The organism is Cupriavidus sp. 10L43_2 (assembly GCF_056395265.1).
In genome coordinates this window covers 1-56,907 of the sequence record NZ_JBFTJE010000021.1, presented here as the reverse complement: position 1 = coordinate 56,907, position 56,907 = coordinate 1, and the positions used below count along the sequence as shown (strand labels likewise).

Sequence of the window (56,907 nt, the reverse complement as noted above, 5' to 3'; positions counted from 1 at the left end):
CACGAAAAAGCCGCACAGCAATGTGCGGCTTTTTTCGTTTCCCGCCCCCCTTCCCCCTCCCCCGCGCAAGTAGGGTTGCGGACGTGTCGCGCAAACGCCAACGCGCCCGCCCCGTCGCTTTACAAAAAGTGACCCCGGCGGCAAACTGCCCCGGTCCGGGACCCTCTGCACCCGATCCCGCCGCAGTCAAACGCGCCGCCGGCCGGCTTCATCCGATCGCGCGCTCATCGCTCGTATTTCGCCATGACATTAGGCCTTGCGCTCGCCCAGAGCCGACGGATCGCCCCCGCGCTACTCGCGCAGCTCGAGCAATCGGCCCGGGAGAAGAAGTCGCAGCTGATTGACGAGATCATCGGCAGCGGCACCATGTCTGCCCACGACGTGGCGATCTTCGCCGCCGACAAGTACCAGCTACCGCTGCTGGACCTGGCCCAGTACAACCTCAATCGCGTGCCGCCCGCGCTGGCCGGCAATCGCGAATTCCACGCCCACCGCCTGCTGCCCCTGGGCCGCCGTGAGAACCGGCTCATCGTGGCGCTGTCCGACCCGACCAACCAGGCCGGCGTGGACGCCATCAAGCAGAAATTCAACCTGCCGGTGGAAACCGTGGTGGTGGAGCACGACAAGCTGATGAAGCACGTGCGCGCCGCCGGCGAGGCGCTCGGGACGATGAAGAACATCTCGCCCGTGACGCCCACCGCCACCAAGATGATCGAATACGATCCGGTGGCGGCCGCGGCCGGCGTCCGCAAGGGCGGGCCGGGCAACGAGATCGACGACGCCCCCGTGGTGCGCTTCCTCCAGAAGCTGCTGACCGAGGCGTTCCAGCGCGGCGCGTCGGACTTGCACTTCGAACCGTTCGAGTTCTTCTACCGCGTGCGCTTCCGCGTGGACGGCGTGCTGCAGGAAGTGGCCCGCCCGCCGCTCGACATCCGCGACAAGGTCGCCACCCGCATCAAGGTGCTGTCGCGCCTGGACATTTCGGAAAAGCGCGTGCCGCAGGACGGCCGCATGAAGCTGCTGCTCTCGCTGCCCAAGGACAAGGACGCCAAGGAGGTCATCGAGAAAGCGATCGACTTCCGCGTCTCCACGCTGCCCACGCTGTTCGGCGAGAAGATCGTGATGCGGATTCTGGAATCCTCGTCCGACAAGCTCGACATCGACCAGCTCGGCTACGAGCCCGCGCAGAAGGCGCTGCTGCTGGAGGTGATCAAGCGGCCGTACGGGATGGTGCTGGTCACCGGCCCCACCGGCAGCGGCAAGACGGTGTCGCTCTATACGTTCCTGAACATGCTGAACCAGGGCGACATCAACATTTCCACGGCGGAGGATCCGGCGGAAATCCAGCTGCCCGGTATCAACCAGGTGAACGTGAACGACAAGGCCGGCCTGACCTTCGCGGCGGCGCTGAAGTCGTTCCTGCGGCAGGATCCGGACATCATCATGGTCGGCGAAATCCGTGACCTGGAAACCGCCGATATTTCGATCAAGGCCGCCCAGACGGGCCACCTGGTGCTCTCCACGCTGCACACCAACGACGCCCCGACCACGCTCACGCGCCTGATGAACATGGGCGTGGCGCCGTTCAACATCGCGTCCTCGGTGCTGATGATCACGGCGCAGCGGCTGGCGCGCCGGCTCTGCACCTGCAAGCGCGCCGGCGATATTCCCAAGCCGGCCCTGCTCGACGCCGGCTTCACCGAGGCCGACACGGACGGCAGCTGGCAGCCCTACCACCCGGTGGGCTGCGAGCGCTGCAACGGCAGCGGCTACAAGGGCCGCTGCGGTATTTATCAGGTCATGCCGATCACGGAAGCGATGCAGCAGATCATTCTGTCGCACGGCACGGCGCTGCAAATCGCCGAGCAGGCGCGCCGGGACGGCGTGCTATCTTTGCGGGAATCTGGCCTGCTCAAGGTCAAACAGGGCGTCACGTCACTCGAAGAAGTGCTGGCGACCACCAATACGTAAAACAATAGTCAATAGACATTAGTCGGGGGTCAAATCATGGCGACGCGCGCACCAGCGGCGGGCGCCCGGACGGCAGCGCCGTCGCGGGCCAAATCAGGGCGGAAGGCGCCCACGCAGTACATCTTCGAGTGGGAAGCCAAGGACCGGAAGGGCAAGGGCTTCAAGGGCGAGCAACGGGCCGAAAGCCAGGCGGAGGTCGTCGCGACGCTGCGCAAGCAGGGCCTGACCGTCGTCAAGATGAAGAAGCGCAAGGCGGCGCGCGGCAAGAAGATCACCGAGAAKGACATCGCGTACTTCACGCGTCAGCTCTCGACGATGCTCAAGGCCGGTATTCCGCTGCTGCAATCGATCGACATCATCGCGCGCGGCCACGCCAACCCCAACTTCACGCAGTTGCTGTCCGACATCCGCTTCGACATCGAGGCCGGTAGCAGCATGGCCACTGCGTTCCGGCGCCAGCCGAAGTACTTCGACACGCTGTACTGCAACCTGATCGACGCCGGTGAACAGGGCGGTATTCTCGACGCCCTGCTGGAGCGCCTCTCGCTCTACATGGAAAAGACGATCGCGCTGAAGAGCCAGATCAAGTCCGCGATGATCTACCCGATCTCGGTGCTCTGCGTGGCCTTCGCCGTGACCGTGGTGCTGATGCTGTTCGTGATTCCGGCGTTCAAGGGCGTGTTCTCGAGCTTCGGCGCCGCCCTGCCCGCGCCGACGATGGTCGTGATCAACATGTCCGACTTCTTCGTCACGTACTGGTATCTGGTGATCGGGATACCGATTGCCTCGATCATCTTCTACCTCCGGGCGCGCAAGACCTCGGAAAAGGTCCAGCGCTGGCACGACAAGGCGCTGCTGAAGCTGCCGATCTTCGGCAGCCTGTTCCGCAAGGCCGTGATCGCGCGCTGGACCCGCACGCTGGCCACGATGTTCGCCGCCGGCACGCCGCTGGTGGAGTCGATGGAATCCGTGGCCGGCGCCGCCGGTAACTGGCTGTATTACGATGCCACGCGGGAAATCGAACAGGCCGTGCGGATCGGTACCAGCCTGACCAACGCGATGCAGGCCACGCACGTGTTCGACAACATGGTGCTTCAGATGACGCAGATCGGCGAGGAGTCCGGCGCGCTGGACAACATGCTGCTCAAGGTGGCGGAATTCTATGAGCGCGAGGTCGATGACGCCGTGGCGGCCATCTCCAGCCTGATCGAGCCGCTGATCATCGTGATCCTGGGCGTGCTGATTGGCGGCATGGTGGTGGCGATGTACCTGCCGATCTTCAAGCTGGGCCAGGTGGTGTGACCGATGCAGGCTGTATCCGCGCTTGAAGCCGTGCCGCCGCTGTTCCTGATCGTGGCGGCCGGCCTGCTTGGCCTGCTGGTGGGCAGTTTCCTCAACGTGGTGATCCATCGCCTGCCCCGGATGATGGAATACGACGAGGCCAACTATCTGGCCGAACTACGAGACGAGCCGCTGCCCCACCCGGACCGCTACAACCTCATGGTGCCGCGCTCGGCCTGCCCGCACTGCGGCCACCAGATCGCCGCCTGGGAAAACGTGCCGGTGGTCAGCTACCTGTTCCTGCGGGGGAAATGCTCGGCCTGCAAGGCGCCGATCAGTGTCCGCTATCCGCTGGTGGAGCTGGCCACGGCCGTGCTGACCGGGCTGGCGATGTGGCATTTCGGCCCGACCGTGCAGGCGCTGGCCGCGATCGTCATGGTCTGGAGCCTGGTCGCGCTGACCATGATCGACGCCGACACCCAGCTGCTGCCAGACCAGATCACGCTGCCCCTGCTCTGGCTCGGGCTGCTGCTGAACCTGAACGGCGCCTTCGCGCCGCTGGCCGATGCCGTGATTGGCGCCGCCGCCGGCTACCTGCTGCTGTGGAGTGTCTATTGGCTGTTCAAGCTCGTGCGCGGCAAGGAAGGCATGGGCTATGGCGATTTCAAGCTGATGGGCGCGCTGGGCGCCTGGTTCGGCTGGCAGGCGCTGCCGGCGCTGGTGCTGCTGTCGTCGGTGGTGGGCGCGGTGTTCGGCATCGTGCTGCTGGTTGTGCGGCGCCAGGGCCGCGAGACGCCGTTCCCGTTCGGGCCGTTCATCGCCGGCGCAGGGCTGATCGTGCTGTTCTTTGGCGCCGATGTGCTGCCGCTGGGGCTGACCTTCAGCCGCTGACCGACAGCCGCTGCCCGGAAAGCTGGTATCGTTGGCGCCATTCCTCCACGCTACCGACACGCTTCTCCATGCTGGAAATCGGACTCACGGGCGGCATCGGCTCCGGCAAGACCCGCGTTGCCGACATGTTTGCCGCGCGCGGCGCCGCGCTGATCGACACTGACCTGCTCGCGCATGAGATTACCGCGCCCGGCGGCGCCGCCATCGGCCCGCTGGTGGCGGCATTCGGCCCCGGCTGCCTGCGCCCGGACGGCGCCATGGACCGCGACGCCATGCGCGCCCTGGTCTTCTCGGACCCCACGGCCAAGGCCACGCTCGAAGGCATCACCCATCCGCTGATCCGCTCGCTGACCGAGTCGCGCGCCGCCGCCGTCCGTGCGGGCGGCCAGCATCCGTATCTGATCTATGTGGTGCCGCTGCTGGTGGAATCCGGCACCTGGCGCGCCCGCGTGGGCCGCGTGCTGGTGGTCGATTGCCAGGAAGAGACGCAGATCGCCCGCGTCATGGCGCGCAACGGCTTCACGCGCGCGCAGGTGCTGGCGATCATGGCCCGGCAGGCCACGCGCGCCGCGCGGCTGGCCGTGGCCGATGATGTGATCGACAACGACGGCCCGCCCGAGGCCCTCGCGCCCCAGGTGGAACGGCTCGACGCCTACTATCGTCAGCACGCCGGCTAGCGTGGCGCGCCCCGAGTACGCCGCACGGGCAGATTGCATTTGTCCTTGAGGCGCGACTCGCATAGAATGCGCTGAACATGCCGGGAAAAGCGTGCTAACTGACGGATTTTCCGAAGTTCCGCCAGACCGCCGACCTCGGGCACTCGATTGAATCTGCCTTTCGGCTTCCGGCCCCTCGGCGCGCAGCACGGATACCTCCCTTGATCCTGTACGAATATCCTTTCAACGAACGCATCAGGACGCTCCTGCGCCTGGAAGACCTGTTCGATCGGCTGGATTATTTCCTCGGGCAGGATCACCCCCAGCAGCATCACGTGGCCATTACGACGATCTTCGAGATCATCGATGTGGCCGGCCGCGCCGACCTCAAGACTGACCTGATCAAGGAACTGGAGCGCCAGCGCCAGGCGCTCTCGCCGCTGCGCGCCAATCCGCAGATCGATCAGGACGCGCTGGCCAACGTCATCGCCGAGATCGAACAGGGCATTACCGCGCTGAACCAGACCGTGGGCAAGGCCGGCCAGTTGCTGGCCGACAACGAGTGGCTCACGAGCATCCGCAGCCGCGCCATCATCCCGGGCGGCACCTGCGAATTCGACCTGCCGGCCTACTTCGCGTGGCAGCACCGCCCCGCCGAGGACCGTCAGGCTGATATCCTCAAGTGGGCGCGCCCGCTCACGTCGCTGCGCATGGGCACGTCGATCGTGCTGCGGCTGCTGCGCGAGTCCGGCCAGAGCGGCAAAGTCATCGCCACGGGCGGCAGCTACCAGCAGATGCTGTCGGGCCGCAGCTACCAGCTGATGCAGGTCTACCTCGACGACTCGCTGCTGGCCTTCATTCCCGAGATGAGCGCCAACAAGTACATGCTCTGGGTCCGTTTCACCCAGCAGGACGGCGACATGCGACCGCGTTCGGTCGATGCCGACATCCCGTTCCTGCTCAAGCTCTGCAATTTCTGAAGTCTTCCCGATGCCAGCCGTCGTCAAATGTCCCACCTGCGGCAAGGATGTGCCGTGGGTGCAGGAAAACAAGTTCCGTCCCTTCTGTTCCGACCGCTGCAAGCAGATCGACCTTGGCGCCTGGGCGGCCGAGAAGTATGTGATCGGCGGCAAGCCCGGCGAGACGCCCTCGGCGGACCTGCCTGAAGAAGAGGAAGACTGAGCGGCGCCCGGCGCCCCCTCCTCCGCGCCCTACCGCGTCGCCAGCACGCGCCGGCAGAACCCCACGCAGACCAGCACGAAGACCGCCAGCCCCAGCCACTCGGCCGTGGTGGCAAACCCTGCGCCGACCAGCGCCAGTGGCGCCTCCTTGCCGGACAGGCCGATGATGGCCGCCAGCGCCACGCCGACCAGACTCTCCCCGACGATCAGCCCCGACGCCAGCAGCGTGCCGCGCCGCTCGGCGTGCGCCACCGCCAGCGTCACGTCATCGCCGCGCGCCTCGGCGCGGCGGCGCTCGGCCCGCAGCAGCCACCACGACAGCACCGCGCCCACCACCAGCGCGGAGCTGATGGTCGGCGGCAGGTAGATGCCGATGCCCACCGCCAGCACGGGCAGGCGCGCCACACCGCCCCGGCGGCGCAGCATTTCGTCGATGGCAATCAGCACCACGCCCAGCGCCACGCCGATCAGGATCATGGTCCAGTTGAGCTGGTGCGTGAAAATGCCCGTGGCGATGGCCGTCATCAGCGTGGCCTGCGGCGCCGCGAGCGCCTGGCCGGGGTCCATATCGGCCCGGGGCAGCGTGCCGGCAAAGCCGTACGCGTTGTAGAGCAGTTCCAGCACCGGCGGAATCACCGCCGCGCCCACGGCGCAGCCAATCAGCAGCGCTACCTGCTGGCGCCACGGCGTGGCGCCGACCAGCCAGCCGGTCTTCAGATCCTGGAGGTTGTCGTTGGCGATGGACGCCACCGCCACCACCGCCGACGTCGTGAAGATCGCCAGCGCAATCGCGAACTTGCCGCCCTCCGGCGTGCCCATCAGCCCATCGAGCGTGCCCACGCCGAGGATCAGCAGCGACACCAGGATCACGGCGATGATGCCGATGCCCGAGATCGGGCTGGCAGACGAGCCGACCAGCCCCGCCATATAGCCGCAGGCGGCCGCCACCAGGAAGCCGAACACGAAGGCGAACAGCACGGCGCAGGCCACGAGCCGCCACATCGCGCCGTCATCGAGCGGCGACGGGGCGAGGAAATGGCCAAACGTGACCGCCAGCACCGCGAGCAGCACCAGCGTGATGGCGCCGATCCAGACCGCCGGCAGGTCGCGCTGGGTCCGTGGGATCTCGCCGCCCTGCCCGGCACCTTGTCCGGCACTGTTCCCGCGCAGCGCACCCATCGACGCCCGCACGCCCTCGACCATCGGCTTGAACAACGTGGCGAGCGTCCAGATCGCGGCAATCCCGATCGTGCCGGCACCGATAAAGCGTGCCTGCGTACTCCAGACCGAGGTGCCGAAGCTCGCCAGCGTGGCGCCAGCCGGCATCGGCGTAATCGCGGTCAGCCACGGCACGGCCACGCCCCATGTGAGCACGAGGCCCAGCAGCATGGCCAGCCCGCCGACGATGCCGACCAGATACCCGGCACCGACCAGCGCCAGCGAGAACCCCATCGACAGCCGCACCACCGACGCGCCCGCCGCCAGCCACGCATTGGCCCCTTCGGCCAGCACGCGCAGCCCGCCCGCGGCGAAGCTGAACAGCCCCGCCGCCACGCCGCCGGCTAGCAGATCGGCCAGTCCGGTGGCCTGCTTGGCCTCGCCGGGCGCCTCGCTGGCGCTGCCCACGCGCAGGATCTCTGCAGCCGCGACGCCCTCGGGGTACGGCAGGTCGCTCTTTACGACCATCGCGTGACGTAGCGGAATGCTGAAAATCACGCCGAGCATGCCGCCCGCCGCGCAGATCGACAGCGTCTGCCAGAACGGAAATCCCTGCCAGTGGCCGAGCATGACCAGCCCCGGCAGGATGAAGATGATCGACGACAAGGTGCCCGCGGCGGACGCCTGCGTCTGCACCATGTTGTTTTCGAGGATATTGGCGCCCGGAAACAGCCGCAGCACGGCCATCGAAATCACGGCGGCTGGAATGGCGGAGGAGAAGGTCAGGCCGACTTTCAGGCCGAGGTAGATGTTGGACGCGGTGAACACCACGGTGATCAGCGCGCCCAGGATGATGCCGCGCAGCGTCAGCTCGGGCAGGGAGATGGCATCGTCGATGCGGTCGACACGTTGCATTGGGCCTCCAGTGTTTGTTGTTCAACTTCTGGTGACGGGGGCGACGGGACTGGCATGCGGCCACTCAGGGCGTGGGGCGCTCCTCTGCGAGCCATGCCACGACGGGGATCGTCGCCGGCAGCAGCGGGCCGACATCGACCGGGGCGTACTGCCACGAGAACGCCTGGCCTTCGCGACCGACCGGCTGGCCAACCCAGTCGGTGACCTTGCAGAAATAGAGCCGCACATAGGCGTGCGGGTAATCATGTTCGAGCGTATGCCAGCGCTCGCTGCGCGTGACATCGAGGCCGAGTTCCTCGTGCAGCTCGCGCGCCAGCGCAGCCTCGACGGTCTCGCCCGGCTCCAGCTTGCCGCCCGGGAATTCCCAGTAGCCCTCGTATGGCTTGCCCGCCGGGCGCTGCGCCAGCAGGAAGCGGCCATCGGGCCGCACCAGCACGCCGACGGCCACCTCGGTGACCGGGCGCGCCTGGCCGTCCGGGGACACTACCGTGCCGGCGCCGCTCATGCCTGGGGTCCCACGTCGGCCACGAAGGGCTTGCCGTGCTTGCCACCCCAGTCGCGCGCGAACTGCCACGCCACCCGGCCCGAGCGCGAACCGCGCTCCAGCGCCCAGACCAGCGCATCGCCACGCGCGGCGGCAATGTCTTCGGCGCTGCAGCCGAAGTGCCCGAGCCAATGGCCGACGATGGCCAGGTACTCGTCCTGCTTGGGCGGATAGAACGACAGCCACAGCCCGAAGCGCTCGGACAGCGAGATCTTCTCCTCGACCACCTCGCCCGGATGGATTTCGCCATCGGCCGTGTGCTGGTAGGTCTCGTTGTCCTTCATGTACTCGGGCAGCAGGTGGCGGCGGTTGGACGTGGCGTAGATCAGCACGTTGTCCGACTGGGCGGCCACCGAGCCGTCCAGCGCGGACTTCAGCGACTTGTAGCCCGACTCGCCTTCCTCGAACGACAGGTCATCGCAGAAGATCACGAAGCGCTCGGGCCGCTGGGCCAGCTGTTCGACGATATCGCCGAGGTCGCCCAGATCGTCCTTGTCCACCTCCACCAGCCGCAGCCCTTGCTTCACGTACGCGTTCAGGCAGGCCTTGATCAGCGACGACTTGCCGGTGCCACGCGCGCCGGTCAGCAGCACGTTGTTGGCCGGCAGCTTCTGCACGAACTGGCGCGTATTGGCGACGATGGCGTCCTTCTGGCGCTCGATGTTCTTGAGATCGTCCAGATAGATCGGCGGAAGCTGCTTGATCGCCTGCAGATAGCCGATATTGCCGAACAGGCTCTGACGCTTGCGCCAGCGGAACGCTACCGCCTCCTGCCAGTCCGCGTCGCTCAGTTGCGGCGGCAGCCATTGTTCCAGTCGGGCGAGAAAGCTATCGAGGCGGGCAGCAAGGTCAGACATGGCAGGGGCGAATTCAGAAAATTACGAACGATAGTCGGCGTTGATCGACACGTAGTCGTGCGAGAGGTCGCAGGTCCACACGGTGGCTTCGGCGTTGCCGCGGCCCAGCGCGATGCGCACGGTGATCTCGGCCTGCTTCATCACGCGCTGGCCGTCTTCCTCGCGGTAGTCGGGGTTGCGGCCGCCGTCGCGGGCCACCCAGACGTCATCGAGCCACAGGTTCACGCGATCGACGTCGAGGTCGTTCACACCGGCATAGCCCACGGCGGCCAGGATGCGGCCCAGGTTGGGGTCCGAGGCGTAGAACGCGGTCTTGACCAGCGGCGAATGCGCCACCGCGTAGGCGATCTGGCGGCATTCGGCCACGTTGTTGCCGCCTTCCACGTGAATCGTCATCAGCTTGGTGGCACCCTCGCCATCGCGCACGATCATCTGGGCCAGTTCCTGCGCCAGCGACGTCACGGCGTCGCGCAGCGCGGCGAAGGCCGGGCCGTCGGCGCGGTCAATGGACACGCCAGCCTTGCCCGTGGCGATCAGCACGAACGAGTCATTGGTCGACGTATCGCCATCGATGGTGATGCTGTTGAACGAATGGTCGGCGGCGTGCGAAACCAGTGCCTGGAGCACCGGCTGCGCCACGGCGGCGTCCAGCGCGATGAAGCCGAGCATGGTCGCCATGTTCGGGCGGATCATGCCGGCGCCCTTGCTGATGCCGGACAGCGTGACCGTCTTGCCGTCGATCTGCACCGTGCGCGACGCGGCCTTGGGCTGCGTGTCGGTGGTCATGATCGACTCGGCGGCGGCCAGCCAGTTGTCGGCGCGCGCATTGGCGATGGCAGCCGGCAGCGCGGCGGTCAGGCGATCGACCGGAAGCTGCTCCAGGATCACGCCAGTCGAGAACGGCAGCACCTGGTTGGCGGCGATGCCAAGCTGGGCGGCCAGGGCGTCGCACGTGGCGCGCGCGGCCTTCAGGCCAGGTTCGCCGGTGCCGGCGTTGGCATTGCCGGTGTTGACCACCAGCGCGCGGATGCCCGGGCCCGTGGCGAGGTGCTCGCGGCAAACCTGCACCGGCGCGGCGCAGAAGCGGTTCTGCGTGAACACGCCGGCCACGGTGCTGCCTTCGGCCACGCGGACCACGAGCACATCCTTGCGATTGGCCTTGCGGATGCCCGCCTCGGCCCAACCCAGCTCCACGCCGGCAACGGATTTCAAATTCTCTGCCTGGGGCAGCGGCAGGTTCACGGGCATGTGCGGCTCCTTGGTTGCATCTGACAAATATGCCCGCTTGCGCGGGCATTGTGCGGTCTGTGACTCCCCTCTCCCGGACGATGTCGCGGGAGAGGGAGAGGGTCCCCGGCTCAGCTAAGCTTGCCGTGGCACTGCTTGAACTTCTTGCCCGATCCGCACGGGCACGGATCGTTACGGCCAACCTTCGGCATGCCGGCCACCGCCATGTCCGCGCCCATCGCGGCCATGGCCGCCTGCGCGGTGCCACGGCGCGCCAGCGAGGCGTCTTCCACCGGCTCGGCGCGTTCGGCAAACTCGTCGTGCTTGTACTGCACGTTCTCCAGATGCGCCAGCCCTTCCTCAATCTGCTCCGAAGCCTGCTCGAGTTGCTCCGGCGACTGGATCTGCACATTGAAGATCACGCGGGTGACTTCGCTCTTGATCACGTCCAGCAGGCGCGCGAACAGTTCGAACGACTCGCGCTTGTACTCCTGCTTCGGGTCCTTCTGGGCATAGCCGCGCAGGTGGATRCCCTGGCGCAGGTRRTCCAGCGMSGMCAGRTGCTCGCGCCAGTGCGTGTCGATGCTCTGGAGCATGACCGAGCGCTCGAAGCCTGCGAACGACTCCCGGCCCACCTGGTTGACCTTGGCGTCGTAGGTTTCGCGCGCCGTGGTCATCACCAGATTCAGCAGTTCTTCATCCTCGATGCTCTGGGCGCCCTCGATGGTCTTGGCCAGCGGCACGTCCAGGCCCCAGTCGTCGCGCAGGCGCGTTTCCAGGCTGGCGATGTCCCACTGTTCTTCCATGGTCTCGGCCGGCACGTGGTCGCGGAACAGCTCCACCAGCACGCTCTCGCGCAGGTTGCCCACCATCTCGCCGACGTCGTTCGATTCCAGCACGTCGTTGCGGAGCTTGTAGATCTCCTTGCGCTGGTCGTTGGCCACGTCGTCGTACTGGAGCAGCTGCTTGCGGATGTCGAAGTTGCGGCCTTCCACCTTGCGCTGCGCCGATTCGATCGAGCGCGTGACGATGCCAGCCTCGATCGGCTCGCCTTCGGGCATCTTCAGCCGTTCCATGATCGCGCGCACGCGGTCGCCGGCGAAGATGCGCAGCAGCTGGTCGTCCAGCGACAGGTAGAAGCGCGACGAACCCGGGTCACCCTGGCGGCCGGCACGGCCACGCAGCTGGTTGTCGATCCGGCGCGACTCATGGCGCTCGGTGCCGACGATATGCAGGCCGCCGGCGGCCTTGACCTGGTCGTGCAGAGACTGCCATTCGTCCTTGAGCTGGGCGATGCGGGCGGCCTTGTCGGCATCCGACAGGCTTGCGTCGATCTCGATGAAGCCGGCCTGCTTCTCCACGTTGCCGCCCAGCACGATGTCGGTACCGCGACCGGCCATGTTCGTGGCGATCGTGATCATCTTGGGGCGGCCCGCCTGGGCCACGATCTCGGCTTCGCGCTCGTGCTGCTTGGCGTTCAGCACCTGGTGGGGCAGTTTTTCCTTGTTCAGCAGGTCCGACAGGTACTCGGACGTCTCGATCGACGTCGTGCCCACCAGCACCGGCTGGCCGCGCTCGAAACAGTCGCGGATGTCGCGCACCACAGCGTCGTAGCGTTCCTTCGACGTCTTGTAGATCTGGTCCTGCAGGTCCTTGCGCTGGGCCTGGCGGTTGGTCGGGATCACCACGACCTCGAGGCCGTAGATTTCCTGGAATTCGTACGCTTCCGTGTCCGCCGTACCGGTCATGCCGGCCAGCTTCTCGTACATGCGGAAGTAGTTCTGGAAGGTGATGGTCGCCAGCGTCTGGTTTTCCTGCTGGACCGTCACGCCTTCCTTGGCTTCCACGGCCTGGTGCAGGCCGTCGGACCAGCGGCGGCCCGTCATCAGGCGGCCCGTGAATTCATCGACGATCACCACTTCGTCGTTCTGCACCACGTAGTGCTGGTCGCGGTGGAACAGGCTGTGCGCGCGCAGGGCGGCGTACAGGTGGTGCATCAGCGTGATGTTCTGCGGCGCGTAGAGCGATTCGCCCTCGCCGATCAGGCCCTGCTGGTTCAGGATCTCTTCCGCCTTCTCGTGGCCGGCCTCGGTCAGGTAGACCTGATGGCCCTTCTCGTCGACGTAGTAGTCGCCGGGCGTCTCCACGCCGGTGCCGTCGGCCTTTTCCTCGCCGATCTGGCGCACGAGCAGCTTGGGAATGCCGTTCATGCGCTGGTACAGGTCGGTCTGGTTCTCGGCCTGACCCGAGATGATCAGCGGCGTACGCGCCTCATCGATCAGGATCGAGTCCACTTCGTCGACGATCGCGTAGTGCAGCGGGCGCTGCACGCGCTGCGACGGGTCGTAGACCATGTTGTCGCGCAGGTAGTCGAAGCCGAACTCGTTGTTCGTGCCGTAGGTGATGTCCGAGTTATAAGCGCGCTGCTTCTCATCATGAGGCATCTGCGAGAGGTTGACCCCCACCGACAGCCCCAGGAAGTTGTACAGGCGGCCCATCCACTCGGCATCGCGCTGGGCCAGGTAGTCGTTCACGGTCACCACGTGCACGCCCTTGCCGGTAATGGCATTGAGGTACACGGCCAGCGTGGCGGTCAGCGTCTTGCCTTCGCCGGTCCGCATTTCGGCGATCTTGTTGTCGTTCAGGACCATGCCGCCGATCAGCTGCACGTCGAAGTGGCGCATCTTCATGACGCGCTTGCTGGCCTCGCGGCAGACGGCAAACGCCTCCGGCAACAGCGCGTCAATCGATTCGCCGCCCGCGTGGCGCTGGCGGAAGGTCTCGGTCATGCCGCGCAGGTCGTCGTCCGAAAGCTGTTCGAATTTCGGCTCCAGCGCGTTGATCTTCACGACCATGCCGCGATATTGTTTGATCAGCCGTTCGTTGCGGCTGCCGAAGACTTTCTTGAGAAGGCCCGTGATCATCGAGTGCTTTCCCCTGCGCGCGCGGCCCGGATACAGCTTGGACGACGGCGAGGAATGGGTGGATTGGCGCAAAACGCCGAGTTTATCATGTGGCGGTGTCGTGGCCGGGACCCAAACAGGCTCCTTCTGCGCTGGCGCAACAGCCGCCAGACCACCTTCGACAGGTTGGGACTCTCCCGCCGCCTTCAATGTTCCGCGCAGTTAGCGGATGGCAGTGCGATCGGTCGGCACGGGCGCCGTGGCAATGGCCGGTGCCGGGGCCGGGTTCGGCGCGGCGGCGGTCAGGAACCCGATCGGGTTACGCGGCACGCCGTTGACGTGAACCTCGAAGTGCAGGTGCGCGCCGGTGGACCGGCCCGTGCTGCCCACGCGCGCCACTTCCTGCCCCGCGCGGACCAGATCGCCCACCTTCACCAGCGACTTCGACGCATGCGCATAGCGGGTCTTGAGCCCGTTACCATGGTCGATGTCGATCATGTTGCCGTACTCGGGGTGCCATTCGGCCGCCACGACCACCCCGCCGGCCGCCGCGACGATCGGCGTACCAATCGGGGCGACGAAATCCACACCGTCGTGCCGGGTGCGCCGGCCCGAGAACGGATCGATGCGGGCGCCGAAGCTCGAGCCATCGTAGCCCACCGCCACCGGCATCACGCTCGGCGTGCGGCGCTCGCGCAGTTGGCGGTCGATGAGTGCCCCTTCGATCACATCGAAGAAATCGACGCGATGGTCGGCCTGCTTGCCGAGCCGGGCCAGTTCGTCGCGCAGGTCGGGCAGGGTCAGCGCGGTGGATCGCTCGACCGCGGCGGGGCCGCCCCGGGCCGGGCGATGGCGGAAGTCGAAGTCCTGCGGCGCGATGCCGGCCAGGCCGGACACGCGCTCGCCGAGCGCATCGAGCCGGACCATCTGGGCCTGGAGTTCGCCGACGCGGGCAGCCAGCACGGCGAGGTTGGCGCGCAGGTAGGCGTTGTCGCGCGCCTGCCCGGAGGCCTCGGCGCCCGGCTGGGCACGGGCGACATACCAGGTGATAGCGGAAGATGCGGCGGCAACGAGCAGGCACAGCACGATGGCAAGTAGCCCGGCGCGCAACGGCGTGAGCTGAAGACGGAACACCCGCGGCGCACGCGGATGCAGCACGATGATTTGCATGACCTACCCCCTTCGCCGACAAAAAAGAGGCCGACCGGCCTCGTCGCGCATGCGGGCGGGGCATCCCGGCTCTCGGTGGCCAGGATTGCGCGCTAGAATGCGCGCATGCGCATGTTCACTCACCACGCTCTCCAGACGCCGGTTGCCAAGCCACTCAACGATTGGCTGAACAAGTCCGGGCCGGTTTCGGCGCTCATGCAGACGGCGCGCGAACTGGCGTCACTGGAAGCGGAAGTCCTGTCGCTCCTGCCCCGCGGCCTGCAGGACGGGATCGCCGTGGCCGGTGTCAAACATGACAACCGGGGCCCGCAGGCGGAAGCGACATTGCTGTTGCTGGCCGCGCATGGCGCGGCGGCTGCGCGGGTGCGGCAAGTGGTGCCGACCCTGCTTACCCGGCTGCAACAGCGGGGCTCGCAGGTTACCGCAATCCGGGTACGGGTACAACCGGAGGTCGGGCGGGGGGATTGGGACACCGGTCCGGTCACGCGCCAGCCCCGCACGGCCAACCTGCCGCCGGTGGGGCTGACCAGCATGGATCAACTGGCGCAGAGCCTGGAATCCTCGCCGCTGAAGGAAGCGGTGGAGGCGTTGCTGGCGCGGCATCGCAACCGCTGACGCCGCCGTACTAAATAGAAACGGCCTCCCAAGGGAGGCCGTTGTCGTTTGCGCCGGGGGCGCGGTGCTCAGGCAAACGCCGGCTGCACCTGCGGCAGGAAGGCGGCGGGCGCTTCTTCCAGCTTGTCGAAGGTCACGATTTCGTACGCTTCCTGGTCCGCCAGCAGCGCGCGCAGCAGCTGGTTGTTCAGGCCGTGGCCGGACTTGTTGGCCACGTAGGCGCCAATCAGCGGATGGCCGACCACGTAGAGGTCGCCAATCGCATCGAGGATCTTGTGGCGCACGAACTCGTCGCCGTAGCGCAGTTCCTCATTGTTCAGCATGCGGTGCTCGTCCAGCACGATGGCGTTGTCCAGGCTGCCGCCACGGGCCAGGCCCATTTCGCGCAGCGCTTCTACCTCGTGGGCGAAGCCGAAGGTGCGGGCCCGGGCGATCTCGCGCACGTAGCTCGTGTCGGCGAAATCGATCGAGAACGCCTGGCCGGTCTTGTCGACGGCCGGATGGCGGAAGTCGATCGTGAACGAGAGCTTGAAGCCGAAGTACGGCTCCAGCCGGGCCAGCTTGTCGCCCTCGCGCACTTCCACGGCCTTCTTCACGCGGATGAAACGCTTGGCGGCCGACTGCTCCTCGATCCCCGCCGACTGCAGCAGGAACACGAACGACGCGGCGCTGCCGTCCATGATCGGGATTTCCTCGGCATCCACGTCGACATAGAGATTGTCGATGCCCAGGCCAGCGCAGGCCGACATCAGGTGTTCCACCGTCGAGACGCGCGCGCCGTTCTTCTGGAGCACGGACGCCAGGCGCGTGTCGCCGATGGCGCTGGCGGCCACGGGAATTTCCACCGGTTCCGGCAGATCGACACGGGTGAATACGATGCCTGCATCGACGGGGGCCGGTCGCAGGGTCAGCGTCACTTTGCGACCCGAGTGCAAACCGATGCCAACCGTCTTCACCAGGGATTTGATGGTGCGCTGTTTGAGCATGACAGCCTCAATCTCTTAGGTGGCCCACATTATAAAAAGCTATTGGGCACAAATTTTAATAACGCCATACTACCACCGCTTGGTGTATTGCGCCGCACCACTTTGTGTCGGGTTGTTAACCAGTGTTACCAAAGTCGGTCAGACATCACTCCGGCCGAGCCTTCCGTGTCAGGCGCGCAACGCCTCAAGAACGGCTTCGGCGCTGCTGACCTTGAATTCGCCAGGGGCTTCCACGAACAGGTGGGTGACCACGCCGTCGTCCAGCACCATCGCGTAGCGCTTGGCGCGCACGCCCAGGCCGCGCTGGCTCAGGTCCTGGTCCAGCCCGAGGGCCTTGGCCCATTGTGCAGCGCCGTCGGCCATCATGCGGACTTTGCCGCCGGTCTGCTGCTCACGGCCCCAGGCGCCCATCACGAAGGCGTCGTTGACCGCGTGGCACCAGATCTCGTCCACACCGGCCGCCCGGAACTGGTCGGCTTGCTCGACGAAACCGGGCACGTGCTTGGCGGAGCAGGTCGGCGTGAACGCGCCGGGCAGGCCGAACACGACAATGCGGCGGCCCTTGACCAGGTCGGCCACCGGGAAGGCATTGGGTCCGAGCGCGCAACCGCCGGTCTCGGTTTCGAAGAATTCGTACAGGGTGGCGTCGGGGACGCGCTGGCCAACACTGATCATGGGGGCGATTTCCTAAAGGCCGAAAAAGACGAAAGTCCGGGCTGGTGAAAACCCTGACTGCAATCATAGGCCACAAAAACGACTGCGCGGCGCACCGGTTCGGCACGCCGCGCGGACGACGAGGCATCCCGCCGCGGGAAGGCGGGAACAGTCCGGGGAGGCGGCCGAAGGCACGCCTGTCCCGGCAACGGGATGCGGGCGGAGACAGTGCCGACGCGGGCGCGGCGCAGCCGGGCGCGCTGACGGGCTACGTCAGTCCTGGCGAATGCCGAGCGGATAGGGAGCGCTCAGGCTTCGCGGATCAGACCACGTGCAACCCGCCAGGCGCACGGCCGCAGCCGCCGCCCTGCCGGTAGCCAACTCAGTCCGCCTGCTTGCGCAGGAAGGCCGGGATGTCGTACGTGTCCACACCCTTTTCCTGCAGCGCCGCCACGTGAGCCGATGCCGACTCACGCGAGCTGCGCCACACGGCCGGCGTATCCAGGCCGCTGTAGTCCGGCGAGGCATGCGCCGGGGCAGCGGTCATGCCGCCCATCATCTGCATCGGGATGTTGTCCGTGCCGGTCTTCAGCAGCGTCATCGGCTGCTGCTTCTTGGCCGAACGGCCCAGGCCCGTGGCCACCACGGTCACGCGCAGTGCGTCGCCCATCGAATCGTCGTACACCGTACCGAAGATCACCGTGGCATCTTCCGCGGCGTAGCTGCGGATGGTGTTCATGACTTCCTTGGTTTCCGACAGCTTCAGCGWGCGGCTGGCSGTGATGTTGACCAGCACGCCGCGMGCGCCGKACAGGTCCACGCCTTCCAACAGCGGGCTGGCGACGGCCTGCTCGGCAGCCAGGCGGGCGCGGTCCACGCCGGACACGGTCGCCGTGCCCATCATGGCCTTGCCCTGCTCGCCCATCACCGTCTTCACGTCTTCGAAGTCGACGTTCACGAGGCCGTCAACGTTGATGATCTCGGCAATGCCGGCCACCGCGTTGTGCAGCACGTCGTCGGCGCACTGGAAGCACTTGTCCATCTCGGCGTCGTCGCCCATCACCTCGAACAGCTTCTCGTTGAGCACCACGATCAGCGAGTCCACCGACGACTCCAGCTCGCCCGAGCCATGTTCGGCCACCTTGGCGCGACGTGCGCCTTCGAAGTCGAACGGCTTGCTGACCACACCCACGGTCAGGATGCCCATTTCCTTGGCCACCTGCGCCACGATCGGGGCGGCGCCGGTACCGGTGCCACCGCCCATGCCGGCAGTGATGAAGACCATGTGCGCACCGCGCAGGGAATCGGCGATCTGCTCGCGCGCCTGTTCGGCGCAGTTGCGACCCACCTCCGGCTTGGCGCCGGCGCCCAGACCCGTATTACCGAGTTGCAGCACGCGCGACGCCGTGGAGCGCTTGAGCGCCTGGGCATCGGTGTTCATGCAGATGAATTCCACGCCCTGCACGCCACGGCTGATCATGTGCTGCACGGCGTTGCCGCCCGCACCGCCCACACCCACCACCTTGATGATGGTGCCGTCCTGCATCTCCGATTCGATCATGTCAAAGTCCATCACTGCCTCCGTGAAAAATCAGTCCCCAAACGCTGCAGCCTCCCCGCCGCAGCCCTTGGTTCCTGAACAAGAAACCAAAATAGAAGAAGAAAACCTGCTCAACGTGCCATCGCGCGATTCGATGACCGCGACGCATGGCTGACTCGTAAAACGTCTAAAAAAATCCCTAAAACAACCTGACCACGTCCAGCGTCAGAAGTTGCCGACAAACCATTCCTTCATGCGCGTCCACACCTGCTTCACCGAGCCGCTCTGCACGGCCACCTTGCGGCCACGCATGCGCTGCACCCGGCCTTCCAGCAGCAGGCCCATCACCGTGGAGTAGCGCGGGCTCTTCACCACCTCGTGCAGGTTGCCGCGATACTCGGGCACGCCCACGCGCACCGGCTTCAGGAAGATGTCCTCGCCCAGCTCCACCATGCCCGGCATCATCGCCGTGCCGCCGGTGATCACCACGCCAGACGACAGCAGTTCCTCGTAGCCGGACTCGCGCACCACCTGGTGCACCAGCGAATACAGTTCCTCGATGCGCGGCTCGATCACGGCCGCCAGCGCCTGACGGCTCAGCGTGCGCGTGCCTCGGTCGCCCACGCCCGGCACCTCGATCATGTCGTCCGGGTCGGCAATCGCCTGCTTGGCAATGCCGTACTGGATCTTGATGTCCTCGGCGTCCGGCGTCGGCGTGCGCAGCGCCATCGCAATATCGTTGGTGATCTGGTCCCCGGCGATCGGGATCACGGCCGTGTGCCGGATCGCGCCCTCGCTGAAGATGGCGATGTCCGTGGTGCCGCCGCCAATGTCGACCAGCACCACGCCCAGTTCCTTCTCGTCCTCCGTCAGCACGGCCAGGCTCGACGCCAGCGGCTGCAGGATCAGGTCATGCACTTCCAGCCCGCAGCGGCGCACGCACTTGACGATGTTCTGCGCCGCGCTGACCGCGCCCGTGACGATATGGACCTTGACCTCCAGGCGGATGCCGCTCATGCCGATGGGCTCGCGCACGTCCTCCTGGCCGTCGATGATGAATTCCTGCGTCAGGATGTGCAGGATCTGCTGATCGGTCGGGATGTTGACCGCCTTGGCGGTCTCGATCACCCGGGCCACGTCCGTCTGCGTGACCTCCTTGTCCTTGATGGCCACCATCCCGCTCGAATTGAAGCTGCGGATATGGCTGCCGGCAATGCCGGTGAAGACCTCGGCGATCTTGCAGTCGGCCATCAGCTCGGCCTCCTCCAGCGCGCGCTGGATCGACTGCACGGTGGCCTCGATATTGACCACGACCCCCTTCTTCAGACCCTTGGACTCGGACTGGCCCATCCCGATCACTTCGTAGCTGCCGTCGGGGCGCAGTTCCGCGACCACCGCCGCCACCTTCGAGGTGCCGATGTCGAGACCGACCAGTAAGTCCTTGTATTCCTTGCTCATCGGGTTTTCTCCGCGTTCTTGCTCTTGAGTCGCGTCGGATTGTTATTGGGATTGCCTGCCGGCACCGTTGCCGGGGCCGGTCCTGCGGAGGCCTTGGCCGCCGCCTTGGCTGCCGCGGCAGCCTGGGCGTCGGTCAGGAACCTGACGTTGGCCGCGCGGATCGCGAAGCCGTTGGGGTAGCGCAGGTCGGCGTAGTCCACCTGCTTGCCCACCTGCTCGGTCACCTGCGGCCAGGCGGCCACGAAGCGCTTGACCCGCGCCTCCATGGCTGCCCGATCCTCATCGGTCTGCTCACGACCCAGCTCGATCACCATGCCGTTCGACAGCCGCGTCCGCCACGCATAGCGCGACGACAGCGCCACCGACAGGGGCTCGGCCTTCAGCGGCTTGAACCATTGCCGCATGACTTCCAGCTTCTCGACCACATCGGCCTCGCTGTCCGGCGGCCCGTCGAGCGCCAGCAGCTGGGCATCTTCCTCGGCCTCGGCGGTGTTGGCGACGAACACCTCGCCATAGGTATTGAGGAGCCGGCCGCTTTCCGGGCTGCCCCAGGTACCCAGCGCCTCGTGCTCCTCCACCTCCACCGCCAGCCCGTTCGGCCATTCGCGGCGGACGCTCGCGTGCCGCACCCAGGGCACCGATTCGAACGCCTGACGCGCCGTGTTCAGGTCCAACGTAAAGAAATTGCCAGACAGCTTGCCCAGCGCGTTGGCGCGCACGCTCGGCCCATTCACGTGGCGCAGCGCCTGGCCGTCCATCGCGTGCAGCTCCACATGGGTGATGGCGAACACCGGCCGCTGGGCCAGCCACAGCAGGCCCGCCCCGAGCGCCATCAGCGCCACCAGTGCGTAGAGCACGGAGGCGATCAGGTTGAGGAGGCGCGCGTTATGCCACATGGGTCGGGTTCAGGAGCTGTGTTTTCGTCGAATTACGGTTATCAGGGCTTCCAGTGCTCGTTCGGATGCAGGTCCAGCGTGGCCTGCGCCACCACCTGGATCACGAAGTCCTCATAGCTGATGCCCACCGCGCGCGCCGCCATCGGCACCAGCGAGTGGCCGGTCATGCCGGGGGACGTGTTCATTTCCAGCAGGTAGGGCTTGCCGTCGCGGGTCAGCATTACGTCGGCGCGGGCCCAGCCACGGCAGCCGAGCACACGGAACGCTTCCACGGCCAGGGCGCGCACCTCGTTCTCGAGCGCCTCAGGCAAGGTCGAGGGGCACAGATATTGGGTAACGTCAGTAAAGTACTTATTTTGATAGTCGTAGTTCGACTCGGGCGCAACAATCTTGATGACCGGCAGCGCTTCGGCGGTCGCGCCCTCGCCCACGATGGGGCAAGTCAACTCCGCGCCGTCGATAAAACTCTCGGCCAGCACGTCGTCATCCAGCACCGCCGCCTTCTCGAAAGCCTCGCGCATCTGGCTGGCATCCGTGACCTTGGTCAGGCCGATCGACGACCCTTCGCGGGCCGGCTTGACGATCAGCGGCAGGCCGAGATCCGCCACCACGGCGTTGAAATCGGTATCGGGGCGCAGCACCGCAAAGCGCGGCGTGGGCAGGCCGTGGGACATCCAGAGCCGCTTGGTAGCCGGCTTGTCCATGGCCAGCGCGGATGCCAGCACGCCACTGCCGGTGTACGGAATGCCCAGCATCTCGAGCATGCCCTGAATCGTGCCGTCCTCGCCGTAGCGGCCATGCAGCGCGATAAAGACGCGGTCGAAGCCGGCGGCAGCCAGTTCGGCCACCGGTTGCAGGGCCGGGTCGAACGGGTGGGCATCCACGCCGCGCGCGCGCAGCGCCGCCAGCACGCCGTTGCCGGACATCAGCGACACCTCGCGTTCGGCCGAACGGCCGCCCAGCAGCACGCCAACCTTGCCCAGCGATTTCGGGTCGATATTGGGATGGGCGACGAAGCTCATGCCTGGCCTCCTGCCGGACTAACTTGGGTAACTTGTTGCGATACGAGCTGGCCGGGCACCGTGCCGATCGTGCCGGCGCCCATGGTCACGACCACGTCGCCCGGCTGGACGGCGGTCAGGATGGCCTGCGGCATGTCCTCGATCTGCTCGACGAAGACCGGCTCCACCTTGTTGGCCACGCGCAGCGCGCGGGTCATCGCCCGGCCGTCGGCAGCCACGATGGGCGACTCGCCGGCGGCGTAGACCTCGGCCAGCAGCAGCGCGTCCACGGTGCCGAGCACCTTCACGAAATCTTCGAAACAATCGCGCGTCCGCGTGAAGCGGTGCGGCTGGAACGCCAGCACAAGGCGGCGGCCCGGGAAGGCCCCGCGCGCGGCGGCCAGCGTGGCGGCCATCTCCACCGGGTGGTGACCGTAGTCGTCCACCAGCGTGAAGGTGCCCTGCCCGTCGGCCGTGGCCACCTCGCCATAGCGCTGGAAGCGGCGGCCCACGCCGTGGAACTCGCGCAGCGCCTTGACGATGGCGGCGTCCGGCACCTCCAGCTCGGTGGCGATGGCGATGGCGGCCAGCGCGTTCTGCACGTTGTGCAGGCCGGGCAGGTTCAGCACCACATCGAGCGGCGGCTCGGCATGGCCGTTGAGTTGCCGATGGACCGTGAAATGCATCTGGCCGTCCACCGGGCGGGCGTTGACCGCGCGGATCTGGGCGTCTTCGGCAAAGCCGTAGCGCACCACCGGCTTCGAGACGAACGGCAGGATCTCGCGCACATTCGGGTCATCGACGCACAGCACCGCGATGCCGTAGAACGGCAGCCGCTGGGTGAACTCCACGAACGCCTGCTTGAGCCGGGCGAAATCGTGCCCGTAGGTGTCCATGTGGTCCGCGTCGATGTTGGTGATGACTTCCATCACCGGGAACAGGTTCAGGAACGAGGCGTCCGACTCGTCCGCCTCGGCCACGATGAAATCGCCCGTGCCCAGCCGCGCGTTGGCGCCGGCCGAGTTCAGCCGGCCGCCGATCACGAAGGTCGGGTCGAGCCCGCCCTCGGCCAGCACCGACGCCACGAGGCTCGTGGTGGTGGTCTTGCCGTGCGTGCCGGCAATGGCGATGCCCTGCTTCAGGCGCATCAGTTCGGCCAGCATGATCGCGCGCGGCACCACGGGGATGCGGCGCGCCCGGGCGGCCAGCACCTCGGGGTTGTCATTGGTGACCGCCGTCGAGACCACGACGGCATTGGCGCCTTCCACATGGCCGGCGTCGTGGCCATGGAAGACGCGCGCGCCCAGCGTGGCCAGCCGCCGCGTGGCGGCGTTGCTGCCCACGTCCGAGCCCGAGACCTTATAGCCCAGGTTCAGCAGGACCTCGGCGATGCCGCTCATGCCGGCGCCCCCGATGCCTACGAAGTGGATGTTTTTGACGATGTGCTTCATTGATTCGTATAGGTCAGTGGCCCGCCATCTCTTGGCAAATCTCGGCGACGCGCCGGGTTGCCTCAGGTTTGGCCAGGCCGCGCGCCAGGCGCGCCATGTCTTTCAGTTGTGGCCGCGACAGGCTGGCCAGCGTCTGCGCCAGCCCCTCCGCGGTCAATGCGTTCTGTTGCACCAGCAACGCGGCGCCCTGCTTCGACAGGAACTTCGCGTTGGTGGTCTGGTGGTCGTCCACCGCGTGCGGAAACGGCACGAACAGGGCCGCCACACCGGCGGCGGCCACTTCGGAAACCGTCATCGCGCCCGCGCGGCAGATGACCAGATCGGCGTCGGCATAGGCCGCCGCCATGTCGTCGATGAACGGCACGGTGTCGCCCGCCACGCCGGCTGCGGCGTAGTTGGCGCGCAATGTGTCGATCTGCTTGGCGCCGGCCTGATGCCGCACCACCGGGCGCTGGCCCTCGGGCAGCAGCGCGATGGCCTTCGGCACCACGTCGTTCAGCGCCGCCGCGCCCAGGCTGCCGCCCACCACCAGCACCCGCAGCGGGCCGGTGCGATGGTCGTAGCGCGCCTCGGGCGCCGGCAGGCTCGCCAGTTCCTCGCGCACCGGGTTGCCGGTCCACTCGCTGTTCGGCAGCGCGTCCGGGAACGCGCAGAGCACCCGGTCGGCCACTTTGGCCAGCACCTTGTTGGTCAGGCCGGCAATCGAGTTCTGCTCGTGCAGCACCAGCGGGCGGCCCAGCAGCGATGCCATCATCCCGGCCGGGAAGGTGATGTAGCCACCCATGCCCAGCACCACGTCCGGGCGCACCCGACGTAGCGCGCCGATGCTCTGCCAGAACGCGCGAAGCAGGTTCAGCGGCAGCAGCAGCTTGGTGATCAGCCCCTTGCCGCGCAGCCCGCCGAACTGGATGAATTCCATCGGGATGTCGTGCTTCGGCACCAGCGTGGCTTCCATGCCGGTACGGTTGCCGAGCCAGACCACGCGCCAGCCGGCGTCGCGCAGCGCGTGCGCGACCGCCAGCCCCGGGAACACGTGGCCCCCGGTGCCGCCAGCCATCACGAGCAGCGTGCGCGGATCGCTCATACCTTCCCTCCGCGCATCAAGACCCGATTTTCGTAGTCGATCCGCAACACGATCGCCAGCCCGATGCAGTTCATCAGGATGCCCGAGCCGCCATAGCTGACCAGCGGCAGCGTCAGCCCCTTGGTCGGCAGCAGGCCCAGGTTCACGCCCATGTTGATGAAGGTCTGCCAGCCGAGCCACACGCCGATGCCCTTGGCGACCAGCCCGGCGAAGGTCCGGTCGAGCTGGAGCGCCGTGCGGCCGATGTCGAAGGCGCGGCGCACGAGCCAGTAGAACAGCACGATCATCACCAGCACGCCGATAAAGCCGAATTCCTCGCCGATCACGGCCAGGATGAAGTCGGTATGCGCTTCGGGCAGGTAGTGCAGCTTCTCGATGCTGCCGCCCAGGCCCACCCCGGTCCACTCGCCCCGGCCGAACGCGATCAGCGAGTGCGTGAGCTGGTACGCCTTGCCCAGCGCGTTGCTCTCTTCCCACGGGCTCAGATAGGCAAAAATCCGCTCGCGGCGCCATGGCGAGGCCGTGATCAGCAGCGCGAACGCGCCGATCGCCACCCCGACCAGCCCGGCGAACAGCTTGCCGTTGATGCCGCCGAGGAACAGGATGCCCATCGCCACGGCCGCGATCACCAGGAACGCGCCCATGTCCGGCTCGAGCAGCAGCAGCATGCCCACCAGCACCACGGCCACGCCCATCGGCAGGAAGCCCTTGGACACGGTCTGCATCCATTCCTGCTTGCGCACGGTGTAGTTGGCCGCGTACAGCACCACGGCCAGCTTCATCAGCTCCGACGGCTGGAAATTCATCACGCCGAGCGGAATCCAGCGCCGCGCGCCGTTCACGCCCTTGCCGACGAACGGCACCAGCACGAGCACCAGCAGCACCAGCGCGATGATGAACAGCTTGGGCGCGTATTTATCCCAGACCTTGACCGGTATCTGGAACGCCACCAGCCCCGCCGACAACCCGATGAACAGCGCGAACGCGTGGCGCACCAGGAAGTGGCTCTCGCGGTAGTTGGCGTAGCGCGGCGAGTCAGGCAGCGCGATGGACGCCGAGTAGACCATCACCAGCCCGAGCGTCAGCAGCACGATGGCCACCCAGAGCAGCGGCTGGTCGTACTCCATCATGCGGGAGCGCGTGGGCTTGACGCCGGACACGGCGTCGCGCAGCCCACCCCAGGCATTGCCGATGGTGGCGCCGATGAAACCGCTGCGCTTGACCTGCGAGTCGCTCATGGCAGGATCCCCCGGGACAGGGCCAGTTCTTCCACCGCGCCACGGAACACCTCGGCGCGATGCACGTAGTTGCGGAACATGTCGAGGCTCGCGCACGCCGGCGAGAGCAGCACCACGTCGCCGTTCTCGGCCAGATGGGACGATTTCTCGACCGCTTCCTCGAGCGTGGCGGCGTCCACCAGCTGCGTGCCGGTGTCAGCCAGCGCGGCGCGCAGCTCGCCGGCGTCCTTGCCGATCAGCACCACGGCGCGCGCGTACTGCGCCACCGGCTGCGCCAGCGGCGAGAAATCCTGGCCCTTGCCTTCGCCGCCGGCGATCAGGACCACGCGCTTGTCCAGCCCGGACAGCGCGGCCACCGTGGCGCCCACGTTGGTGCCCTTGCTGTCGTCGAAATACTCGACCTCGTCGATCGTCGCCACCCATTCCACGCGGTGCGGCTCGCCGCGATACTCGCGCAGGCCGTGCAGCAGCGCGTTCATCGGCAGGTCGATGGCACGGCACAGCGCCAGCGCGGCCATGGCGTTGGTGGCGTTGTGCATGCCGCGGATGTGCAGCGCGTCGGCCGGCATCAGGCGCTTGTGGCGCACCGGCACGGCTTCCTCGACGACCTGCGCCCCCTTGCGGCGGCGCGGCTTCGGCTCGGCGTCGGCCTCGGTGTCCGGTTCGGCCAGCACCAGCCAGGGCATGCCGCCCTCGCGCAGCACGCCGTAGCTGCCAGCCGTCTCGGGCAGATCGGTGCCGAAGGTGACCAGCGGCGCACCCGAAGTGACGAGCGCCGTACCGGCGCGCGCCATGGCCATCGTCATGGGGTCATTGCGGTTCAACACCTGCACGCACGCCTTGTCGGCCGGCCCGAAGATGCGCGCCTTGGATGCGGCATAAGCTTCCATGCTGYCGTGCCAGTCGAGGTGGTCTTGCGAGATGTTGAGCACGGTGGCCGCGTGCGGCGCCAGCGTGTGGGTGGTTTCCAGCTGGAAGCTCGACAGTTCGAGCACCCAGACGTCCGGCAGCGTGGCGCTGGCGATGCAGGCCGACAGCTTGTCCAGCGCCGACGGGCTGATATTGCCCGCCACGGCCACGGTCTTGCCGGCGCGCTCGACCAACCTTCCGGTCAGCGCCGTGGTGGTGGTCTTGCCGTTCGTGCCGGTGATGGCCAGCACGCGCGGCGCGTAGCCGGACACGCCTTCCAGATAGCCGAGCGCCTGGGCGAACAATTCGATCTCGCCCCAGACCGGGATGCCGCGCGCGGCGGCGGCGTCGAGCACGGCCTTCGTGCCCGCTTCCAGCGGCGACAGGCCCGGGCTGATCGCCACGAGGCCGATGTCGTCCAGCAGGCCATCCACGTTCGCGGCAAACGGACCGGCCACGAACTCGGCCGTGGGCAACTCGGCCTGCAGGAAGGCGAGATTGGCAGGCGCCTCGCGTGTGTCGGCCACACGCACGCGGCAGCCGTTCAGGCCGCACCAGCGTGACATGGCCAGCCCCGACTCGCCGAGGCCCAGTACCAGCACATGAGGTTTCTGCAACACGCCAAACACTTCGATTTCCCGCCTTACTAATTAGAGAGTGGATCCGGTCAACGCAGCTTCAGCGTCGACAGCCCGATCAGCACCAGCAGCATCGTGATAATCCAGAACCGCACGGTGACCTGCGTTTCCTTCCAGCCGCTCAGCTCGAAATGGTGGTGCAGCGGCGCCATGCGGAACAGCCGCCGGCCCTCGCCGTAGCGGCGCTTGGTGAACTTGAACCAGGTCACCTGGAGCATCACCGACACCGTTTCCACCACGAAGATGCCGCCCATCACGAACAGCACGATTTCCTGCCGCACGATCACGGCGATGGTGCCGAGCGCGCCGCCCAGCGCCAGCGCGCCCACGTCGCCCATGAACACCTTGGCCGGATGCGCGTTGAACCAGAGGAACGCCAGCCCCGCCCCGGCCATCGCCGAGCAGAAGATCAGCAGCTCGCCGGCGCCCGGGATGTGCGGGAACAGCAGGTACTTGCTGTAGACCGTGTTACCCATCACGTAGGCAAACACGCCCAGGCCACCGCCCACCAGCACCACCGGCATGATCACCAGGCCGTCGAGGCCATCGGTCAGGTTCACGGCGTTGCTCGAGCCGACGATCACGAGGTAGGTCAGCACGATGAAGCCCATCACGCCCAGCGGGTAGCTCACTTCCTTGAAGAAGGGCACGATCAGGTTGGTCTTGTACGGCACATCGGCCCACATGCCACCCTCGATCCAGCTCAGGAACAGGCTCCACACGCGCACATTGCTGGCCTCGGAAACCGAGAACGCCAGGTAGACCGCCGCCACCAGCCCGATCAGCGTCTGCCAGAAGAACTTCTCGCGGCTGGACATGCCGCGCGGGTCGCGATACACCACCTTGCGGTAGTCATCGACCCAGCCGATGGCGCCGTAGCCCACCGTTACCAGCAGCACCACCCAGATGAAGCGGTTGCCCCAGTCGCACCAGAGCAGCGTGGAAATGCCGATCGAGAGCAGCACCAGCACCCCGCCCATGGTCGGCGTGCCCGACTTCACGAGGTGGGTCTGCGGGCCGATCGTGCGCACGGCCTGGCCGATCTTCAGTTCGGTCAGGCGACGGATTACCCACGGCCCGAAGCCGAGGCCGATCACCAGCGCGGTGAGGTTGGCCGCCACCGCGCGGAAAGTCAGGTAGTTGACGACCCGCAGGAAGCTGTAATCGTTTTGCAGCCACTGGGCCAGAGCCAATAACATCGTGTGTCTTCAGTTAGTGAGCGGAAGGTGTTGCGACCAGCGCATCGACCATCCGTTCCATGCGCATGAAGCGCGATCCCTTCACCAGCACGGCCGATGCCCCGGCTACCGTGCCCTCCTTGTCTTCGCCCAGCGCCTGCGCCAGGTCTTCCGCCTTGTCGAAATGGCGGCCCGCCGGCCCGTAGGCCTGCACCGCGTGCGTCGCCAGCTGGCCCGTGGCCCAGAGCGCCTCGATGCCGCGCGTGCGCGCGTAGTCGCCAATTTCGGTATGGAACGCCGGGCCCTGGTTGCCGACTTCGCCCATGTCGCCCAGCACCAGCAGGCGCGGCGCGGCAAACCCGGCCAGCACGTCGATGGCGGCGCGCATGGAGTCCGGATTGGCGTTGTAGGTGTCGTCGATCAGGACCGTGCCGGCCGCCGTGTGCTTGACCTGCAGGCGGCCCTTCACGGCCGTGAAACCGGCGATGCCAGCCTGGATGGCGGCCACGTCCACGCCCGCCGCCAGCGCGCAGGCCGTGGCGGCCAGCGCGTTGCGCACGTTATGGGCGCCCAGCAGTTGCAGGCGCAGGTCGAACGTCTGGCCGGGCGCGGTCACATGGAGCACCTGCACGCCGTCATCGAGCGACACCGTGGCGCGCACGTCGGCCGACGCATCGGTCCCGAACGCCATCACGCGCCGTCCGGCAGCCGCCTGGCGCCAGATCTGCGCATGCGCCCCGCCGCTCTCGGCATCCACCGGGAACACGGCCACGCCATCGGCCGGCAGCGCGGCCAGCGCGCTGGCGTGCTCGTGCGCCACCGCCTCCACGCTGACCATGAACTCCTGGTGCTCGCGCTGGGCGTTGGTGATGACGGCCACGGTCGGCTGGGCGATACCGGCCAGATAGACCGTCTCGCCCGGATGGTTCATGCCGAGTTCCAGCACCGCCAGCTTGTGGTGCGCGCGCAGGCGCAACACCGTCAGCGGCAGGCCGATGTCGTTGTTCAGATTGCCCCCCGTGGCCAGCCGGTCCGGCTCGCCCACGGCGGCGGCGAAGATCGCCGCGATCATTTCCTTGACCGTGGTCTTGCCGTTGCTGCCGGTCACGGCCACCGTGGGCAGCGTGAACTGGCGGCGCCAGCCGGCGCCGAGTTTACCCAGGCCGATGCGCGTGTCCGGGACCACGATGGCCGGCACATCGAGGCCGGTCTCGCGGCTCACCAGCACGGCCGCCGCGCCACGCGCGACCACATCGGCCAGGAAATCATGGGCGTCGAAGCGCTCGCCCTGGAGCGCGACGAACAGGTCGCCGGGCGCCACGGTACGGCTGTCGGTATGCACGCGCGTGAACGTGCGCGAGGCATCACCCACCACGCGGGCGCCGGCCATCCAGCCGGCGGCTTGCTGCAAATTGGTCATCGTGGTCTGGTTCATGCCGACACCCCCCGCGTGCCCAGCGTCAGGCGTACGTGCTCGCGATCGGAGAACGGGCGCTTCTTGCCCTGGATCTCCTGCGTGGCCTCGTGGCCCTTGCCGGCCACCAGCACCACATCGGCCGTGGCCGCGTGCTTGATGGCATAGAGGATGGCGGCGGCGCGATCCTCGACCAGCCGGACGCGGGCACGGTCCTGCATGCCGTCGGCGATGGCTTCGAGGATGTCGCGCGGATCTTCGCTGCGCGGGTTGTCGCTGGTCAGGATGATGTCGTCGGCAAGACGCTCGGCCACGCCGCCCATCAGCGGGCGCTTGGTGGCATCGCGGTCGCCACCGCAGCCGAATACGCACCAGAGCCGGCCCTGACGGGCCTGCGCCACCGGGCGCAGCGCGGCCAGTGTCTGCGCGAGCGCGTCCGGCGTGTGGGCGTAGTCGACCACGGCCAGCGGGGCGTCCTGCCCGCCGAACAGCTCCATGCGGCCATCCACCGGCGTCAGGCTGCGCAGCGCGGCGAGCGCGGCATCCCACGCCACGCCCTGCGCCAGCGCGGCACCGAGCACGGCCAGCAGGTTGCTGACATTGAAATTGCCGATCATCGCCGTGGTCACGTCGGCGCTGCCGAAGCTGCCGTCGACGTGGAAGGCGGTGCCGCTGGCCGTGGCGCGCACGCCGGTGGCGCGCAGCCACTGGCCACGGGCGGCCGAGGCGCCGGCGGCGCCGTCGATCCCATATTCGATCACCTGCGGCGCGGCCACGGCGGCGGCGTTGCTGGCCAGCAGGCGGCGGCCCATCGCGTCATCGCGGTTGATCACGGCGGCGCGCAGGCCCTCCCACTGGAACAGGCTCGCCTTGGCGGCCTCGTACTCGGCCATGGTGCCGTGGTAGTCCAGGTGGTCCTGCGTCAGGTTGGTCAGCACGGCCACGGCAAACCCGGTGCCGGCCACGCGGCCCTGTTCCAGGCCGTGCGACGACACCTCCATGGCGATGGCGCGCGCGCCGGCGTCGTGGAGGTCGGCCAGGCTGGCCTGAAGCTGGACGGCGTCCGGCGTGGTGAAGCCGGTGGCCTGCAGGGCATCGGGGAAGCCAGTGCCGAGCGTGCCGATGGTCGCGCAACGCGTGCCAGTGGCCTGCAGCAGGCGGGCCAGCCATTGCGCACACGAGGTTTTGCCGTTGGTCCCGGTGATGCCGGTCACGGTCAGGCCGCGCGCGGCCACGCCATGCCAGCCGACGGCAATCGGGCCGGCCAGTTCGTGCAATTGGGAGACGGCCAGATGCGGCACGGCATCGCCATGCGTCCAGGCGTAGCCATCGGCTTCATAGACGATGGCCGACGCGCCGGCGGCGATAGCCTTGTCGATATGGGGCCGGCCATCCGTGGCCAGCCGTTCGTTACCGAGCACGTAGGCGAAGAACACATCGCCGGGCTGCAGGCGGCGCGTATCGCCGGTGAGGCGGGCCGTGGCGGGTGCGTGCGTACGCAGCCAGGCCAGCGCGTTGCTGGCCTGGGCGGAGACTTCGAGGGGGAGCAGCGGCTTGGCCGTCATGGCGTCGTGGCCCATGGCTCGCTCTCCTGCACCTTGTCCGTCACCATTAGCTGGCGGATCGGCGAATCGGGCTGCACGTTCAGCGCCCGCAATGCCCCGCCGGTGATCGCCGCGAAGACCGGACCGGCCACCGCGCCGCCGTAGTGGCTGCCGACGGTCGGCTCGTCCACGCTGACCGCCACGATCACGCGCGGGTTGGACATCGGCGCCAGGCCGATGAACGACGCGCGGTACTTGCTGCGGTCGTAGCCGCGGCCCACGTGCTTGTATGCCGTGCCGGTCTTGCCGCCCACGCGATAGCCCATCACCTGGGCTTCGGGCGCGGTGCCGCCCGGCGCGGTCACGGTTTCCAGCATGCCGCGCACGTCGCGCGCCACCTGCGGCTTGAGGATGCGCTCGCCGGTCGCCGGGCCGTTGGTCTTGAAGATCGATACCGGGATCAGCTCGCCGTCATGGGCGAAGATCGTGTAGGCGTGCGCCACCTGGAACAGCGACACCGACAGGCCGTAGCCGTACGACATCGTCGCCTGTTCGATCGGGCGCCAGCTCTTCCAGGGCCGCACGCGGCCGGCCACGGCGCCCGGGAAGCCGATCTTCGGCGCCTGCCCCAGGCCGAGGCTGGTATACATATCCCACATTTCCTGCGGCTTCATCAGCATCGCGATCTTGGTCGTGCCGATGTTGCTCGACTTCTGGATCACGCCCGACACCGTCAGCGCGCCGTAGTTGTGGGTGTCGCTGATCGTGGCGCCCTCGAACTGGTACTTGCCCGTGGTGGTCACCACCGTGGACGGCGTGACGCGGCCCAGCTGCAGCGCCAGCCCGATCGAGATCGGCTTCATCATCGAGCCGGGCTCGAAGGTATCGGTCAGCACCCGGTTGCGCAGCTGCTCGCCGGAGAGGCGGGTGCGGTCGTTCGGGTTGTAGGTCGGCCAGTTGGCCAGCGCCAGCACCTCGCCGGTCTGGGCGTCGAGCACCACGGCGCTGGCCGCCTTGGCCTTGCTGCGCTCGGCCACGGCCTTGACCTCGTTGTAGGCCAGGTACTGGATCTTGGCGTCAATGGACAACTGCATGTCCTCGCCGTCGCGCGGGGTCTTGAGGATGCCGACGTCCTCCACCACCCGGCCGAGCCGGTCCTTGATGACCTGGCGCGCGCCCGAGCGGCCGGCCAGCACGCCTTCGCGCGCCAGTTCCACGCCTTCCTGGCCCTTGTCCTCGACGTTGGTGAAGCCGACGATGTGCGCCATCGCCTCGCCTTCCGGGTAGAACCGCTTGTACTCGCGCGTCTGGTGCACGCCCTCGATCTTGAGCGCGGCGATCTTGTCGGCGGCGTCGGGCAGCACCTGCCGCTTCAGGTAGACGAAGCTCTTGTCCTCGGACAGCTTGGCCTTGAGTTCCTTCTCGGACATCTCCAGCAGCTTCGCCAGCTGGCGGATGCGCTGCGGCTCGATGTCGCTGGAGACGTCCTCGGGCACAGCCCAGATCGCCTTGACCGGCAGGCTGGTGGCCAGCACCAGCCCGTTGCGGTCCAGGATCTTGCCGCGCGTGGCGGGCAGCTCGAGCGTGCGCTGGAAGCGCTTCTTGCCCTCGGCCTCATAGAACTGGTTGCCGGGGCCCTGGATCCACAGCGCGCGGGCGGCCAGCGCGGCGAACGCCGCGAACATCAGGAACACCACCAGCTTGGAGCGCCACATCGGCAGGCGCAGGCCCAGCACCGGGCTGGCCGAGAACTGGCCGGTACGCGGGCGTGCGGCGCCACCAGCCGCCTGGCGGCCAGTGCGGGCGCGGTTTAGCGAGGGGCGGGCCATGCTCATTTGGCGGCTCCCCCGGCGGCGGGTTTTTCGGCCGGTTGCTCGGCATCCGGCGGCGTGTTGGGTAGCACCACGCCCTGCAGGTATTGGGTACGGCCGGCCAGCGCCGGCGCCATCTTGAGCTGGGTGCGCGCGGCATCGGCAATGCGCGCGCTCTTGCCGAGCGCGCTCTGCTGGTACTGCAGGCGCGACCAGTCGATATCGAGCTGCTTCTCCTCGGACTGCGCGCGCTCCAGCGCCACGAACAGCGTGCGTGCCTGGTGCTGCGCGCTGACCAGGGACAGCGCGCAGAGCAGGAGGGCAGCCAGGAGGAAGAAGGTGAGGCGATTCATGCCGGGCGGGCCTCCGGCAGCTTTTCGGCCACGCGCATCACGGCGGAGCGGGCGCGCGGGTTCTCGGCCACCTCATCGGCGCCGGGCTTGAAGCGGCCCAGCAGCTTGAGCGTAGGCTGCGGCAGGTCGGCGGCGCGCAGCGGCGCGCGGCGCAGCGCGGGATCAGCGTCCTGCTGCGGACGCGCGTGCGCCTGCATGAACCGCTTGACGATGCGGTCCTCGAGCGAATGGAAACTGATTACCACGAGGCGGCCCCCCACCTGCAACAGCTCGTAAGCCGCCTTCAGCCCGGCCTCGAGGTCCGCAAGCTCTTGATTGATGTGAATCCGTAGAGCTTGAAAGGTGCGGGTCGCAGGGTCCTGACCCTTCTCGCGTGTTTTGACGGCTTTCGCCACGAGCGCGGCAAGGTCTGAAGTAGTGGCGAGTGCTCCGCCATCGCCGGGTTCGCTCCGGCGAGCAACAATCGCCTTTGCAATCTGTACAGCAAACCGTTCTTCCCCATAGTCTCGTATCACCCTGGCAATGTCTTGCTCGTCCGCCTGTGCAAGCCACTCGGCGGCAGTCATGCCGCGCGTGGTGTCCATGCGCATGTCCAGCGGGCCCTCGAAACGAAAGGAAAACCCCCTCGCCGCCTCGTCGATCTGGGGCGAGCTGATTCCCAGGTCGAGCAGCACGCCAGCCAGCGGACCACGGTCGGCCAGCCGCCCGGCCATGTCGCCAAAGCTCGCGTGCTCAATGGAGAAGCGGGCATCCCCGATGGTGCCCGCTTCTGCGATTGCTGCCGGATCCTTGTCGAACGCGACGAGGGTGCCGGCTGGCCCCAGCCGGGCCAGGATCGCCCGGCTGTGCCCGCCCCTGCCGAACGTGCCGTCCACGTAGGCGCCGTCGGGCCGCCAGACGAGCGCCTCGACGGCCTCGTCCAGCAACACGGTGCGATGGCGCAGGGTGGTGGACCCCGGCGTTCCGGTAGGGCTCATGACCTCTTCAGAAAGAGAAATTCTTCAATGCGTCCGGCATGCCTTGTGCCATCGCCTGCGATTCCTTCGCGGCGTAGGTGGCGGCGTCCCAGACTTCGAAATGGCTGCCCATACCGAGCAGCATGACTTCCTTGTCGAGCATGGCGGCACTGCGCAGCTCCGGTGCAATCAGCACGCGGCCCGCGCCATCCATTTCCACGTCGGCGGCGTTGCCCAGGAAGATCCGCTTCCACCAGTGCGCATCCATCGGCAGCGCCGCGATACGGCTACGGAAGGTCTCCCACTCGGGGCGGGGAAAGAGCAACAGGCATCCATCCGGGTGCTTGGTCAGCGTCACCCGGCCTTCGGCCTGCTGTTGCAGCGCTTCGCGGTGCCTGGCCGGAATCGACATCCGACCCTTGGCATCGAGCGACAGCGCCGATGCTCCCTGAAACAAGCTATGCCCCCCGGTTGCCGACGGCTTACGCGCCGTGCGGCAGGTCGAACCATCCTGTCCGGTCTGTTCAAATCATCGCAGACGCAGGCCGCTTTATCACACAAAAATACACTTCCTCACACTATTTCCCACTTTAGAGGAAGCGGTATAGCGGGTCAAGGCTCGCCATCGGGCGAAAAACGGTGTTTTTTGAATCAGAACAAAGACTTAGCGCGTTGACTTCACGCACCACGAAAGTGAATCCTTAATGAAATGAAGATCTTAGGGAGCAAAGCAGAGAAACCACCTGAGAACTGCCGAGGGAGGGACTGCCGACAACGCTGGGCGAATTCCGTTCCGCGTTGTCGCGAAGGATACAACGTTTTGCCGCGAGCCCCGATTGCACAAGGGCTCACGGGACTTTTCCACAGGTCGGGCGGGCAGCCGATCCGGCTGGCCGCCGGTGGGAATCAGATGCGGTAGGCGGTGGTGGTCATCACGCGCGAGGCGGCACGCATCAGCGCGCGTACCGGGGCGGGCAGCGGCAGGCCGCCGGCGTCGCGCGCGGCATCGCCGTGGCGGATCTCGTCGTCGCGCATCTGTTCGAGGATGGCGCGGCTGCGGCCATCGGCGGGCGGCAGCTGGTCGAGGTGGCCGGTCAGGTGATGCTCGACCTGGCGCTCGGTCTCGGCGACGAAGCCCAGGCTCACGCGGTCACCGGCGCGGCCGGCCAGGAAGCCGATGGCGAACGCGCCCGCGTACCAGACCGGGTTCAGCAGGCTCGGCCGCGAGCCGAGTTCGCGCAGTCGCTCGGCACACCAGGCGAGGTGGTCTTCCTCCTCGCGCGCGGCGGCATCCATCTGCGCCCGCACCGGCGCGGTGCGCGCCGTGATCTTCTGCGCCTGGTACAGCGCCTGGGCGCAGACCTCGCCGACATGGTTGATGCGCATCAGCCCGGCCACATGGCGGCGTGCATCCGCGCTCAGTTCATCCGTCTCCGGCGCCAGGCGGTCAGCCGGGTTCGGCCGGCCGGCCCGGGTCGCGCCCGCGATGGCGCGCAGCGCCACGTCGAATTCTCGGATCAGCGTATCCATGTCTGCGATGTCTTGTCGATTTCGGTCAATCAGTGATGCGTCAAGCTTCAAGCACCCGTTTGAGCGGCATTTCACGCGGCCGATCCGATCCCCCACCAACGGGGGAGGCCGGGGCCGGCAGCGCCTCGGGATTTCCCCGCATTGTACCCGGCGCCCATCCGCACGCCCCCGGCGGCAAGCCGCGAGCAGCCCGGAACGCTGCGCCTGGACTGGTTTTCCGTACCCAGAAACCCTGAGTTGTGAAAACAAGACAAGACGTTTACCTCAGGGTCAACAAAATGCGCGCTTTTGCTAGAGTGACCGACAGCTTCCATGGAAGTTAAGCGCAGAAGAGTGGAGAGAGGGCTCAGGAGGTTCTTCGGCGCTTCATCTAATAATTCTTAAGTGGAGATAACCCAGCATGAAAAAGTCGCTAATCGCGCTTGCCGCGATGGGCGCGTTTGCCAGCGCGGCAAACGCCCAGACGAGCGTGACGCTGTACGGCGTCGTGGACGTGCCGATCGAATATAACAACCACCTGGCACCGGGCTTCAATACCAATCCGGCGACGTGGGGCCCGAATGGCCGCCCGCCGTCACTGCCCGGTGGCGGCAGCCGCGTCGGCCTGCAGACCGGCGGCGGCCTGTCCGGCTCGCGTTGGGGCCTGCGTGGCACCGAAGACCTCGGTGGCGGCCTGAAGGCGCTGTTCGTGCTGGAATCCGGTTTTGGCCTCGACGATGGCCGCTCGCAGCAAGGCGGCCGCCTGTTCGGTCGTCAAGCCTACGTGGGTATGCAGAGCGACAAGCTCGGCCGTCTGACCTTCGGCCGCCAGTACACGACGATGTTCGACATGTTCGCGAACTTCTCGCCGACCGGCTACGCCACGATCTACGAACCGGTGGTGGCCCAGCTGGGTACCAACTTCCGTTCGGACAACACGGTCAAGTACACCGCCGTGCTCGGCCCGGTCACCGCTGAAGCGCACTGGAGCTTCGGCACCGGCGTGGCCGCCATCGGCCCCGTGCCGCTGGCCAACGCAGGGGCTGGCGAAGCCCCCGGCAACTTCAACAACAACGCGGGCGGCGGCGCCGGCCTGCTGTACCTCTCGGGCCCGTTCGGCCTGACGGTGGCCTATGACGAATGGCGTCCGGCCACCACGATCGGCTCGGCGGGCAAGTCGCGCAAGATCGGCACGGCCGGCAGCTACACATTCGGCCCGTTCAAGGCGATGGTGGGCTACCGCTACGGCATGATCGAGGACAACGCCGGCAACACGCTCCAGCGCGACGACTACTTCTGGGCTGGCCTGAACTACCAGGTCACTGCCCCGCTGGGTCTGACGCTTGCGTACTTCTACGACGATCTGAAGACGCTGCGCGCCTCGTCGGCATTCGTCCAGGACAACCCGGCCAACCCGTGGCAGGTCAGCTTCGTCGCCGACTACAACTTCTCGAAGCGCACCGACGTCTACCTGACGGCCGGCTACGCCAAGAACTCGGGCCTGAACTTCGATACCTCGGCCGTGAGCTTCGCCAACGGCTACTTCATGCAACAGGGCAAGAACAGCCAGATCGGCGTGGCACTGGGTATCCGCCACAAGTTCTGACCTGAAGCATCTGATTGGGGAGGAAAGGCGCCTGCGGGCGCCTTTTTTCGTTTCCGTGACACGCCCGGGCACAGTCGGTAAGGGCTTCACCTCATCCGCGAAGTGGCGCTGGCGAGACTAGAATGGCCCCGAGACCGGAAGACCAGACAGCCGGCCGCCAACAGGAGACCCTCATGCACCACCCCCGCCGGCGCGCCCTTGCGCTGCTGCTGTCCACCGCCCTGGCTTCCCTCGCCCTGCCCGCGTCCACCGCCTTTGCCGCCGATCCGTACCCGAACAAGCCGATCCGGCTCGTGGTGCCATTCCCGGCCGGCGGCACCACCGACATCCTCGCGCGCGCCGTGGCCGCCGAGCTGTCGAAGCTGCCCGGCTGGAACGTGGTGGTGGACAACAAACCCGGCGCGGGCGGCAATATCGGCACGGACATCGTCGCCAAGTCCGCCCCGGACGGCTACACCCTTCTGATGGGCACCGTCGGCACGCACGGCATCAACCAGTCGCTCTACGCCAAGCTGCCGTTCGATCCGATCAAGGATTTCGTGCCGATCACCGAGGTGGCGTCGGTGCCGAACGTGCTGGTGGTGAACCCGGCCTTCGCGCAGCAGAACAAGATCAACAGCGTCAATGACCTGATCGGCTATGCGCGCGCCAATCCGGGCAAGCTGAACATGGCGTCGAGCGGCAACGGCACGTCCATCCACCTGGCCGGCGAGCTGTTCAAGACCCAGACCAAGACGTTCATGGTCCACTTCCCGTACCGGGGCAGCGGCCCGGCGCTGACCGACCTGTCCGGCGGCACCATGCAGCTGATGTTCGATAACCTGCCTTCGTCGATGCAACTGATCAAGAGCGGCAAGCTGAAGGCACTGGCGGTGACCAGCGCCAAGCCCTCGCCGGCCCTGCCCGACCTGCCGACCGTGGCGGCCGCCGCCAAGCTGCCGAACTTCGAGGCCAGCTCGTGGTTTGGCCTGCTGGCGCCGGCGGGCACGCCGACCGACATCGTCCATCGCATTCAGCAGGAAGTGGCCAAGAGCCTGGCCACGCCGGCCGTGCGGGAGCGCATGCTGGCCCAGGGCGCCGATCCGGTCGGCAACACGCCGGAGCAGTTCGCGGCGTTCATCCGGGCCGAGACGGCCAAATGGGCGAAGGTGGTGAAGGACTCGGGCGCCAAGGTCGATTAAGGACGTCGATCCAGAACGCGGATCTCCGGGGCATTGCACCGGACCAGCGCATATACTTGAGGTATCAAACGTTTTGCCTGCCCTGGTATCGCAATGCCCACTTCGCCCACAGCCAACGCGGCGCCCCCGAGTGCCGACCTTGCGCCGGTAGATCTCGAGACCCGCGTCGGCGAGACCAGCCACGAGGCCTTGCGCCTCTGGCTGCGCCTGCTGACCTGCACCAACCTCGTGGAGGGCGACATCCGCTCGCGGTTGCGCCAGGAGTTCGCGGTGACGCTGCCGCGCTTCGACCTGATGTCCCAGCTCGACCGCCACCCCGAGGGCCTCAAGATGGGCGAGTTGTCCCGCCGGATGATGGTGACCGGCGGCAACGTTACCGGCATCACCGACCAGCTCCAGCAAGAGGGCCTGGTCACGCGCGAGGCGTTGCCCACGGACCGCCGCGCCTACCTGATCCGCCTGACCCCCGCCGGCCGCGAGGCATTCTCGCGCATGGCCCGCGCGCACGAGAGCTGGGTGGAACACCTGTTTTCCGGACTGGCCGAGACGGACCGCCGCGCGCTGTTCCGCCTGCTGGGCCGGCTCAAGACCAGCCTTGCCGGCTGAGATGCCATGAAAACCCTGTTCCGCCCGATCCTGACCCTCGCCACGGCCGCTGTGATGGCTGGCCTGTCTGGCTGTGCCCAGACGCCGCCAGCCGCCCCGCAGGTGGCGCCGATGAATGCCACGGTCAAGCTGGGCCGCGTGATCGAGCGAACGTACCTGACCCGTGTGGAGGTGCCCGATGGGGGCAGCTACCCGGGCTATGGCGTGGGCGTGGGGGCGGCTGGCGTGGGTGGAGGCGGCGGGCGCGGCGGCAGCGCCGTGGGGGTGGGATTTTCGATCGACCTGACGCAGCTGTTCAACCGCCGGCCGCCGCAGCAGATCGACCTGTTCCTGTACAAGGTGCAGGCCGCGGACGGGACCGTGGTGAACGTCAACGCGCCGGCGCTGGCCGGGCTGGACCCGGGCGCCTGCGCGCGGGTGATCTATCCGGACGGCGCGCCCCAGCCGCTGATCGCGCCCTCGAACGAGTGCTGAGGGCGCCCGGCTGATCGCAGCGGATTGCGACGCGGCTTAGGCCGCCTTGCGGCTGTCGCGCAGTTCGCGGCGCAGGATCTTGCCGACGTTGGTCTTGGGCAGCTCGGTGCGGAACTCGACATACTTTGGCCGCTTGTAGCCGGTCAGCCGTTCCTTGCAGAACGCGATGACATCGGCCTCGGACAGCGCCGGGTCCTTCTTCACCACGAACAGCTTCACCACCTCGCCCGAATGCTGGTCCGGCACGCCGACAGCGGCCACTTCCAACACGCCCGGGCACTCCGCGACCACGCCTTCCACCTCGTTCGGATACACGTTGAAGCCCGACACCAGGATCATGTCCTTCTTGCGATCGACGATCTTGGTGTAGCCGCGCTCGTCCATGATGCCGATGTCGCCGGTCTTGAAGAAGCCGTCCGGCGTCATGACCTTGGCCGTCTCGTCCGGGCGATTCCAGTAGCCGGCCATCACCTGCGGGCCGCGCAGGCAGATCTCGCCCGGCTGGCCGAGCGGCAGTTCGTTGCCGTCGTCGTCGCGGATCGAGACCTCGGTGGAAGGCAGCGGCAGGCCGATGGTGCCCGAGAAGGTGTCCGTGTCCGTGGGGTTGCAGGTGGCCGACGGCGAGGTCTCCGACAGCCCGTAGCCCTCGATGACCGGGCAGCCGGTCTTGGCCAGCCAGCTCTTGGCCACCGCCTCCTGCACCGCCATGCCACCGCCGTTGGCCACGCGCAGGCCCGAGAAATCGACCTTGCCGATGTCCGGATTGTTCAGCAGCGCGTTGTAGAGCGTGTTCACCGCCGGGAACATGTTGAACTTGTACTTCTGGAGTTCCTTGACGAAGCCGGGGATGTCACGCGGATTCGGAATCAGGATGCTCAGGCCGCCGCTGCGCATGCCCAGCAGGCAGCAGACCGTCAGCGCGAAGATGTGATACAGCGGCAGCGCGGTGATCGTGATGACCTGGTCGATGGGCGCGCCCTTGGCCAGCGCGGGCTGCATCCAGGCTTCAGATTGCAACACGTTCGACACAATGTTCCGGTGCAGCAGCGTGGCGCCCTTCGAGATCCCCGTGGTGCCGCCCGTGTATTGCAGGAAGGCGATGTCGTCCGGGCCAGTGTCCACCGGCTTGAGCGTCATTTTGGCGCCCTCGGCCAGCACGTCGTTGAAGCGCACGCAGTGCGGCAGCTCCCAGGCCGGCACCATCTTCTTGACGTTGCGCACGACGAAATTGACCACGGCGCCCTTCACGGTGCCGAGCATATCGCCCATGCTGGCCACCACCACGTGCTTGACCGGCGTGGCCGGCAGCACGGCCTGGAGCGTGGCGGCAAAGTTTTCGAGGATGACGATGGCCTCGGCGCCGCTGTCCTTCAACTGGTGTTCCAGTTCACGCGGCGTGTAGAGCGGGTTGACGTTGACCACCACGTAGCCGGCGCGCAGCACGGCGGCCAGCACCACCGGGTACTGAAGCACGTTCGGCATCATGATGGCCACGCGTGCGCCGGGGCGCAGGCCGCGTGACTGGAGCCACGCCGCGAAGTGCGCGGACAGCTGGTCCAGCTCGCCATAGGTAATGGCGCGGTCCATGCAGATGAAGGCGCGACGGTCGGCGTAGGTACGGAACGATTCCTCGAGCAACTGGGCCAGCGAACGGAACTGACTGGCGTCGATCTCTGCCGGTACGCCCGCCGGATAATGTTTCAGCCACAGCTTTTCCATACCGTCTCCTGAATTTCTGAATGGTCGTTCGATTTTTTGGGAATGCTAAACGTGCACGCCTCGCCAGACAACACGTTAGACGAAGTCCTCCACCCACCGGAATCGTGAAATCGTGAATTATGCGCCACTCAGGGGTGGCGGCGAGGGAATACCCCTAGCTCCCCGCCTGGCCTCAGCTCGGCAGCACCAGCTTCATCATGTTGGACGCCAGTTCCTGGGCGAGGGTTTCCTCGTCCATGCGCCCGGGCTCGTGCCAGGTGTACATGAAGCCGATCACGCCGCCCATGGAATGCGCGGTCACGCGGGCATCCCCGAAGGCAAACACGCCGGTGGCGCGCCCTTCCTCGAGCAGCACGTAGAGGTCGCGATAGAAGTCGCGCGCCATGGTGTTGAGCCACGCCACGGTGTCCGGCTTCAGGTACTGGTTGTCGCGGAAGCTCAGCGCCGCCGCCACGTGGCAGCGCACGCAGCGCCGCGCCATCTCCAGCAGGCAGGCGTGCAGGCGCTCGCGCACGGGCAGCGCCGGGTCGGCCGTCTCGCGGATCACCGGCAGGCAGGTCTGGGCCGACTCGCGGCACAGGATGTCGAAGATCTCGTACTTGTCGGCGAAGTAGTAATAGACCGCCGGCTTGGTGACGCCGAGCGCCCGGCACAGGTCGTTCATGGTCATGCCGGGGTAGCCCTTCGTATAGAAGAGCTGGGCGGCGGCATCCAGGATCTGGCGGCGGCGTGCTTCCTGGCGCTCGGCAACGTGCGAGCGCGCCGGACCGTCGTCGGCCAGCGTGGCGGCTTCATCGGCGCGCGGCACGGCGCCGGTTTTCCTGGAGGGGGGTGGCATAGGGCAATTTTCTCATGCGGCGCGCGCTCCACCATCGGGAAACACGCGGCTTGACGGATTGGGCGGGAAGGCGTCGGGTTCTACCGGCCGGTATCGCCCTTGTCTGGGGATTGTGCCGACAGGGGCTTGGGTGGCGGAGGCTGCGGCGGCGACGGTGGCGTGACCTCCGTGGCCGGCGGCGCCAGCCGGCGCAGCGCGGCGTCGCGCTCGGCCGGCGGAAGGTCGCCCAGGCGGCGCGCCTCGGCGTAGAAGCGGGTCCAGTCGCCGCCCGACTTGGCCAGCAGCGCGGTGAACGCGGGCACCCATTGCTGGTAGGTGGCCACGGCGGCCAGGTGGGCATTGGTCAGGGGCTGGTCGAACCAGCGGTCGTAGCCACTGTAGTTGCCCCATTCGGCGCGCTTGTGTGCATAGTCTTCGCGCAGTTCGGTGAAGATCCGCGCCTTGCCCTGGCGCTTGGCCTCATCGTCCAGCGGGGCGCGGTACAGCGCCACGAGCTTGTCACGCGTGCGCAGCAGCATGGCGCGGAAGTCGCGCCGGCGGCTGTCGTAGATCTGGTAGCTGGCGCGGGCGTCCGCTGAGGCAGCGTGCGCCAGCCATTGCTCCACCCCGGCCGTCTCCACGGCGGTGGCGAACGACTCGTTGAACGCGGTGTCGTTGCGCACGTAGACCACCTGGTGGGCCAGTTCGTGGAAGATCAGCCGGGCCAGTTCGCCCTCGGGCTGGTAGACGAAGGTGTTGAGTAGCGGATCGTCGAAATATCCGAGCGTCGAATAGGCCGGGATCCCGGCCACGTAGGCCTCGAAGCCTTCCCGGCGCAGATCCTTGGCGTACTGCTCGGCGTCCTGGGGATCGTAATAACCGCGATACGTGATGCAGCCGACGATGGGGAAGCACCACTTGCGCAGCTCCATCGACAATTCCGGCGTGGCGAACACACTCCACACCACGTAGGGCCGATGCAGGTTGGCGTAGCGGCGATAACTGCCGTTGTCCGGCAGCTTCAGCTCGCGCGAGGCGTAGTCGCGCATCTGCCGCGCCAGCGTGAGGCGCTGGGCCAGGCGGGTGTCGTTGGCGTTGCGGGCGGCGTCGATGGCGTCGTCGAGCGACTCCGCCTTGGCCATCACGCCCAGATGGCCGCCGACCGACTGATAGTAATAGCCGAGCGTGTCGCAGCCGGCCGCCAGCGCCGCGACAGCCAGCACCACCAGGGTGCCCGCCACGCGCCAGCGGGCCGGCCAGCGCATCATGACGCCACGGCCTCCCTCTCCACCTCGGCCGGCGCGGGCGCCACCTCGACCAGACAGTCGTAGAAGACCGGCGCGCGGCCCAGGTCGGTCAGGCGCTGGCTGGTCAGTTCGTTGGCGTTCTTGCCGTCCGACGCCAGCTTCTTCCACCAGATCGACAAACCCACCACCAGGCCCTGCCGCGCGCGGTCCGTCACGCGGGCGCGGGCCAGCATGCTGCCCCGGTCGTTGAAGGCACGGACCATGGTGCCGTGGACGATGCCGCGCGCGGCGGCGTCCAGCGGATGGATGTCCAGGTGCGGCTCGCCCTCCGTGGCGCGCAGGCTGTCCACGTTGACGAAGGAGCTATTGAGGAAATTGCGAGCCGGCGGCGAGATCATCGCCAGCGGATAGCGGGCCGCCAGCTCGGGCGCCGAGGCCGGCGCCTCGTAAGGCGGGACATAGGCCGGCACCGGATCGAGGCCGTCGCGGGCCATCGCCTCGGAGTAAAACTCGCATTTGCCCGATGCCGTGGGGAAGCCGCCCTCGGCGAACGGCGCAGCCGGCAGGTTCAGCTTCTGCCAGCCCTGCTCGCGCAGCGAATCCCAGCTGATGCCCTCGGCCCGCTTGTCCTCGCGCAGGATGGCCTGCGCGGCGATGGCCTCGTCGCTATCGGCAAAACACGGCTCGGTGAAGCCCATGCGCGCGGCCAGCCGGCGGAAAATCTCGGTATTCGGCAGCGCCTGGCCCATCGGCGCCACGGCCTGGTTGTTGGCCAGGAAGTAGGTGTGGCCGTAGGCCTTGTGGACGTCCACATGCTCGAGCTGGGTCGTGGCCGGCAGGACGATATCGGCGTAGTCGGCCGTATCGGTGCGGAAATGCTCGAGCACCACGGTAAACAAATCCTCGCGCGCGAAGCCGGCCGCCACCTTGGCCGATTCCGGCGCCACGGCCACCGGGTTGCTGTTGTAGACCACCACGGCTTCGATCTTCGGGCCCTGGGCGCCGGTGCCGTCGTCGAGCAGCGCGTCGCCAATCGTGCTCATGTTCACGGTGCGCGGCACCTGCGGCCAGTCTGGCAGCAGGTCGGGCCGCTGGAGCGCCGCGTGGTCGATCGGGAAGAAACCCGAGGTCGATAGCTGCAAGCCGCCCGCCGGGTGACGCCAGGCGCCGACCAGCGACGGCAGGCTCGCCACCGCGCGCACGGCCTGGCCGCCGCCGTGGGCGCGCTGCATGCCGTAGTTCAGGCGGATGGCCACTGGCTGGCGCTCACGCACCGCGAGTTGGCCGTAGAGGCCGGCGATCCATTCGATGTCTTCCACCGGCACGCCGCAGATCTCGGCGGCGCGGGCCGGCGAGAATTCCATCGCCCGCTCGCGCAGCGCGGCGAAGCCGACCGTGTGCCGTTCGATGTAGTCGTGATCGAGCAAATCGTCGCGGATCAGCACGTGCATGATCGCCAGCGCCAGCGCGCCGTCGGTGCCGGGCATCGGCGCGATATGGCGGTGGCACTTCTCGGCCGTCAGGGAGCGATACGGGTCGATGGCGACCAGCGTGGCGCCACGGCGCTTGGCTTCCTGCGCGCGAGTCCAGAAATGGAGGTTCGAGGCGATCGGGTTGCCGCCCCAGATGATCACCAGCTTGGCATCGGCCACGTATTCCATGTCCATGCCCACGCTGGCGCCATAGGTATAGCGCAGCGCCGTGGCGCCCGCGCTGGCGCAGATCGTCCGGTCCAGCAGCGAAGCCCCGAGCTTGTGGAAGAAACGCGCGGCCATGCTTTCGCCCTGCACCAGTCCCATGGTGCCGGCGTAGCTGTAGGGGATGATGGCCTGCGGGTCGCGCGCGGCAATGGCGCCGAGGCGGCGGGCCACCTCGTCGAGCGCCTCGTCCCAGGAAATCGGCTCGAACTTGCCCTCCCCCTTCTTGCCCACGCGGCGCAGCGGCGTCAGCAGCCGGTCAGGGTGGTAGGTGCGTTCCGTATAGCGGGAAACCTTGGTGCACAGCACGCCCTGGGTGGCCGGGTGGTCGGGGTCGCCGGCCACCTTGATGGCCCGGCCGTCCTCGACGGTGACGAGCAGCGCACAGGTGTCGGGGCAATCGTGGGGGCAGGCGGCGCGGACGATACGGGTGGCCATGGTGATGTCGGACGTGGGGCGGCTGGGGGGCCTTGGGGCCTGGGGCGATGGATTTCTGGCGACGGAGCGGGCCAGGCGGCCGTCATGTCTGGGGGCATGACTGTGGCGCAAGCGCCTCGCCGGAGGGTCCCGAACCGGGAGAAATTGTTTGGCTCCGATTGTATTCGATTATGATGTTCCGGCGCTGCCGGGCAAACCGCCCGACAGTCCGGCCACCGTGCCGGAACCCCCTCACAGGCAACAGACCGGGCGGGGGCCGCGGGGTACAGAAGCACAAGAACACTTTGGATTTTTTGACGGGGATTCACATGGTTTTGCATTCTGGGGTCACGCGCCGGCGCTTTGCCGGCCTGCTGGCGGCGTGCGCCGTCGTCGCATCCGGCGCGGCAAGCGCGGCCAACACTACGGCCGCCGAGACCGGCGTTACGGCCGACACCATCCTGCTCGGCCAGTCCGCCGCGCTGACCGGCTCCACCGCGGTACTCGGCAAGCAGATGAACTCGGGCGCGCGGCTTTATTTCGACTACATCAACCAGCAAGGCGGCGTGTTCGGCCGCAAGATCGAACTCAAGGCGCTGGACGATGCCTACGAGCCGGACGATGCCATCAAGAACACCAAAAAGCTGATCGAGGAAGACCGCGTCTTCGCGCTGTTCGGCTACGTGGGCACGCCGACCAGCCAGGCCGCCGTGCCACTGGCCAACCAGGCGCGCGTGCCGTTCTTCGCCCCGTTCACGGGCGCCCAGTCGCTGCGCGACCCGCGCAGCCGCTACGTCTTCCACGTGCGCGCCGGCTACGACGAGGAAACTTCCGCCATCGTGCGCCAGATCCGCACCACGGGCCTGAAGCGCGTGGCCGTGGTCTATAACGACGACGCCTACGGCAAGGCCGGCATCGCCGGGGTGGAGCAGGCGATCAAGTCGCTCCCGGCCGACAGCGGCGTGAAGCTGGTCGCCCAGGAGTCGGTGATCCGCAACACGGTGGAGATCGGCGACGCGATGCAGGGCGCCATGAAGGCCAGCCCGGACGCCATCGTGCTGATCAGCGCCTACCGCACCGTGGGCGCGTTCGTGAAGGAAGCGCTGCGGCGCGGCTACAGCGGCCAGTTCTATAACGTGTCCTTCGTCGGCACCCAGGCGCTGGCCAAGGAAGTGGGCCCGCTGGGCAGCGGCGTGATCATCTCGCAGGTGATGCCGCACCCGGGCAACGCCACGCTGCCGGTGGTGCGCGAGTACCTGCGCCTGCTGCAGGCGTCCGGCAAGCAGAACGACTTCGACTACGCCAGTATCGAGGGCTTCATCGCCGCCAAGGCGTTCGTGGAAGGGCTGCGCCGCACCGGGCGCGAGGTCACGCGCGAGAAGTTCATCACCGCCGTGGAAAGCATGCGCAACGTGGATCTGGGCGGCTTCATCGTCCAGTACGGGCCAGAGAACCACGTGGGATCGAAATTCGTCGAAATGACGATCATCAACTCGCGCGGCGTGGTGATTCGCTGACGCACCTGGGGCGCCCCTCCTGGGGCGGAGGGGCCCCGTTCAAGCCATATCGTTCAGATGGCACGCCGAGAAGCGTAGCGGCGCGATCTCCTTCAGCATCGGCTGTTCCTCCCGGCAGCGCGGCATCGCGTGCGGGCAGCGCGGGTGGAAGTGGCAGCCCAGCGGCGGGTTCAGCGGCGACGGGATCTCGCCCCGGATCGCCACATAGGTCTTCTTGCCCACTTCCAGCTTGGGCGCCTCGGCCAGCAGCGCCTGCGTGTACGGGTGGTTCGGCGCTGCGAACACGTCCTCGGTGGGCGCCGACTCCACCACCCTCCCCAGATACATGATCACCACGCGGTCGCTGATGTGCTTGACCACGCCCAGGTCATGGCTGATGAACAGGTAGGTCAGGTTCAGGTCTTCCCGCAGGCGCATGAACAGGTTCAGGACCTGGGCCTGGATCGAGACATCGAGCGCCGCCACCGATTCGTCGCAGACCAGGAATTCCGGCTTCACGGCCAAGGCCCGGGCGATGCCGATGCGCGCCCGCTGTCCGCCCGAGAACTGGTGCGGGAAGCGGCGCAGCACGGTGGGATCCATGCCCACGCGTACGAGCATGTCTTCCACATAGGCCTTCTGGGCGCCCTTCTCGACCATGCCGTGCACCACGGGTGCCTCGCCGACGATATCGAGCACGCGCAGCCGGGGGTTCAGGGACGCGTACGGGTCCTGGAAGATCATCTGGATGGCGAGCTGCTTCTCGCGGCGCTTGTCCGGCGGCAGGCGGTCCAGATCCACGCCGCGCCAGAACCGTTCGCCCTCGGTCAGCGTATGGAGCCCCACGGCCATCCGGCCCAGCGTGGACTTGCCGCAGCCCGACTCGCCCACCAGCCCGACCACCTCGCCCGCGCGGATCGCCAGGTCCACGCGATCTACGGCATGCACCACCTCCACGCGCTGCTTCGCGCCGAAGACATTGGCGAGCTTGGCCGCCACGTCGAGCGTCTTGACGAAGCGCTTGGACACCGCGCGCAACTCCAGCAGCGGCGCGGGAGGCGTCGCGGGCTCGGTCGGCGTGATGTTGGCGGCACTCGCCGGAGTATCGATCACGGACTGGCTCATGCGGCCTCCTGCTGGGCAAGTACCGGGTGGAAGCAGCGCAGCTCCCGGCCGTCTGGCGAGGTGCCGAGCGGCGGTTCGGTCTTGCAGATGTCGGTCGCGTAGGGGCAGCGCTCGCGGAACGAGCAGCCGCCGGGCAGATTCAGCAGCGATGGCGTCATCCCCGGAATCTGCCGCAGCGGCGTGCCGCGCGGGTTGCGCGACGGCGCCGAGCCGATCAGCCCGTGCGTGTACGGGTGCTCGGGATGCTCCAGCACCTGGCGCACATCGCCCGATTCCACGATCTTGCCGGCGTACATCACGCAGACCTTGTCCGCGAGCCCGGCCACCACGGACAGGTCGTGCGTGATCCAGATCAGCGCGGTGCCCGATTCCCGGCACAGCGACTGCATCTCATAGAGGATCTGGCCCTGGATGGTCACGTCCAGCGCCGTGGTCGGCTCATCGGCAATGATCAGGTCCGGCTTGTTGAGCAGCGCGATGGCAATCGCCACGCGCTGGCGCATGCCGCCCGAGAACTGGTGCGGGTAGGCGGTCAGGCGCTCGTCCGGCGAGGGAATGCCGACCCGGGCCAGCGCGTTGCGCGCCCGCTCGCGGGCGGCCGGCTTGCTGACGTTGTCGTGCGCGCGCACGGCCTCGATCATCTGGGTGTCGATGCGCAGGACCGGGTTCAGCGTCATCATCGGGTCCTGGAAAATCATTGCGATGCGGTTACCGCGCACGTCGCGCTGCTGGGCGGGGGTGAGCGCGCGGAGGTCGCGCGTCACGCCGTCGCGGCTGGTCAGCGCGATCCGGCCGTCGACGACTTTGCCGGGCGCATCGATCAGGCCCATGATCGAATAGCCGGTCATCGACTTGCCCGAGCCAGACTCCCCGACCAGGCCCATGATCTCGCCGCGGTTGACCGAGAACGACACGTCGTCCACGGCCTTGGCCACGCCGGCGCGCGTGAAAAACTGCGTTTTCAGGTGTTCGACCACCAGGGTAGGTTGGCTCATGCGCGCTCCTGGGCGGTCATTGCGTTTGCAGGCGCGGGTTCAGCACGTCGCGCAACTGGTCGGCCACGAGGTTCATCGACACGATGGTCACCACCAGCGCGATCCCCGGGAAGAAGCTGATCCAGTACTTGCCGGACAGCATGTACTGCTGGCCGTTCGAAATCAGCGAGCCGAGCGACGGCTCCGTGACCGGCACGCCGAGCCCGAGGAACGACAGCGTGGCCTCCAGCGTGATGGCCGATGCCACCTGCAGCGCGGCGATCACGATCAGCGGCGGCAGGCAGTTCGGCAGCAGGTGGCGGAACATGATGCGCCCCGGCGGCAGGCCCAAGCAGGTGGCGGCCTCGATGTACTCCTTGCGCCGCTCCACCAGCGCCGCGCTGCGGGTGGTGCGCGCGTAGTAGGCCCATTGCACCGCCACCAGGGCGATAACGATGTTGCCGAGGCCCGGCCGCAGGAAGGCCAGCAGGATCAGCGCCAGCAGAATCGGCGGAAACGAAAGCTGGAGATCGGCCACGCGCATGATCAGCGCCTCGATGCGGCCACCGAGGAAGCCGGCCAGCAGGCCGAGCGTCGCCCCCAGCAGCAGCGCGATCACCGTGCTGAGCACCCCCACGCCGATGCTGATGCGCAGGCCGTACATTACGGCGGAGAGGATGTCGCGCCCCTGCTCGTCCGAGCCCAGCAGGAAGGTCAGGCCGCTGCCGGCCTGTTCGCCCGGGGCCATCCGTGCGTCGAGCACGTCCAGCGTGGCCAGGTCGTACGGATTCTGCGGCGCCAGCCATGGCGCGAAGATCGCAATCAGGATGATGAGGCCGAGCGTCACCAGCCCCAGCACGGCCAGCTTGCTCTCCAGGAACTGCCGGGCGAAGCGGCGGAACGGCGTCTGCTCCTTCGCCGGCACGGCCGGGATCGCGACTTCCTTGGTTGGGTTCGGTACGGTGCTCGCGCTCATGGCTCAGCCCTTGTTGTCGGCAATGCGCACGCGCGGATCGAGCATGCTGTAGACGATGTCCACCACGAGGTTGATCAGGATGAACAGCGTCACGATCACCATCAGGTAGGCCACGATCACCGGGCGGTCCAGCAACTGGATCGAGTCGATGATGAGCTTGCCCATGCCGGGCCAGGCGAAGATCGACTCGGTCACGATGGCGAACGCGATGATCGAGCCGAACTGGAGCGCGATCACGGTCACGATCGGGATCAGAATATTCTTAAGAACGTGCACCCCGACGATGCGGGAGTTCGACAAGCCCTTGGCCCGGGCGAACTTCACGTAGTCCTGCAGCATGGCCTCCTGCGTGCCGGCGCGCGTGAGCCGGATCACCATGGCGATGTTCAGCAGCGACAGCGTGACCGCCGGCAGGATCAGGTGGCGGATGCCGTCCACGGTCAGGAAGCTGAGCGGGATGCCCAGCACCCGCACGGTCTCGCCCCGGCCATTCGACGGCAGCCAGCCAAGCTGCACCGCGAACACCATGATCAGCATCAGGCCGACCCAGAACGTGGGCAGCGAGAAGCCCAGGATCGATATCGTCATGATCGACTTGCCGGCCACGCCGGTGGGCCGGAGCCCAGCCCAGAGACCTAGCGGAATGCCGAGAACGATGGCCAGCAGGATGGCCGTGACGGCCAGTTCCATGGTCGCCGGCATGCGCTCGAAGATCAGCTTCAATGCGGGCGTGCCATGGGCGAACGACGTGCCGAGGTTGCCGTGCAGGGCGTTCTGCAGAAAGATCCAGTACTGTTCCCAGAGCGGCTTGTCCAGCCCGAGCGCGGCGATGGTGCGCTTGATGTCCTCCTGGTCCGCCTGCGGACTGATGAGGATGTCGACCGGGTTGCCGATCGCAAAAACGCCAAGAAAGACGAGCAGCGACATGACGAGGAGCACGACCACGCTCTGCATCAGGCGCCGGATGATGAAAACCAGCATGGTGGAGACACTATCCTTTCGCCGGCAACGGTCCCCAGGTCAGGGACCGTTGCACGACGGCATCCGCTGCTAGCTTAGTGCAGCCGATTGACCCCAGCCGACTTATTGTGGCTTGAAGTTATGCGCATAAGTGCGCTCGTCGGTACGCGGCACGTAGGTGATGCCCTTCTGCGTGGCCCACGTGGTGACTTGCTGGTGGATCGGGATGATGCCGCCGTCGTTGATGGCGATGGCCGTGGCTTCCTGCAGCAGCTTCGATCGTTCAGCGTCTTCCACCGTGGCCAGCGCCTTCTCTAGTACGACGTCCATTTTTGGATTGCAGTACTCGCCCCAGTTGGTCGTGCCGAAGCCCTTCTTCGAGTCCTCGCAGGCGAGCAGCGCACGCAGCGGCGAGCTGACCTCGCCGGTCTGGGCGCCCCATCCGAGCAGGCCGAACGACCACTCGTGCTTGATACCCTTCGACGAATAGGTGGCCATCGGCATGCCTTCCACCTTGGTGGCGATGCCAATCCGCGTCAGGTTCTGGGCGATGGTCTGGGCAATCTTCTCATCGTTCACGTAACGGTTGTTCGGCGTGTGCAGCGTGACGCCGAAGCCGTTGGGGTAGCCCGCCTCCGCGAGCAGCTTCTTGGCGCCTTCGGGATCGTATTTCACCGTCTTCAGGGCCGGGTTGTAGCCGAACAGCGTGGGCGGCACGAGGTTGTTGGTCGGCTCGGAAAGCCCTTCCATCAGCCGGTCCTTGATGCCCTGCCGGTTGATGGCCATGCTGATGGCGTTCCGCACGCGCGCATCCTTGAGCGGATTCTTATCCATCGGCTGGCCGTCCTTGGTGGTGACGTACGGCGACTTGTCGCGCTTGGCATCGAAAAACAGGTAGATCACGCGGTGCGAGATCTTGCTGAAGAACGACAGCTTCGGGTCCTGGCGCACCTTGGGCAGGTCCGGCGTCGGCACGTTCTCGATGGCCTGCACGTCACCGGACAGCAGCGCGGCGAGGCGCGTGGCCGGGTTCGGGATGAAGCGCAGCGTGACCTTGTCCCAGGCCGGCTTCGGGCCCCAGTAGTCGGGGTTCTTGACCAGTTCGACCCGGTCGTCGCGGGCGTAGCTCACGAACTTGAACGGCCCGGTGCCGACCATGCCCTTGCCCTGCGCGAAGTCGTCGGACGTCAGGCCCTGCGTGGCCTTCTTCTGCACCATGAAGATCGACGTCAGGTCGTTCAACATCAACGGATACGGCTGGTTGGTGGTCAGCTGGAGCGTGTACTTATCGATCACCTTCTTGTTGATGATCGCCTTGGTATAGACGTCGAACTTGCCCGGGCTGTTCAGGATCGTGGCGGGGCGGTCGAGCGACCAGACCACGTCCTCGGTCGTCAGCTCGGTGCCGTCATGCCACTTCACGCCCTTGCGGATCTTGAATTCCCACGTGAGGTTGTTCACGAGCTTCCAGGACTCGGCCAGGCCCGGAATGATGCGGCTGTCCGGGTCGAGCTTCACCAGGGAGTCGAACACGTGTTCGGACACGTTGATGTTCGAGAACAGGTTATAGAAATGCGGATCCATCGAGGTCGGCGGCGAACTCATGGCGATCTTCAGGTCGACCGCCTGGGCGGGCGCGGCCAGGCCGAGGCCGAGGGCGCTCGCCAGCAGCACGGCGGCGGCGGTATTCCCGACCCTCTTGCTCATGGCGATCTTGACCTTGTTGACAGTGCGAAGGGACATCGCGCGTTTCTCCCTGTGGGAAGTCTGAAATGACAATAAGGAGCAGTCGTCGCCTGCGCAATAAGAAATCGCCGCATTTTGGTGCGGTCCATTCTGCATCGCGGATCCGGGCGCGACCGGCCAGGCACTTCAAGCATGAACTGTTCCAGCAGTGGAACGGCAGCGCCATGCGGGGAAACCCACCCGGCGAGGGGTGCGCGGGCGCGCGAGGTGCTGTGCTGCAGTGCGCCAAGTCGGGGCGCCAAGGTCCGTCTTTGGCGCTTTGCAGGCAGACAGGTATGATCGGGGTATCCCACTGCCCGGTACGGCACCATGAAGCTCATCCCAGAAATCCTCCAGGCGCAAGCCGAAATCCGCACCCTCCGCCGCGACATCCACGCCCATCCCGAACTCTGCTTCGAAGAACAGCGCACCGCTGATCTGGTCGCAAAAAGCTTGGAATCGTGGGGCATCGAGGTCCATCGCGGGCTTGGCACGACGGGGCTCGTCGGCGTGATCCGCAACGGCAACAGCGGCCGTTCGATTGGCCTGCGTGCCGACATGGACGCACTGCCACTGCAGGAAGCCAATACCTTCGGCCATCGCTCGCAGCACGACGGCAAGATGCACGCTTGCGGCCATGACGGCCATACGGCGATGCTGCTTGGCGCGGCGCGCTACCTCGCCGAGCACCGTAATTTCGACGGTACCGTCAACCTGATCTTCCAGCCGGCCGAAGAGGGCGGCGGCGGCGCGCGCGAGATGATCAAGGACGGGCTGTTCAAGCGTTTTCCGTGCGATGCCGTCTTCGGCATGCACAACTGGCCGGGCATGCCGGTGGGCTCGTTCGGCACCACGGCCGGGCCGCTGATGGCATCGAGCAATGAATTCCGCATCGTCGTGAAGGGCAAGGGCGCCCACGCGGCCATGCCGCACAACGGCTTCGACCCAGTCTTCACCGGCACGCAGATCGTCTCGGCGCTGCAGGGCATCATCACGCGCAACAAGCGGCCGATCGACACGGCCGTGATCTCCGTGACCCAGTTCCACGCCGGCGATGCCACCAACATCGTGCCGGATCAGGCATGGATCGGCGGCACGGTGCGGACGTTCACGGTGCCGGTGCTCGACCTGATCGAGCGGCGCATGGAAGAGGTGTCGCGCGCGGTGGCGTCGGCGTTCGACTGCACCATCGAATTCGAATTCCGCCGCAACTACCCGCCGACGATCAACAGCGCCGCCGAGGCGGAGTTCGCGGTGGGCGTGGCCAGCGAGGTGGTGGGCGCGGACCATGTGGACGGCAACGTCGAGCCGACCATGGGCGCCGAGGACTTCTCGTTCATGCTCCAGGAAAAGCCGGGCTGCTACCTGTTCATCGGCAATGGCGAGGGCACGCACCGCGAGGCCGGCCACGGCATGGGACCGTGCATGCTGCACAACCCCAGCTACGACTTCAACGACGAGCTGCTGCCGGTGGGCTCGACGTTCTTCGTGAAACTCGTGGAGAAGTGGCTCGCTGCCGCCTAAGTTTGGCGTTGATTGCGGGCAGCTTTTCAGAATCCGCTCATAGGAAAGGCCGGCGATGACGCATACGCTGTTGGACGACAACACGGCGGAAGGCTTCGCCCGGGTGGCGCTGGACAACATCGTCCGTCCCTATCCGTACAAGCTCGACCACCTGATGGCGCGTGCCGGCGATCTCACCGAGCCGGCGGTGGCGCATCCGGTCTTCTATGGCAGCTACGACTGGCATTCGTCGGTCCATATGCATTGGCTGCTGGTGCGACTGCTGGCGACGCGCCCGGACCTGCCGATCGCGCCGCAGATCCGGCAGACGCTCGACGCGCAACTACGGCCTGAGGCATTGGCGACGGAGTTGGCGTACTTCGAGCGTCCGGGCTCGCGGACGTTCGAGCGCCCGTACGGCTGGGCGTGGGTGCTGCGGCTTCAGTCGGAATTGACGCTGCTGGGCGCAGACGACCCACAGGCAGCGCAATGGGCAGCAGCTTGTGCGCCCCTGGCCGACCACCTCGCGCTGCGTCTGATCGAATCCATCGAAATCGCCGATTTCCCGGTGCGGACCGGTACCCATTTCAACAGCGCGTTTGCGCTGGTGATGGCGCTGCATTTCGCGCGGAGCACGCAGCACCTTGCGCTGCGCAAGGCCATTGTCCGGCGCGCGCACCGCTGGTTCGGACATGATCAACGGTATCCCGCCCGCTACGAGCCGGGCGGCGACGAGTTCCTGTCAGGTGGATTGATCGAAGCGGTCCTGATGCAGCAGGTGACCGACGACGACTGCTCGTTCGGGGACTGGTGGGAGATGTTCTCGCCAGGGCAGGCCGAGTTGGCGACCTGGCTGACGCCGGTGACGGTGGCGGATCGCACGGACCCGAAGATGTCGCACCTGGACGGCCTGAACCTGTCCCGTGCATGGTGCTGGCGGCTGCTGGGGCCCGCCCTGCCCCCGACGCTCCAGCCGCTGGCTGTGCGGGCGTGGTCCGATCACCTCGAGGCGTCACTGCCGCAGGCGGTGGGCGGCCACTACGTCGCCACCCATTGGCTGGCGACGTTCGCCCTGCTCGCGCTCGAGGACACGGCGCCAAGCCAGGCCTCCGCCTGCTCAATCGACCAGGACTAGCCCCCGGTCAATCGAGGACGATGTCCCCGTACCAGGACTCCGCGCGGCTCTTGGTATTGTCGGTATCGGTCATCAGCCCCACGGCGATGACCTTGCCGGGATCGGTCCCGAACGCCTTGCGGTAGTCCGCGCGCAGATCGCGCTCATGGCAGCGCCAGCTATTGGCGTGGCGCGTGCCCGAATCGACCACGATCATGCGGACGCGATCCGTATGGGGGTTGTTCAACACCGCGCCGGCGGGACGGCGACCGCCCCAGATGTACATCAGCGTGGCGTAAGGCATCTCACGGCCCGTGGTGATGCGGGCCATTTCGTACATGAGCTGGTCGCGCAGCGACAGCTTGGCCGTATCGCCATCAAAGGCGACGAAGATGCGCAAAGGCGCGTCTTCCCGCTGGCCCATCGCGTTGTCGGCGCTACGGATCACGTCGCGCGTCTTCCACATCCAGCGAAGCATGCCGGGGTCGCGCTGCGTCAGTGGCACATAGAGCCCCGATGCGGAACTGTCGGCCTGGGCATGCAGCACCAGGCGCTGATCCACTTCGGTCAGCGTGTAGCGTGTGGGGGTCTTGTTGCGGTTGATCGTCCACGGCTGCCAGCCCGCAGGAAGATTGGCGAGCGACGCGGACGCTGAAAATGGAGGAAGTTCGGGCAATGCCACGGGCGCGGCAGCACTGCCTTCGCCCTCGCCATCGGGGTCGCCGCCAGCCTCAGCATCGGCATTCCGCTGCGTGGCCAGCACGGTCGCGATATTCGCCGCCTCCAGCGCATCGACGTGAACAGCCGACTTCATGCCGGCTTTAGCCGCGAATGTCTTGCAATCCACTTCGGCCACTGGGACCATTTTCGTCGGATCGAAGGGAGGATTTCCCCCGCTCGATGCACATCCCGCCAACAACAACACGCCTGCCATGCTGGCAAGCGCGGGCCATAACTTCGTGGCCGCCATGTAACCCCCTAAACCCAATTTCTCGTCGCTGCTTCGCGCCTAGACCCGGCGCTTGTAGGAAACATAACAGAACGAAATCCGCGCCGGAATACTCCGGTACCCTGAATACAACAGCGATACGACGCTGAAATGACGAGGGCTTCGCGGCGCGAACGAAATCGTCGCCGCAAAAGCAAAACCCCCAGCCTTTATGGGGCTGGGGGTTCTGGGTATAAGAGCCTGGCGATGACCTACTTTCACACGGGTAGTCCGCACTATCATCGGCGCAAAGTCGTTTCACGGTCCTGTTCGGGATGGGAAGGGGTGGTGGT

Annotated in this window: 49 protein-coding genes and 1 rRNA gene; 15 read left to right on the top strand and 35 right to left on the bottom strand. The window is 66.9% G+C overall.

Annotation, left to right across the window (positions count from 1 at the left end; all coding sequences use genetic code 11):
* Positions 1-243: 243 nt before the first annotated feature.
* From pilB to AC1DEL_RS23975, 6 genes are all read left to right on the top strand, one after another.
* Positions 244-1,971 (top strand): type IV-A pilus assembly ATPase PilB, encoded by a 1,728-nt coding sequence (pilB, locus tag AC1DEL_RS24000; RefSeq protein ID WP_092298614.1) that lies wholly within the window; start codon positions 244-246, stop codon positions 1,969-1,971.
* A gap of 36 nt (positions 1,972-2,007) precedes the next feature.
* The gene (locus AC1DEL_RS23995) at positions 2,008-3,273 is read left to right on the top strand and encodes a type II secretion system F family protein (protein ID WP_477159198.1); all 1,266 of its coding nucleotides are present in this window, start codon (positions 2,008-2,010) and stop codon (positions 3,271-3,273) included.
* Positions 3,274-3,276: 3 nt separating this feature from the next.
* Positions 3,277-4,143 (top strand): prepilin peptidase, encoded by an 867-nt coding sequence (locus tag AC1DEL_RS23990; protein ID WP_092298608.1) that lies wholly within the window; start codon positions 3,277-3,279, stop codon positions 4,141-4,143.
* 68 nt (positions 4,144-4,211) lie between these two features.
* A complete protein-coding gene (coaE, locus tag AC1DEL_RS23985) occupies positions 4,212-4,820 on the top strand; it encodes a dephospho-CoA kinase (protein ID WP_092298605.1) in 609 nt (202 codons plus the stop codon).
* A gap of 200 nt (positions 4,821-5,020) precedes the next feature.
* On the top strand, positions 5,021-5,779 hold the full coding sequence (zapD, locus tag AC1DEL_RS23980; RefSeq protein WP_092298602.1) for a cell division protein ZapD: 759 nt from the start codon (positions 5,021-5,023) through the stop codon (positions 5,777-5,779).
* 10 nt (positions 5,780-5,789) lie between these two features.
* Positions 5,790-5,981: a DNA gyrase inhibitor YacG gene (locus AC1DEL_RS23975; RefSeq protein WP_092298599.1), complete on the top strand. Its 192-nt coding sequence runs from the start codon at positions 5,790-5,792 to the stop codon at positions 5,979-5,981.
* A gap of 29 nt (positions 5,982-6,010) precedes the next feature.
* On the opposite strand, the gene AC1DEL_RS23970 is transcribed toward AC1DEL_RS23975, so the two are convergent.
* The 6 genes from AC1DEL_RS23970 to AC1DEL_RS23945 all read right to left on the bottom strand — a co-directional run bounded on the left by AC1DEL_RS23970 (position 6,011) and on the right by AC1DEL_RS23945 (position 14,754).
* Positions 6,011-8,053, bottom strand: coding sequence for an OPT family oligopeptide transporter (locus AC1DEL_RS23970; protein ID WP_441643921.1), 2,043 nt, complete (start codon positions 8,051-8,053; stop codon positions 6,011-6,013).
* Positions 8,054-8,117: 64 nt separating this feature from the next.
* Positions 8,118-8,558: an NUDIX domain-containing protein gene (locus AC1DEL_RS23965; RefSeq protein ID WP_092298593.1), complete on the bottom strand. Its 441-nt coding sequence runs from the start codon at positions 8,556-8,558 to the stop codon at positions 8,118-8,120.
* Positions 8,555-9,454 (bottom strand): ATP-binding protein, encoded by a 900-nt coding sequence (locus tag AC1DEL_RS23960; protein ID WP_092298590.1) that lies wholly within the window; start codon positions 9,452-9,454, stop codon positions 8,555-8,557. The genes AC1DEL_RS23965 and AC1DEL_RS23960 overlap by 4 nt, the downstream gene beginning before the upstream one ends.
* Before the next feature lie 21 nt (positions 9,455-9,475).
* Positions 9,476-10,702: a bifunctional glutamate N-acetyltransferase/amino-acid acetyltransferase ArgJ gene (argJ, locus tag AC1DEL_RS23955; protein ID WP_092298587.1), complete on the bottom strand. Its 1,227-nt coding sequence runs from the start codon at positions 10,700-10,702 to the stop codon at positions 9,476-9,478.
* A gap of 110 nt (positions 10,703-10,812) precedes the next feature.
* Positions 10,813-13,605 (bottom strand): preprotein translocase subunit SecA, encoded by a 2,793-nt coding sequence (secA, locus tag AC1DEL_RS23950; protein WP_477159197.1) that lies wholly within the window; start codon positions 13,603-13,605, stop codon positions 10,813-10,815.
* Positions 13,606-13,806: 201 nt separating this feature from the next.
* Complete coding sequence (locus AC1DEL_RS23945; RefSeq protein ID WP_092298580.1) at positions 13,807-14,754, bottom strand: M23 family metallopeptidase; 948 nt, start codon at positions 14,752-14,754, stop codon at positions 13,807-13,809.
* 105 nt (positions 14,755-14,859) lie between these two features.
* Here AC1DEL_RS23945 and AC1DEL_RS23940 point away from each other — a divergent pair, with 105 nt between their 5' ends.
* Entirely contained in the window at positions 14,860-15,369 is a 510-nt protein-coding gene (locus AC1DEL_RS23940; protein ID WP_092298577.1) for a DciA family protein, read from the top strand.
* 68 nt (positions 15,370-15,437) lie between these two features.
* On the opposite strand, the gene lpxC is transcribed toward AC1DEL_RS23940, so the two are convergent.
* From lpxC to ftsZ, 3 genes are all read right to left on the bottom strand, one after another.
* The gene (gene lpxC / locus AC1DEL_RS23935) at positions 15,438-16,355 is read right to left on the bottom strand and encodes a UDP-3-O-acyl-N-acetylglucosamine deacetylase (protein ID WP_092298574.1); all 918 of its coding nucleotides are present in this window, start codon (positions 16,353-16,355) and stop codon (positions 15,438-15,440) included.
* 168 nt (positions 16,356-16,523) lie between these two features.
* On the bottom strand, positions 16,524-17,030 hold the full coding sequence (locus AC1DEL_RS23930; RefSeq protein ID WP_092298571.1) for a peroxiredoxin: 507 nt from the start codon (positions 17,028-17,030) through the stop codon (positions 16,524-16,526).
* A gap of 361 nt (positions 17,031-17,391) precedes the next feature.
* On the bottom strand, positions 17,392-18,582 hold the full coding sequence (ftsZ, locus tag AC1DEL_RS23925) for a cell division protein FtsZ (RefSeq protein ID WP_477159196.1): 1,191 nt from the start codon (positions 18,580-18,582) through the stop codon (positions 17,392-17,394).
* Between ftsZ and AC1DEL_RS23920 the strand changes: the two genes are divergently transcribed.
* Entirely contained in the window at positions 18,569-18,724 is a 156-nt protein-coding gene (locus AC1DEL_RS23920; protein WP_177219980.1) for a hypothetical protein, read from the top strand. The genes ftsZ and AC1DEL_RS23920 overlap by 14 nt on opposite strands.
* A 50-nt stretch (positions 18,725-18,774) precedes the next feature.
* On the opposite strand, the gene ftsA is transcribed toward AC1DEL_RS23920, so the two are convergent.
* The 15 genes from ftsA to coq7 form a co-directional block, all read right to left on the bottom strand.
* Positions 18,775-20,007 (bottom strand): cell division protein FtsA, encoded by a 1,233-nt coding sequence (gene ftsA / locus AC1DEL_RS23915; protein ID WP_092298565.1) that lies wholly within the window; start codon positions 20,005-20,007, stop codon positions 18,775-18,777.
* Complete coding sequence (locus AC1DEL_RS23910; RefSeq protein WP_092298562.1) at positions 20,004-20,903, bottom strand: cell division protein FtsQ/DivIB; 900 nt, start codon at positions 20,901-20,903, stop codon at positions 20,004-20,006. Before AC1DEL_RS23910 ends, ftsA begins: the two co-directional genes overlap by 4 nt.
* A 41-nt stretch (positions 20,904-20,944) precedes the next feature.
* Positions 20,945-21,925, bottom strand: a complete 981-nt coding sequence (locus AC1DEL_RS23905; protein WP_477108888.1) for a D-alanine--D-alanine ligase — start codon at positions 21,923-21,925, stop codon at positions 20,945-20,947.
* On the bottom strand, positions 21,922-23,355 hold the full coding sequence (murC, locus tag AC1DEL_RS23900; protein WP_092298556.1) for a UDP-N-acetylmuramate--L-alanine ligase: 1,434 nt from the start codon (positions 23,353-23,355) through the stop codon (positions 21,922-21,924). The genes AC1DEL_RS23905 and murC overlap by 4 nt, the downstream gene beginning before the upstream one ends.
* Before the next feature lie 13 nt (positions 23,356-23,368).
* Positions 23,369-24,439 carry an undecaprenyldiphospho-muramoylpentapeptide beta-N-acetylglucosaminyltransferase gene (murG, locus tag AC1DEL_RS23895; RefSeq protein ID WP_441592197.1) on the bottom strand — a complete coding sequence of 357 codons (1,071 nt, stop codon included), beginning with the start codon at positions 24,437-24,439 and terminating at the stop codon, positions 23,369-23,371.
* Complete coding sequence (gene ftsW, locus AC1DEL_RS23890) at positions 24,436-25,677, bottom strand: putative lipid II flippase FtsW (RefSeq protein ID WP_092298550.1); 1,242 nt, start codon at positions 25,675-25,677, stop codon at positions 24,436-24,438. Before ftsW ends, murG begins: the two co-directional genes overlap by 4 nt.
* On the bottom strand, positions 25,674-27,215 hold the full coding sequence (gene murD, locus AC1DEL_RS23885; RefSeq protein ID WP_477159195.1) for a UDP-N-acetylmuramoyl-L-alanine--D-glutamate ligase: 1,542 nt from the start codon (positions 27,213-27,215) through the stop codon (positions 25,674-25,676). The genes ftsW and murD overlap by 4 nt, the downstream gene beginning before the upstream one ends.
* Positions 27,216-27,253: 38 nt before the next feature.
* Entirely contained in the window at positions 27,254-28,423 is a 1,170-nt protein-coding gene (gene mraY / locus AC1DEL_RS23880; protein WP_092298544.1) for a phospho-N-acetylmuramoyl-pentapeptide-transferase, read from the bottom strand.
* A 13-nt stretch (positions 28,424-28,436) separates the two neighbouring features.
* Complete coding sequence (locus AC1DEL_RS23875) at positions 28,437-29,837, bottom strand: UDP-N-acetylmuramoyl-tripeptide--D-alanyl-D-alanine ligase (RefSeq protein WP_477126288.1); 1,401 nt, start codon at positions 29,835-29,837, stop codon at positions 28,437-28,439.
* Positions 29,834-31,381 (bottom strand): UDP-N-acetylmuramoyl-L-alanyl-D-glutamate--2,6-diaminopimelate ligase, encoded by a 1,548-nt coding sequence (locus AC1DEL_RS23870; protein ID WP_477126293.1) that lies wholly within the window; start codon positions 31,379-31,381, stop codon positions 29,834-29,836. The genes AC1DEL_RS23875 and AC1DEL_RS23870 overlap by 4 nt, the downstream gene beginning before the upstream one ends.
* Complete coding sequence (locus AC1DEL_RS23865) at positions 31,378-33,195, bottom strand: peptidoglycan D,D-transpeptidase FtsI family protein (RefSeq protein ID WP_092298538.1); 1,818 nt, start codon at positions 33,193-33,195, stop codon at positions 31,378-31,380. Before AC1DEL_RS23865 ends, AC1DEL_RS23870 begins: the two co-directional genes overlap by 4 nt.
* Positions 33,192-33,524 (bottom strand): cell division protein FtsL, encoded by a 333-nt coding sequence (ftsL, locus tag AC1DEL_RS23860; RefSeq protein WP_092298535.1) that lies wholly within the window; start codon positions 33,522-33,524, stop codon positions 33,192-33,194. The genes AC1DEL_RS23865 and ftsL overlap by 4 nt, the downstream gene beginning before the upstream one ends.
* Complete coding sequence (gene rsmH / locus AC1DEL_RS23855; protein ID WP_092298532.1) at positions 33,521-34,501, bottom strand: 16S rRNA (cytosine(1402)-N(4))-methyltransferase RsmH; 981 nt, start codon at positions 34,499-34,501, stop codon at positions 33,521-33,523. Before rsmH ends, ftsL begins: the two co-directional genes overlap by 4 nt.
* A gap of 7 nt (positions 34,502-34,508) precedes the next feature.
* A complete protein-coding gene (gene mraZ / locus AC1DEL_RS23850; protein ID WP_092298529.1) occupies positions 34,509-34,937 on the bottom strand; it encodes a division/cell wall cluster transcriptional repressor MraZ in 429 nt (142 codons plus the stop codon).
* Positions 34,938-35,386: 449 nt separating this feature from the next.
* Complete coding sequence (gene coq7 / locus AC1DEL_RS23845; protein ID WP_092298526.1) at positions 35,387-36,010, bottom strand: 2-polyprenyl-3-methyl-6-methoxy-1,4-benzoquinone monooxygenase; 624 nt, start codon at positions 36,008-36,010, stop codon at positions 35,387-35,389.
* 400 nt (positions 36,011-36,410) lie between these two features.
* Here coq7 and AC1DEL_RS23840 point away from each other — a divergent pair, with 400 nt between their 5' ends.
* The 4 genes from AC1DEL_RS23840 to AC1DEL_RS23825 all read left to right on the top strand — a co-directional run bounded on the left by AC1DEL_RS23840 (position 36,411) and on the right by AC1DEL_RS23825 (position 39,856).
* Positions 36,411-37,595 (top strand): porin, encoded by a 1,185-nt coding sequence (locus AC1DEL_RS23840; protein ID WP_092298524.1) that lies wholly within the window; start codon positions 36,411-36,413, stop codon positions 37,593-37,595.
* Positions 37,596-37,768: 173 nt separating this feature from the next.
* On the top strand, positions 37,769-38,776 hold the full coding sequence (locus tag AC1DEL_RS23835) for a tripartite tricarboxylate transporter substrate binding protein (protein ID WP_092298522.1): 1,008 nt from the start codon (positions 37,769-37,771) through the stop codon (positions 38,774-38,776).
* Positions 38,777-38,869: 93 nt separating this feature from the next.
* Positions 38,870-39,382 (top strand): MarR family winged helix-turn-helix transcriptional regulator, encoded by a 513-nt coding sequence (locus tag AC1DEL_RS23830; protein WP_092298520.1) that lies wholly within the window; start codon positions 38,870-38,872, stop codon positions 39,380-39,382.
* 6 nt (positions 39,383-39,388) lie between these two features.
* Positions 39,389-39,856, top strand: coding sequence for a hypothetical protein (locus tag AC1DEL_RS23825; protein ID WP_092298518.1), 468 nt, complete (start codon positions 39,389-39,391; stop codon positions 39,854-39,856).
* A 36-nt stretch (positions 39,857-39,892) separates the two neighbouring features.
* Here AC1DEL_RS23825 and AC1DEL_RS23820 read toward each other — a convergent pair whose 3' ends face one another.
* The 4 genes from AC1DEL_RS23820 to AC1DEL_RS23805 all read right to left on the bottom strand — a co-directional run bounded on the left by AC1DEL_RS23820 (position 39,893) and on the right by AC1DEL_RS23805 (position 45,774).
* On the bottom strand, positions 39,893-41,575 hold the full coding sequence (locus AC1DEL_RS23820) for a long-chain-fatty-acid--CoA ligase (RefSeq protein ID WP_477126289.1): 1,683 nt from the start codon (positions 41,573-41,575) through the stop codon (positions 39,893-39,895).
* 172 nt (positions 41,576-41,747) lie between these two features.
* Positions 41,748-42,413, bottom strand: a complete 666-nt coding sequence (locus AC1DEL_RS23815; RefSeq protein WP_092298513.1) for a TetR/AcrR family transcriptional regulator — start codon at positions 42,411-42,413, stop codon at positions 41,748-41,750.
* Positions 42,414-42,493: 80 nt separating this feature from the next.
* Positions 42,494-43,660 (bottom strand): aminopeptidase, encoded by a 1,167-nt coding sequence (locus AC1DEL_RS23810; RefSeq protein ID WP_092298510.1) that lies wholly within the window; start codon positions 43,658-43,660, stop codon positions 42,494-42,496.
* On the bottom strand, positions 43,657-45,774 hold the full coding sequence (locus tag AC1DEL_RS23805) for a molybdopterin-containing oxidoreductase family protein (RefSeq protein WP_477126290.1): 2,118 nt from the start codon (positions 45,772-45,774) through the stop codon (positions 43,657-43,659). The genes AC1DEL_RS23810 and AC1DEL_RS23805 overlap by 4 nt, the downstream gene beginning before the upstream one ends.
* A gap of 308 nt (positions 45,775-46,082) precedes the next feature.
* On the opposite strand from AC1DEL_RS23805, the gene AC1DEL_RS23800 reads away from it, so the two are divergent.
* Positions 46,083-47,270 carry an ABC transporter substrate-binding protein gene (locus AC1DEL_RS23800; RefSeq protein WP_092298504.1) on the top strand — a complete coding sequence of 396 codons (1,188 nt, stop codon included), beginning with the start codon at positions 46,083-46,085 and terminating at the stop codon, positions 47,268-47,270.
* A 39-nt stretch (positions 47,271-47,309) separates the two neighbouring features.
* Here the strand turns inward: AC1DEL_RS23800 and AC1DEL_RS23795 are convergent, their stop codons facing one another.
* The 5 genes from AC1DEL_RS23795 to AC1DEL_RS23775 form a co-directional block, all read right to left on the bottom strand.
* Positions 47,310-48,374 carry an ABC transporter ATP-binding protein gene (locus AC1DEL_RS23795; RefSeq protein WP_477126291.1) on the bottom strand — a complete coding sequence of 355 codons (1,065 nt, stop codon included), beginning with the start codon at positions 48,372-48,374 and terminating at the stop codon, positions 47,310-47,312.
* Complete coding sequence (locus tag AC1DEL_RS23790) at positions 48,371-49,369, bottom strand: ABC transporter ATP-binding protein (RefSeq protein WP_454757352.1); 999 nt, start codon at positions 49,367-49,369, stop codon at positions 48,371-48,373. The genes AC1DEL_RS23795 and AC1DEL_RS23790 overlap by 4 nt, the downstream gene beginning before the upstream one ends.
* A gap of 16 nt (positions 49,370-49,385) precedes the next feature.
* Positions 49,386-50,324: an ABC transporter permease gene (locus AC1DEL_RS23785; protein WP_092298496.1), complete on the bottom strand. Its 939-nt coding sequence runs from the start codon at positions 50,322-50,324 to the stop codon at positions 49,386-49,388.
* Between the two features lie 3 nt (positions 50,325-50,327).
* Positions 50,328-51,305, bottom strand: a complete 978-nt coding sequence (locus AC1DEL_RS23780) for an ABC transporter permease (RefSeq protein ID WP_477108895.1) — start codon at positions 51,303-51,305, stop codon at positions 50,328-50,330.
* A 102-nt stretch (positions 51,306-51,407) separates the two neighbouring features.
* Positions 51,408-52,991: an ABC transporter substrate-binding protein gene (locus AC1DEL_RS23775; protein WP_092298966.1), complete on the bottom strand. Its 1,584-nt coding sequence runs from the start codon at positions 52,989-52,991 to the stop codon at positions 51,408-51,410.
* Between the two features lie 348 nt (positions 52,992-53,339).
* Between AC1DEL_RS23775 and AC1DEL_RS23770 the strand changes: the two genes are divergently transcribed.
* Together AC1DEL_RS23770 and AC1DEL_RS23765 are read left to right on the top strand one after the other, a co-directional pair.
* Positions 53,340-54,533: a M20 aminoacylase family protein gene (locus AC1DEL_RS23770; RefSeq protein ID WP_092298490.1), complete on the top strand. Its 1,194-nt coding sequence runs from the start codon at positions 53,340-53,342 to the stop codon at positions 54,531-54,533.
* Positions 54,534-54,588: 55 nt separating this feature from the next.
* Complete coding sequence (locus AC1DEL_RS23765; RefSeq protein ID WP_441592181.1) at positions 54,589-55,647, top strand: DUF2891 domain-containing protein; 1,059 nt, start codon at positions 54,589-54,591, stop codon at positions 55,645-55,647.
* Positions 55,648-55,654: 7 nt separating this feature from the next.
* On the opposite strand, the gene AC1DEL_RS23760 is transcribed toward AC1DEL_RS23765, so the two are convergent.
* Both AC1DEL_RS23760 and rrf read right to left on the bottom strand, forming a co-directional pair.
* Positions 55,655-56,596: a DUF3047 domain-containing protein gene (locus AC1DEL_RS23760; RefSeq protein WP_177219979.1), complete on the bottom strand. Its 942-nt coding sequence runs from the start codon at positions 56,594-56,596 to the stop codon at positions 55,655-55,657.
* A 217-nt stretch (positions 56,597-56,813) separates the two neighbouring features.
* A 5S ribosomal RNA gene (gene rrf / locus AC1DEL_RS23755) occupies positions 56,814-56,907 on the bottom strand; the annotation flags it as partial.

Bases quoted from the DNA above. Each gene is read 5' to 3' on its own strand.
- pilB (WP_092298614.1), top strand. From the start codon at position 244: ATGACATTAGGCCTTGCGCTCGCCCAGAGCCGACGGATCGCCCCCGCG.
- AC1DEL_RS23990 (WP_092298608.1), top strand. From the start codon at position 3,277: ATGCAGGCTGTATCCGCGCTTGAAGCCGTGCCGCCGCTGTTCCTGATC.
- coaE (WP_092298605.1), top strand. From the start codon at position 4,212: ATGCTGGAAATCGGACTCACGGGCGGCATCGGCTCCGGCAAGACCCGC.
- AC1DEL_RS23975 (WP_092298599.1), top strand. From the start codon at position 5,790: ATGCCAGCCGTCGTCAAATGTCCCACCTGCGGCAAGGATGTGCCGTGG.
- AC1DEL_RS23970 (WP_441643921.1), bottom strand. From the start codon at position 8,053: ATGCAACGTGTCGACCGCATCGACGATGCCATCTCCCTGCCCGAGCTG.
- AC1DEL_RS23965 (WP_092298593.1), bottom strand. From the start codon at position 8,558: ATGAGCGGCGCCGGCACGGTAGTGTCCCCGGACGGCCAGGCGCGCCCG.
- AC1DEL_RS23960 (WP_092298590.1), bottom strand. From the start codon at position 9,454: ATGTCTGACCTTGCTGCCCGCCTCGATAGCTTTCTCGCCCGACTGGAA.
- argJ (WP_092298587.1), bottom strand. From the start codon at position 10,702: ATGCCCGTGAACCTGCCGCTGCCCCAGGCAGAGAATTTGAAATCCGTT.
- AC1DEL_RS23945 (WP_092298580.1), bottom strand. From the start codon at position 14,754: ATGCAAATCATCGTGCTGCATCCGCGTGCGCCGCGGGTGTTCCGTCTT.
- AC1DEL_RS23940 (WP_092298577.1), top strand. From the start codon at position 14,860: ATGCGCATGTTCACTCACCACGCTCTCCAGACGCCGGTTGCCAAGCCA.
- lpxC (WP_092298574.1), bottom strand. From the start codon at position 16,355: ATGCTCAAACAGCGCACCATCAAATCCCTGGTGAAGACGGTTGGCATC.
- AC1DEL_RS23930 (WP_092298571.1), bottom strand. From the start codon at position 17,030: ATGATCAGTGTTGGCCAGCGCGTCCCCGACGCCACCCTGTACGAATTC.
- AC1DEL_RS23920 (WP_177219980.1), top strand. From the start codon at position 18,569: ATGTCAAAGTCCATCACTGCCTCCGTGAAAAATCAGTCCCCAAACGCT.
- ftsA (WP_092298565.1), bottom strand. From the start codon at position 20,007: ATGAGCAAGGAATACAAGGACTTACTGGTCGGTCTCGACATCGGCACC.
- AC1DEL_RS23910 (WP_092298562.1), bottom strand. From the start codon at position 20,903: ATGTGGCATAACGCGCGCCTCCTCAACCTGATCGCCTCCGTGCTCTAC.
- AC1DEL_RS23905 (WP_477108888.1), bottom strand. From the start codon at position 21,925: ATGAGCTTCGTCGCCCATCCCAATATCGACCCGAAATCGCTGGGCAAG.
- murC (WP_092298556.1), bottom strand. From the start codon at position 23,355: ATGAAGCACATCGTCAAAAACATCCACTTCGTAGGCATCGGGGGCGCC.
- murG (WP_441592197.1), bottom strand. From the start codon at position 24,439: ATGAGCGATCCGCGCACGCTGCTCGTGATGGCTGGCGGCACCGGGGGC.
- ftsW (WP_092298550.1), bottom strand. From the start codon at position 25,677: ATGAGCGACTCGCAGGTCAAGCGCAGCGGTTTCATCGGCGCCACCATC.
- mraY (WP_092298544.1), bottom strand. From the start codon at position 28,423: ATGTTATTGGCTCTGGCCCAGTGGCTGCAAAACGATTACAGCTTCCTG.
- AC1DEL_RS23875 (WP_477126288.1), bottom strand. From the start codon at position 29,837: ATGAACCAGACCACGATGACCAATTTGCAGCAAGCCGCCGGCTGGATG.
- AC1DEL_RS23870 (WP_477126293.1), bottom strand. From the start codon at position 31,381: ATGACGGCCAAGCCGCTGCTCCCCCTCGAAGTCTCCGCCCAGGCCAGC.
- AC1DEL_RS23865 (WP_092298538.1), bottom strand. From the start codon at position 33,195: ATGAGCATGGCCCGCCCCTCGCTAAACCGCGCCCGCACTGGCCGCCAG.
- ftsL (WP_092298535.1), bottom strand. From the start codon at position 33,524: ATGAATCGCCTCACCTTCTTCCTCCTGGCTGCCCTCCTGCTCTGCGCG.
- rsmH (WP_092298532.1), bottom strand. From the start codon at position 34,501: ATGAGCCCTACCGGAACGCCGGGGTCCACCACCCTGCGCCATCGCACC.
- coq7 (WP_092298526.1), bottom strand. From the start codon at position 36,010: ATGGATACGCTGATCCGAGAATTCGACGTGGCGCTGCGCGCCATCGCG.
- AC1DEL_RS23840 (WP_092298524.1), top strand. From the start codon at position 36,411: ATGAAAAAGTCGCTAATCGCGCTTGCCGCGATGGGCGCGTTTGCCAGC.
- AC1DEL_RS23835 (WP_092298522.1), top strand. From the start codon at position 37,769: ATGCACCACCCCCGCCGGCGCGCCCTTGCGCTGCTGCTGTCCACCGCC.
- AC1DEL_RS23830 (WP_092298520.1), top strand. From the start codon at position 38,870: ATGCCCACTTCGCCCACAGCCAACGCGGCGCCCCCGAGTGCCGACCTT.
- AC1DEL_RS23825 (WP_092298518.1), top strand. From the start codon at position 39,389: ATGAAAACCCTGTTCCGCCCGATCCTGACCCTCGCCACGGCCGCTGTG.
- AC1DEL_RS23820 (WP_477126289.1), bottom strand. From the start codon at position 41,575: ATGGAAAAGCTGTGGCTGAAACATTATCCGGCGGGCGTACCGGCAGAG.
- AC1DEL_RS23815 (WP_092298513.1), bottom strand. From the start codon at position 42,413: ATGCCACCCCCCTCCAGGAAAACCGGCGCCGTGCCGCGCGCCGATGAA.
- AC1DEL_RS23810 (WP_092298510.1), bottom strand. From the start codon at position 43,660: ATGATGCGCTGGCCGGCCCGCTGGCGCGTGGCGGGCACCCTGGTGGTG.
- AC1DEL_RS23805 (WP_477126290.1), bottom strand. From the start codon at position 45,774: ATGGCCACCCGTATCGTCCGCGCCGCCTGCCCCCACGATTGCCCCGAC.
- AC1DEL_RS23800 (WP_092298504.1), top strand. From the start codon at position 46,083: ATGGTTTTGCATTCTGGGGTCACGCGCCGGCGCTTTGCCGGCCTGCTG.
- AC1DEL_RS23795 (WP_477126291.1), bottom strand. From the start codon at position 48,374: ATGAGCCAGTCCGTGATCGATACTCCGGCGAGTGCCGCCAACATCACG.
- AC1DEL_RS23790 (WP_454757352.1), bottom strand. From the start codon at position 49,369: ATGAGCCAACCTACCCTGGTGGTCGAACACCTGAAAACGCAGTTTTTC.
- AC1DEL_RS23785 (WP_092298496.1), bottom strand. From the start codon at position 50,324: ATGAGCGCGAGCACCGTACCGAACCCAACCAAGGAAGTCGCGATCCCG.
- AC1DEL_RS23780 (WP_477108895.1), bottom strand. From the start codon at position 51,305: ATGCTGGTTTTCATCATCCGGCGCCTGATGCAGAGCGTGGTCGTGCTC.
- AC1DEL_RS23775 (WP_092298966.1), bottom strand. From the start codon at position 52,991: ATGAGCAAGAGGGTCGGGAATACCGCCGCCGCCGTGCTGCTGGCGAGC.
- AC1DEL_RS23770 (WP_092298490.1), top strand. From the start codon at position 53,340: ATGAAGCTCATCCCAGAAATCCTCCAGGCGCAAGCCGAAATCCGCACC.
- AC1DEL_RS23765 (WP_441592181.1), top strand. From the start codon at position 54,589: ATGACGCATACGCTGTTGGACGACAACACGGCGGAAGGCTTCGCCCGG.
- AC1DEL_RS23760 (WP_177219979.1), bottom strand. From the start codon at position 56,596: ATGGCGGCCACGAAGTTATGGCCCGCGCTTGCCAGCATGGCAGGCGTG.